Source organism: Pelistega indica, assembly GCF_000506865.1.
Taxonomy (GTDB): domain Bacteria; phylum Pseudomonadota; class Gammaproteobacteria; order Burkholderiales; family Burkholderiaceae_B; genus Taylorella; species Taylorella indica.
In genome coordinates this window covers 1-57,671 of record NZ_AYSV01000001.1, presented here as the reverse complement: position 1 = coordinate 57,671, position 57,671 = coordinate 1, and the positions used below count along the sequence as shown (strand labels likewise).

The following is a 57,671-nucleotide window of genomic DNA, read 5'->3' as shown; positions in this document are numbered from 1 at the left end:
TAGTGAACTGACAATTGCCATTATTCAATTAGTAGCTAGTCGTCGTGGCATCGCTGCTTTACCTTATTGGACGGTACTGCCGTATTTACAAAAAGGGTATGTTGTGGCAAAGCAAATTGGACAAACTCCATTGCGAAGTAATCTATATGCTGCTATACGTGAAAATCAAAAAAATATTGCCTATTTAAATGACTTTATTAAGATTGTTCAAGACCAGAGCTTTATGCGTTTACCAGGACTTATTCCATTGACCAACTAGCAATAGTGATCGTATTAATTTAATAAAACAAATAGTAAGTTTAATAGTTCTGACATTTTTTTGGAGTAAAAATAAAAATCATTATTATTATTGTTTTATGGTAGAATTCATTTTTTAATTTATCATTGAATAATTTTATGAAAAAAATTTTATTGGCTTCATTGCTTGCATTGGCATCATTAGGGCAGGTTGCTACAGCAGAAGTAAAAACCATTACTGATGTATTAGGCAGAGAGGTTAAAATTGATGTTCCTGTGAAACGGCCTATTATTTCATTCTACTATCCTGATTATGTCGCAGCAGTAGGGGTTGATAATTTCAAAAAGGTTGTTGGTATTTCACGAGAATTTTGGGAAAAATTTAATCCGGGTAGTTGGGCTTTATTTGCCGATAAGATCCCTTCTTTAAGCAATATTGCAGATGTTGGCTATGTGCCTAGTAATACTTTTGCCGTTGAAAAAGTTTTAACGCTAAAGCCTGATGTACTAATTATGCCAGCAATTCAATTTAACTCATTATCTAATGAAATTAAGCAATTAGAAGAGGCAGGCATCCCGATTGTTGTGGTTGATTTTAATGATCAAACCATAGAGAATCATACCAAGAGTATCCATTTATTTGGTGAACTAAACGGGGTCGAAGAACGCACGAATAAAATAGCAGATGAGTACGTGGCTGGGATGAACGATATTCAAACACGTGTTGCCAATGCACATCTGCCTAAGCCTAAAATTTATATTGAGTTCGGTAATAAAGGCCCAGCTGAGTATAGCTTTACATTTGGAAAAAATATGTGGGGAGCTATTGCTGAGCACGTGGGTGGAGACAATATTAGTAAACCGTTTGTTGAAAACTGGGGAAATATTAATCCTGAGCAATTTTTGACATCAAAACCTGATGTAGTGATTATTACGGGGACCGAAGCAGGAAACAAGACCAATCCTGATATCATGTCTATGGGTATAGATATCAGTGAAGAGGATGCTCAACATCGCTTGGCTAAGTTTATTACTAGAGCAGGGTGGAGTGATATTCCGGCTGTTAAAAATCATCGAATCTTCGGTATGTATCATACAGCATCTCGCTCAATTACCGACTTAGCTAGTGCGCAATTTATGGCAAAAGCATTGTATCCAGAACAATTTAAAGATATAGACCCTAACAAAACCTATATTGATTTCCATAAAAATTATTTACCTTTTGTTCCTAAAGGCACTTTTTTTATCCAGCTAGCACAGTAAAGTAGGGAAGAGAGTTTTGAGTTACCCGAAGAGAAAGTATCCATATACTTTCTCTTTTCTTTTATTTACAATACTAACTAATAGCACTGGATCTCATTTTTCACCGTTATGAAAACTTCGCAGCCTGTCGTTGGCTTTATCCTCACGCTTATTGTTATATTGTTGTGGGGAACATTACCGATTATTTTGCAGCCAATTTTAGCTTATATGGATACTCAAACGGTTATTTGGTATCGTTTCTTAGTAGCTGCCGTTGGTTTATTTTTATTATTGTCATTTTCTCATAGGCTACCACGGAAAAATCAATTTTTTAAAGAAGATATCAAATGGATTATTTTGGCAATAATTGGATTAGCGGCTAATTTTTATCTATTTAATCATTCACTTAACTATGTACCAGCCTCTGCTAGCCAGGTTATTAGCCCATTGACATCATTTTTTATGATTATTGTGGGTATTTTTGTATTTAAAGAATCAATGTCTTTATATCAAAAAATAGGTTTAGTCTTTGTCTTAATAGGCTTACCCATCTTTTTTAATGATAAGTTAGCGACATTTACGCATCTAGATAAATATTCTTTTGGTATTTTATTATCCACAATGGCAAGCTTGATTTGGGTGCTATATGGGATAGCACAACGAATTTTGCTGCGACATTTTACCGCCCAACAAATCCTGTTATTTATCTATATAGGATGTTTTATCGCTTACACGCCATTCACATCGCCAGCAGAGATTTTTAATGTGCCTATGTTTGCGATGATAGCTTTAGGATATGCTTGCGTAAACACAATATTGGCCTATGGTTGCTATGCAGAAGCATTAAATCGTTGGGATATTTCCAAGGTAAGTATGTTGATGCCATTGATCCCAATCGTCACAATTATTTGTGCATATTTGTTTTCTGGGATGTTTCCAGATTATTTTAAATCTCCACAATTAAATAGTTTAAGTGTATTAGGTGCAATTATTGTCGTAATGGGATCGTTCATATCAGCTCTTGGAAATATTTTATTTAGTCAGCGTAATAAAAGACAAGCACAGATAAAAACATAAACTCGTATTATTTGCACAGATAGTTTTTAGAGAGATAAACAAATCAGATTTAGGAAGTAGATAGGTAATCTAGAGAATTATAGATATAAATTCACCATATAATATTCGCATAATATATATTATGTAAAGTTATATATTTATTAAGTAGTTAATTCACGTTTATATCCCCTACATAGTAAATAGCTAGCTTTTTATACATATCCGCTAACAATGACTGATAATAATAACTAGACAATATTTATAGTATATGCAGTTATAGCTTTATGGTTTCATTATCGGTGCATAAACTATATAATAAGCTCTCAATCGTGATTCTATGGCAAGCACACGCTGGATTTCTTACTTTTACTAGTAAAAGTTGTGCTAGAAGGAAAAATAATGCAGTTAAAAGATAGTTCTTTATTAAAGCAACAATGTTATATCGATGGTAAATGGCTTAATGCACACACTGGTGATGTAATTGCAGTCATGAACCCTGCCACTGGTGAGCAAATTGCAACAGTACCTAATATGGGCATTGCTGAAGCTCGTCTAGCGATTGAAGCCGCTAATAAAGCATTTAAACAATGGAAATCACTAGTATCCACTGAAAGATCTATTATTTTAAAAAAATGGCATGATCTACTTATTGAAAATAAAGAAGATTTAGGTCTAATACTTTGCTCTGAGCAAGGAAAGCCACTGCCAGAAGCGATTAAAGAGGTTGTTCATGGTGCAGCCTATATTGGGTGGTATGCTGAAGAAACTAAACGAATCGTTGGCGATATCATCCCTACTCCTGCCCCAGGTAAAAAGGCATTGATTTTAAAAGAGCCTATTGGCGTATGTGCAGCGATTACGCCATGGAATTTTCCTAACTCAATGATTACACGTAAAGCATCGCCTGCACTAGCTGCTGGATGTACATTTGTGATTCGACCAGCATCTAAAACCCCTCTTTCTGCATTAGCTATTGCAGAGCTAGCTCATAGGGCAGGTATTCCAGCTGGCGTTTTTAATGTTATTACCGGTAGCCGTGACATCGGTGATGAATTAACGACCAATCCAATTGTTCGTAAATTTAGCTTTACAGGTTCAACAGCTGTGGGAGCTAAGTTAATGGAGCAATGTGCTAGCACAATTAAAAAAGTTTCTCTAGAGCTAGGAGGAAATGCTCCGTTTATTGTCTTTGATGATGCTGATATTGATGAAGCTATTCGGGGTGCTATTGCCAGCAAATATCGTAATGCAGGCCAAACCTGCGTATGTGCTAATCGTATTTATGTTCAATCAGGCATCTATGATGAATTTGTAGAAAAATTCTCTACTGTCGTCGATCAGCTTATCGTTGGTAATGGTCTTGAGAAAAACGTTACTGTGGGTCCTCTAATTGATAAAGAAGCGATAGTAAAAGTTCAACATCAGATACAAGATGCATTGGATAATGGAGCAACTTTAGTGAGAGGTGGGCATATTCATCCTAAAGGTGAGTTATTTTTTGAACCTACTATTTTAGCCAATGTTACTCAAGATATGATTGTATCCAAAGAAGAAACGTTTGGTCCTCTTGCACCTATCTTTAAGTTTGATACCGAAGAAGAAGTAATTCGCTATGCAAATGACACTATCTATGGTTTAGCTGCTTATTTCTTTTCTCGTGATCTTGGTAGAATTTTCAGAGTGACTGAAGCACTTGAATATGGTATGGTTGGAGCCAATACAGGGACACTCTCTAATGAGATGGCTCCTTTTGGCGGTATTAAACAATCAGGTATTGGACGTGAAGGGTCTAAATATGGGATTGATGATTATCTAGAATTAAAATATACACTTATTGCTGGACTTAATAACTAGTAACACTCCTTGCCAAGTAGCATAAATAATAAAAAGGTAAAAAATGGACTATTCAAAAGCATTGAGTAGTCCATTTTTAGCGTTTTCTACAAAGGAATAATTAAGTAGCTTAAAGAGGTGCAGACCACTCCTCAACAAAATTATGGTAATCCCCTCTTTCTTTTTGTGGGATTGACATTTTCGGCGTTCCCACTGCTAAAAAACCTAAGAAACGGTAATCTAACGGATCAAAGCCTAAACCTGTTTGAAATTCTTCAATATAGGTTGCTATTCCTGTACTCCAGAATACGCCATATCCCATCATTTGTAGGGAATTGATTAGATTCATTGTGGCACAACCTGTGGCCAACACTCTTTCTTGTTCTGGAATTTGGGAGTTATAGTCAATATGGCAAGCAATTGTAATGAATAAAGGCACATCATCAATCCATTGACGAACTGCAGCAAGCTTTTCATCCGTCAACGGCTTATCACTATTTTGACGAAGGTTAATAGCATAATCAACGAAAGTCTTAGTATTTTCTTGGCGAATCACTTTGAATCGCCAAGGTCTAAGTTTGCCATGATCTGGAGCTGACATTGCTGCTGTAAAAGCTAGGGATAATTCTTCATCACTAGGTGCTGGTGCAGTGACAAGTTTCATCGAATTACGGTTAATCATTAATTCAATAGCCTCTTTATATTGCATATAATCCCCTCTTCACTTTAAACCAATAAGGCTTTCATATCACGCACTGCCTTTTCCCATCCGTCAAAAACAGCTTGTGCCACAATAGCATGACCAATATTTAATTCACTAATGCCCCCACGAGCAACAATCGCTTGCACGTTTTGATAATGCAAGCCATGTCCCGCATTGACTTTCAGTCCATTGGCTAAACCAACGCTAATAGCCTTTTTAAGCCGTTGAACTTCAGCTTCAATCTGGTTTGGTTGTTTTGCTTCGGCATAAGCACCTGTATGCAACTCAATCACTCCAGCACCACATTTTACGGCCGCTTCGATTTGTGCCTCTTCTGGATCAATAAACAGAGATACTCGAATACCATTGTCATGCAATAAAGAGACGGCATCTTTGGTTTGATTGAAAAATCTGACAACATCAAGACCACCTTCTGTTGTCAATTCTTCACGACGCTCTGGTACGAGACACGCATCTTGAGGCTTAACATCGCAAGCGATTCTCAGCATTTCTTCTGTAATCGCACATTCCAGATTCATTCTAGTCATTAATTGAGGACGCATAGCATAAACATCTTTATCTTGAATATGCCTTCTGTCTTCTCTCAGATGCAAGGTAATCGCATCAGCGCCTGCCTGTTCCGCTAATAAAGCTGCTTTTATCGGATCAGGATAGTCGCAATGGCGTTGCTGACGCAATGTTGCGACATGATCAATGTTTACACCTAATTCAATCATTTTGTTTTTACAATATCTGTAGCTGACCAACCACCACCGAGTGCTTTATATAAAGCAATTTTATTCTGTAGAGATTCAAGACCTACAGATAAAAAATTCTGCTTCACAGTAAGTACGGTGACCTGTGCTGATTGTACCTGTAAAAAGCTATCAATACCACTTTTATAACGCATAGTAGAAAGTTTTAATGATTGCTCTGCTGCACTAGTTTGAGAACGTAAGGCATTTAATTGGTCTTTATAAGTTTTAACACCGATTAACGCATCATTCACTTCTTGGAAAGCTGTTTGGATATCTTTTTCATAAGTAGCCACTTGAATATCTTTACGAATTTTTGCTACATCTAGACTTCCTTGCAATGAGCCTGCTGTAAATACAGGCAGAGAAATACTTGGGGCAAAAGACCACATCTCTTGGCCTGAATTAAATAAATGACCTAGCTGAGCACTTGCTACACCAAACATGGCGGTTAAGCTGATAGACGGAAAGAATGCTGCTCTTGCTGCACCAATATTCGCATTAGCTGCTTTTAAGTTATGCTCATCTGCCATAATATCTGGGCGACGTGTCAATAGATCAGAAGGTAAGCCTGCTGGTATCGTATCTAGCATAACATCACTGCCAAAAGGAGCCGCTTTTGGTAAAGACGCTGGCATTTCTTGCCCTAATATAACTTCCAAAGAGTTTTTAGTTTGCTCTTTGGAGCGTTGCAATTGAGCCAAACTTGCTTTTGCTGATTCTAGAGACGATTTAGCTTGATTGACATCTAGCATTGATGCCACTCCTGCTTTAAAACGAGCATTAGTTAATTGATAACTAGCTTGATAAGAAGCAATTGTATCCTTATAGAGTTGCTCCATTTCCTCTAAAGAACGAAGAGAAAAGTAGGTATTTGCCAACGTAGTGACAACACTAATGTAGGCTGTTCGTTGGGCTTGCTCTGTTGCATAAAAAGATTCTAGAGCAGCTTCAGTTTGATTGCGAATTTTACCAAAAAAATCCAACTCAAAACTATTTAAACCAATACCTGCTTGATAAGAACGAGATAAGTAACGACTACCTGTTTGGCTTAAATCAGCAGGCAGTTTTTGAGCGCTCTCAGAACCACTTAAACCTATGTTAGGGAAAAGACTACTTTGCGTAATCCCATATTGTGCTTTTGCTGCCTCTACATTTTTAATGGCAATGCGTAAATCACGATTATTCTCTAACGCAATAGGTATTAATGCTTTTAGACGTTGGTCATAGAAAAAGTTTTCCCATCCAATATCAGCGGCAGTTCTTCCACTTTCATGAGCATATTTATAACTATCTTGTGCAATAGGACTTACTGGTGTTTCATACTTAGGTGCCAAATTACATGCAGCCAAGAACACACTACTAGTTAATAAAGAAATACGTCCAAATTTAGTCATTATTTTTCTCCATATCTCTTGACGATGTATATTCATTCATGTCTGCATAAATCTGATCTTTATACTGACGCTCTTGCAAGGCCATATCCTCTAACTCTTGTTGTTCGCCCAGTAATTTAGGTTTTGTCTTGAATAAACGCAAGATAAATACAAAGAATACAGGTACAAAAATCAAGGAAAAAGGTGTTACTGCCAGCATCCCACCCAATACCGCTAAACCAACTGCTTTTTGACCAGCTGCCCCTGCTCCTGTTGCGAACACTAGAGGAATGACACCCATAATAAAAGCAAAGGATGTCATCAAAATTGGACGGAAACGTAAGTGTGCTGCTTCAATAGCGGACTCAACTAGACTTGTACCTTTAGCATAGGCATCTTTAGCAAATTCCACAATTAAAATAGCATTTTTAGCTGAAAGCCCCATCACCGTAATCATACCTACTTGGAAATAAATATCGTTAGACTTATTCAATAGATAAGTTAATCCTGCCGTACCTAACATACCTAATGGCACAATTAACATAGCAGAAAATGGGATTGACCAACTTTCATATAAAGCGGCTAATACTAAGAATACCACTAGCATCGCTAATGCCATCATGATAGGCGCTTGATTACCTGCTTGAACTTCTTGGAACGATAGTCCTGACCACTCATAACCAACGCCCGCTGGTAACTCTTCTTTAATAATTTTCTCAACTATTGCCATAACCTCACCGTTAGCGTGCCCTGGAGCTGCACCACCGGAAATATTTAAAGCATCATAGCTATTAAAGCGTTTTACTTGTGACGGACCATTTGTCCATTTGGCATCGACTACAGAGCCTAAATCAACAAGATTACCACTAGTATTTTTAACTTTAAGTGCCAAGATTTTATCTAAGTCAGAGCGATAATCAGTATCTGCTTGTACCCATACGTTCTGCATGCGGCCATTATTCGGGAATTTACCAATAAAGTTTGTTCCTACTGAGGTACCTAATACTGAACGAATTTCTGAGATATTAACCCCTAATGCAGCAGCTTTATCACGATTAATATTGATTTGTAACTGTGGGCCAGGGCCTAATCCTGAAATACGAGGATTGGTCACAATACCTGTGGCTGTTGCCTTAGCAATCAATGTTTGTGCTGCCGCTCTTAATGCCTCTTGCCCTATCCCTCCACGGTCTTGTAACTGCAAATCAAAACCAGACGAGTTACCTAATGAAGAAATTGCCGGTGGGATCAAGCTAAATACAGTGGCATCAGGAATACCATACAGTAGCGCACCTGTTGCTTTACCAGCAATAACGCTTGCCGCACTCTGTGGGGATGTTCGTTCGGAAAAGTCTTTTAAGGTAGCAAATGCAATACCTGCATTCAACCCACTACCATTAAAGCTAAATCCTTGTACAGCAATAATATTGTTAAGCTCAGGCTGTTTTAAATAAAACCCTTCGATTTGCTTAATCACATCAACAGTCCGATTGGCAGATACACCCGCAGGTAACTCAATATTAGTAATGGTATATCCCTGATCTTCCTCAGGCATAAATGAGCTCGGTAATTGCATAAACAGATATACAGCACTACCTACTAAAATGAGATATATAATCATCATTCTTACGCTACGCTTAATAAGCCCTGCAACACCTGCTGAATAACGATGTGTTAATTTATCAAATCCACGGTTAAACCAACCAAAGAACCCTTTCTTCTCTAAATGGTGTCCTTTAGGAATAGGCTTTAATATCGTTGCACAAAGTGCTGGGGTAAACGTTAATGCTAAAAACCCTGAAAATGCAATGGATACTGCCATCGCTACCGCAAATTGACGATAAATAACACCTGACGATCCTGACATGAATAACAATGGGAAAAACACCGTTACTAAGACCAAGGTAATCCCTACAATAGCCCCTGAAATCTGTGGCATGGCTTTTAACGTGGCTTGCATAGGGGGTAGGCCTTCAGTCGCCATGATACGCTCCACATTTTCAACCACCACAATGGCATCGTCCACCAGAATACCAATAGCCAGCACCATAGCAAACATGGTCAGAATATTAATAGAGTATCCTAAAAATAACAATGCAGCTACCGTTCCTAATAACGCTACTGGTACTACTAGAGAAGGAATTAATGTATAGCGAATGTTTTGTAAAAACACAAACATAACGACAAATACTAATAAGATTGCCTCAATTAATGTATGGAAAACTTTATTGATTGAAGCATCAATATAGGGTGCCGTATTATAAGGAATTGTATAGGTCACACCAGCTGGGAAATATTGAGAGAGTTTATCTAACTCTTGTTTAATAAGTCCTTCTGTTTCTAAAGCATTAGCACCAGGTGCAAGTGAGATGGCAAACACCGCTGTTGGTTTACCATTGAGACGCGCGGAGTTAGAATAAGATGTCAATCCAATTTCAACACGAGCAACATCCTTTAATCGTACAATCGCACCATTTGTATCTGCTCTCAAGACTACATTTTCAAAATCTTGTACAGTAGTTAACTCACCATTTGAGCGAACAACAGCACTAATTGTTTGTGACTCTTCATTAGGCGGTGCACCCATTACACCCGATGAAATATTTACGTGTTGTGCCGATAAAGCAGTATTTACATCTGACATACTCATGCCATAGCTCGTCAGTTTTGCAGGATTTACCCAAATACGCATTGCACGTTCGGCACTAAATAATTGGAAATTCCCTACCCCTTTCACACGAGAAATGCTATTTTTAACATTTCTCGTGATATAGTCCGCAATATCCGCCGCTGATTGTGAACCATCTTTGGAGCTCAACGCTACAATTAAAAGGAAGTTGGAGTTTTGTTTACTGTAACGTAAACCTTGTTGAATAACTGATGTAGGCAAACTAGACGTAATATTCCCCACTGCATTTTGCACATCAATCTGGGCTTGGTTTGCACTCGTCCCTGGATTAAAAGTGATTTCGATTTGGGCATTACCGTTAGTATCACTGGTGGAAGAATAATATAAAAGATTATCCACACCATTTAATTCATCCTCAATCAAGCTGGTTACAGATCGAGAAACTTCTTCTGGAGAAGCACCTGGGTATGTTGCTGTCACTCTAACTGTAGGAGGAGCCACATCGGGATATTGTGCAATAGGCATATTTGGTAATGCCAATAAGCCCATTAATAAAATAAGAAGCGCAATTACCCAAGCAAAAATGGGGCGATGAATAAAAAATTTAGACATAATTGACTACCTTACTTAGTCGTTTTTTCTTGGGCAGGTGCTGTTGCTGGCTGTGCTGCTTTATTATCTTTTGACCAAGGGATTGCTTTTACAGGTACACCAGGACCAATCTTAGTAAAGCCCTCTACAATTAATTGTTCACCTGCAGTTAAGCCTGAGGAAATTACTGTTTTTTGTCCTATTTGACTGCCTAGCGTCACGGGTTTAAGGGCAACTTTTCCACCATCAACAACGTAGACCATATTAGAACCATCAGATTTTCGCTGAATCGCTTGTGTTGGCACAACAATGGCATTTTTGTTAATACCACGTTCTAGTTTCACTTGAACATACATACCGGGCAATAATAAGTGTTGCGCATTAGGAAATGTTGCTCTTAGATTAACTTTTCCTGTCGAAGGATCTACCGTAACACCACTAAATAATAATTTGCCTTTTTGCTCATATTCTGTACCATCTTCGAGAATAAGAGATACAGCCGCTGCATCAGCATCAACTTTTTCTAGCTCACCATTTAGAAATGCTTTGCGTAATTGCGTCATTTCGTTAGTGGATTGGGTAAAGTCTGCATACACTTCATCTAATTGCTGTACCTTAGCTAATTCAGTCGCACTGGTCGCCGATACCAGTGCACCTTCTGTCACTAAAGCTTCACCAATAATCCCATCTATTGGCGATGTTACATTCGTATAGGATAAATTAATTTTTGCTGTCTGAACGGCGGCCTTGGCAGCTCAATAGAAGCCACAGATTGCTGAGCAGAAGCGATAGCATTGTCATAGTCTTGTCTACTAATTGCATTGGCTTTAATAAGTTCTTGATAACGTTTCGCTAATGAATTAGCACTTGCTGCTGATGCTCTAGTTTGGTTCAAATTAGCTTGTGCTTGATTTAAGGCTGCTTGATAAGTAGCAGGGTCGATTTTAAATAATAAATCCCCCTCTTTCACTGTACTGCCCTGTTTGAAATTAATGCTTTGCACAATACCAGTAACTCGTGCACGTACTTCAGCATCTTTGGTCGCATTAATACGACCAGGTAACGTCGTATAAATATGTGCTTCTTCAGGCTGTAATGTTATTGTGGCAACATTCATTGGAGGACGTTGTTGTGCTACTGCATTATTAGAAGAAGGTTTACATGCTGTTAAAACAAAGATAGAGGCTAGTGCTGTAACAAGCAAGCCTTTATTAAAAGTAATTTTTGTCATCATAAATCGGAATAAAATAGTCATTGCTGATGGTGATAGAGCACCATTCTAAGCATAGCAAGAGGATATTTACAGTATTTTATTGCAATTTATTTGCTTAGGCAAGTATTTTTTACTATTGATAATAAAAATCTCTTACGTTCCGACTAGAAAATAAGAGATTTTATAAACATGAACTAGTAATTAACCAAGTAAGAGAGCATCGTCTTCAATAATTTCACCACGTACTTTTTCGAACATTTGCAATAACTCGTGCACTGTCATATGCTCACGTTCTTGACCACTTACGTCCAATACGACATTGCCTTGATGCAGCATAATGGTGCGTGTACCAATTTCTAAGGCTTGTTTCATACTATGCGTTACCATCATGGTGGTTAATTTTTTCTCTGCCACAATTTTTTCTGTGAGTTCTAGAACAAAATTTGCAGTGCGAGGGTCAAGGGCGGCCGTATGCTCATCTAATAGTAAAATTTTGCTCGGCTGCAGCGCCGCCATTAAAAGACTGACTGCTTGACGCTGCCCACCTGATAATAGCCCTATCCTATCTGTAAGACGATTTTCCAACCCCAAACCTAAAATACTCAGTCTCTCTTTAAAGACTTCGCGCATACTATTGGTAACTGCACTTGATAAGCCTCTTTTCTTACCCCGTTGATAAGCTAGTGCCATATTTTCTTCAATGGTTAAATCTTCACAAGTCCCTGCCATTGGGTCTTGGAAAACTCGAGCAACATTAGGAGCACGCTGCCAACTGTATTTTTTTGTGACTTCTTCATCATCAACAAAAATACTGCCTGAATCAACGATTAACTCCCCTGCTACAGCATTTAAGAAAGTTGACTTGCCTGCACCATTTGATCCAATCACTGTCACAAATTCGCCTTCAGGAATTGTCAAAGACAATCCCTGTAATGCACGTGTCTCAATAGGCGTATTTTTATTAAATGTAATTCGTAACTCTTTCGCCACTAACATGATATTACCTTTTGAATTTCTGCTTTAGCTTAGGCAAGATTAACGCAATCGTTACCAATACAGCGGTGATTAAATTTAGGTCTTGTGCTTTTAACCCAATAAAGTCACTATTGAGTGCTAAGGCAATAAAGAAACGATATAAGATGGCACCTACTATCACCGCTAGTGTTGCATAGATAAAACGCCTTGAGGTGATAATACTTTGACCCACAATAACAGCTGCCAAACCAATCACAATAGTTCCAATCCCCATAGAGATATCGGCACCACCCTGTGACTGGGCAAACATAGCACCTCCTAAGCCTACCAACGCATTAGAAATAGCCATACCTAGTAAGACCATTCTATTAGTAGGAATCCCCTGTGCTCTCGCCATACGTAAATTTGATCCTGTTGAACGCATACCCAGACCAATCTCCGTCGAGAAGAACCAGTCCATAAAAAGTTTTGCAACGACGACCATAAGTCCTAATAAAACAGGTCGCCACTCATAATCGGTTAGAAAGCCTAACTGGGTAACAGTAAAGACAGTATCATTAGTGATTAATGGAATATTAGGACCGTCCATAATGCGAAGATTAATGGAATACAATGCTGTCATCATCAAAATTGATGCTAACAAATCCATGATGCCTAACTTAACATTTAACCAAGCTGTAATCATCCCTGCAAAAGCACAGACCAGCATAGCAACAATAGAAGCACTAAAAGGGTCAATACCATTACTAATGAGTAATGCCGTTACAGCACCACCAGTAGCAAAAGTACCATCAACTGTTAAATCAGGGAAACGTAAAATTTTAAAGGAGATAAACACTCCTAGGGCAACAAGACTATAGATAAATCCAAGCTCTAGTGCCCCTAAGGATGCAAAAAATGACATAAGATGTTAGGTAACCTTTAAAAATTACTCAATTACTTTAGCTGCCGATTTTACTAAATCGTCACTTAAGGTTACCCCTTGTTCGGCTGCTGCTTTTTTATTGATATGAAGTGCTAAATTTTTAGATGTTTCGTAAGCAATCGTACCCGGTTTTTCACCTTTAAGAATACGTGTTACTACAGTTCCTGTTTGTTCGCCTAAATTGAAGTAATTTAAGCCTAACGCTGCAATTGCTCCACGAGGGACGCTATCCGTATCAGAGGCAATTAGCGGAATATTTGCTTCATTACCTACTTTCACTAAGGCTTCATAAGAAGAAACAACGTTATTGTCTGTCGTTGTATAAATAGCATCTACTTTACCAACTAAACTACGTGCAGCTGGACTAACATCGACAGAGCGAGGAGCAGCTGCCTCTATTAACTCTAAACCTTCAGAAGAAAGGATTTCTTTAAGTTTTTTAACTTACAACTGCTGAGTTAGCCTCACCGGGGTTATAAACAACACCAATTTTCTTAACCTTTGGTACTACTTTTTTGATAAGGTCAATTTGTGGACCAAGCTCTAATACATCAGAAACACCTGTTACGTTAGTATTAGAAGGCTCTGCTGATTTAACTAACTGAGCAGCGATAGGATCTGTAATCGCTGAGAATACGACAGGAATATCTTTAGTTGCCGCTACCATTGCTTGAGCAGAAGGTGTTGCAATAGCAACAATAACATCAGGTTTTTCACCAATAAATTGACGAGCAATTTGTGCTGCTGTACCTGTATTACCTTGAGCACTTTGATATTTGATTTTAATATTCTTATCTTTTACAAAGCCATCTTTTTCAAGTTGCTTGATTACTCCATCACGTACAGCATCTAAGGCAGGATGCTCAACAATTGCTGTAATAGCTACAAATTTATCTTGAGCTAACGCTGTACTAGCTACGCTTGCCCCTAATAAAACAGCCAATGCTGAAAATTTAAATTTATTAAGCATCATTTACATATACTCCTGAACTGTATTAATTATGAATAGATTGTTATCCGAAAAATAATTAAGTGTAAGGGTAACCGAATTTAAACGTATAACACATTAGGGGAAACCTTAATTTTCTTACTTTGTTTTTCCCACTCTTTTATAAGCTCTTTAGCCATTTGTACCCCTTCTAAATCCGTGTATCGCTGAACCACTTTAGCGCGTTGAATAAGGTCTTCTTTTGATATTTGTATCGCTGGTCCTTTGAACGCCAATACGATACGATTACCATCCTCAGTTTCATCAAAAATCAGTACCCTATCTGAAAAAGCCGCTTTAATATTGTTAATATTTTTTTTGTAGCTCGGATGATGTCCAAATAGATTAACTACCATAATACCAATATTACTTAGTACCTTATAGCAGTCTTGGTAAAAGGCTAATGAGTCTGCAACAGGCCCTTGAGCTGTATAATCATATAAATCCACTAGTAATACTTGAGATTTATCATGATGTGATACACTATTTACCCAGCGTTGAGCATCTTCATGAGCTATCGTTAATCGTGCTTGACGGCGTGGCAGTTTAAAATAGTGATAACAAAACTCGGTTACAACAGGGTTCCATTCAACACAGTCAATATTTGCCCTAGTCAATTTTAGGCATGATCTCACTAAGGATCCAGCACCAAGTCCTAAAATTGAAATATGCTTAACATCCCTACTTTGCAAAAACAATAACCATGCCATCATCTGACGTGTATATAGAAATACTAAATTGGCAGGATTACTGATTTGCATAGCCCCCTGAATCCAAGGGCTATTAAAGTGTAAACAACGGACGCCATCCATCTCAGAAAGGGTTGGCATATCATTCAATTCATCAGGAGCTATTTTAGGCATAGTTGGTGGTTCTAAAGCATTTTTTTGTAAAGAATCAGCGGTTTGTAAGAATTTCTCAAACCAGTGCATAGTAGATAAAAACCAGTCAATGGTCATTGTATATGGATATCCTTAATAACAAGATTAAGTTAACGATAATAAAGTATAACTGTAGATGACGACCTCCCTACACTAATCCTTGTGTGCAGCGTATATTTTCATATTAATACACTCTAGCATTAGTTGAACTTAAAGATGCAATTTTTATACTGTGCATAAGAATAATATTTATCCTATCACTCCAGAGGTAAATGCGTTACAATATCTTCTTTTATTTGTTAAGTGACATTATCCACTTATACATTATATCTCTGCCCTGGAAAGACAACGTTTTACGGCATAGTGCTGATAAAAAAGCAATTGCCATCCGTGCACTAGCACGCTGATAATTTTTCTGAAAATCAACAATTGGAGTGTTAAATGGCACGACCTTCTTTCTCTCTCGCATGGGACGCATCACAACGAATTTATGATCCTACTAATTCTGGAGAAAAAGTTGCTAAAACAATTGGTGGACTAGTTGAAAAAAATATAAATAATCCAGACACAAAACAAAAATGGAATAACACATGTGCCGTACGCATGAGCTACATCTTAAACCAGGCCGGAATGGTTATTCCAAGAATTCCAGGACAAACCGTATCTGGCGCAGATAAAAAGCAGTATTTTTTTCGCGTCAGAAATCTTATCACTTTTCTAGAACAAAGATGGGGAAAGGCTGAAATCGTCAAATACCCACCATCTGGTGGAGGTGATCTAACTGGAAAAAAAGGATTAATCCTTTTTGAGCTATCTGGCTGGTCAGATGCTCAAGGTCATGCGACACTGTTTAATGGCAGTATTTGTTATGACCGTTGCTACTTCAATGAGCCAGGGGCAAGATATCTTACTGCGCGTGCAAATTTTTGGAGTTTACCATGATAGACGCACTTTTTAGATACCTATTATTTCTGGGACTTGTCCTTATGTCCTCTTTAGTCTACGCAAAGAACGATATAGATACTTCACCACAAGCTGGTACACGAACCTATGCCCAAAATTACAAAGATATGGTCTTAGCCTCTTGTATAGCGAACGCCTATACAAAAGAGAAAAATGCAGCAATTGATGCTGGAAGCAGTGTCAGTGCACTGAGAGATTGGACTTACTTCGATTTAGAAAAGAGTCCCGATGCAATTAAAACTCTTGTGGATACTTATTTGAAACGAGATTATCACAATCCACTTGTCGAGTCAGAAGTCAAGGATGTCCAATTCGATTTTTTGAAATGCTTGGATTTGTACCATAGCAAGGAACTAGAATTGCTTGTCAAGCGTGTTGTCATTAACCCAAAGCGTACTTATCGTCAAGATAACCCGAAGCAGTAAAAACTCAAGAGAAGACTCTTAGAAAAGATGAAAATGTCTCAATCCCTAAGTCAATAGTGAGAGTAATGTTGTATGAAAATTGCTAGTTGGAATGTAAATTCTTTGTCTGTCCGAATTGAACAAGTCATTGGCTGGCTAAAAAACACCTCTGTGGATGTACTATGTTTACAAGAACTAAAAATGGAATCGAGCAAATTCCCAGCACAACTTTTTCATGAACTTGGCTACCAAGCGATTTGGTCTGGACAAAAAACCTATAATGGTGTCGCTATTATCAGTAAAACCCCTCTTACTGTTGAGCAATATAATAACCCTTATTATGCGGATGCACAGCAACGCTTAATTGCAGCTAATATACAAATTAATGATCAAACTATTCGTCTAATTTGTGTCTATTGTCCAAATGGTAGTGAACTAGGTAGTGATAAATTTACCTACAAAATGCAATGGTTTGATGCGCTTAATGTATACCTAAAAGAGCAATTAAATACCTATCCAAACCTTGTACTAACGGGGGATTTTAATATCGCTCCTGATGATAGAGATGTGCATGCAAAATACCAAGGCGATATCCTCGTCTCTCCTGAAGAACGGCAACAGTTTTCTAATCTATTAGCATTAGGGTTGCATGATTCATTTCGTTTATTTGAACAAGAAGAAAAAAGTTTTAGTTGGTGGGATTACCGGCAATTTGCTTTTAAACGAAATGCGGGCCTACGGATTGATCATTTACTTATTTCGAATGCCTTAACGAAGAAATGCACTGCAAGTAGTATTGACAAAGCACCTAGGGGGAATGAAAGACCGTCAGATCATACGCCCGTGATTGTAACCTTAGATATGACGGCTTAATGAGTCGTCAACAACCACAAATTTTATACCCCTAAAAATAGCCATATAAGACAATTTCTAGGGGTATAGTTTACCGCTTGGATTATAAATAGTGACCAAGACTAAAATACTTAGTGCTTGGGCATGCTCTTTTATTAAGAACTAAACTATTCACCATCTAAAATACGTTGTTCAATAATCTGTGCATCTTTAGCGCTTTGCATAGGAATATGTAACGTACCAGATGTGTTTCTAGCATCAATATCAAAAATAGAAATTAACTCATTTTTAAGTGTAAAAATAATATTCTTACCAATATTTTTACCTGTTAGATTGGCTAATTTTTGCGTACCTTGTGGAGAAAAAACCAAATCTAAATAAGGTTGATTTCTTTCATCAACAGCGGCAATCGCATTACTCAAATCACTATAAGTGAGTGTTTGTGTTGGGTCAACATAGACAGTACGACCTTTCTGAGTAACTTTTGTATAACCATCAATAGGAGATGTTGCTCCAATAAACAACACTAATGATGAATTTACTTTGGCTTGTTCAGGTTTGTTAGCTTTACTTGGTGGTGGCGTTGTAGGAATATTGGATGGCAAACTAGAGCTTGAAGAGCTACTATTAATGCCTAGCAATTTGTCTATAGTTTGACAACCAGCTAGAGAAACAACAATACCTGAAATCAGGAACAAACGATTTAAACGCATAACTCTTCCACATTAAGAAAAATTAAAAACAGTATGATAATGTCAAATTTATGAAGGAACTACAAAATTAACATTTTATTAGCTTCTTAAGACTTATTTTATGAAAATAAGCAACACTTGGCTATAGAAAACGTTCAAATGGTTTCAAATAACGCCACTGACCTTGTGGTAAATCAGCTAAAGCCACATTGCCCATACGTACACGTTTTAGACCTACAACCTTCAAACCAACCATTTCACACATACGACGGATTTGACGTTTCTTGCCTTCCCACAAAATAAATCGTAGTTGATCATCATTAATCCATTCTACCTCAGCTTCTCGCAAGGGTTGCCCATCCAAACTTAATCCGTGATTGAGTAACTTTAGACTATTACTAGATGTTTTACCCTCAACACGAACAATATATTCTTTTTCAACATCAGAGTCCTCACCAATTAACTGCTTGGCAATACGCCCATCTTGAGTCAATACTAATAAGCCTTGAGACTCAATATCCAACCGTCCAGCAGTAGCTAAACCTTTTAGATGCTGAGGATCAAACTTATTGTGAGTCTTGTCAAATTGTCGATCAGGTGTGATTAAAGAGATAGCTGCTTTATATCCTTTTTCAGCCTGCGAAGATACATAACCAACAGGTTTGTTGAGAATAATAGTAGCCTGTTGCGATTGTCGTGCCAGAGCTTGTTTATCTAACGTTATATTTTGATAAGGGAAAGCCTTATCACCCAAACCAACCACCTTCCCATCAACACGCACCCACCCTCTTTCGATAAATGCATCTGCTTCACGACGAGAGCAAATTCCCTGTTCACTTAATAATTTTGAAACTCTACTTTTTTCCATACTTGTTTTTTATAATTAAAAAAAATTAAGATAAGTCACTGTCTTACAACAAATCAAAAAAATGTCACTTTCTATCTATTCTAGTATATGGCGTCCTCAGCCACCAGCATCGTTAAGTAATTTACAACGTTATTGCCTCAAACGCCCAGGTATTTTAACTAAAGGCCTTAGACAAGTAGGCTCTTTAAAAATCAACATATTAAAAGAATGCATAGAGTCTTTATCATTAGAAGAAAGTCTGGCTATTAATCAACCAATCAATACGCCTGTTTGGGTCAGAGAAATTGTGATGAGAATAGATGATACCCCTTGTGTCTGGGCAAGAAGTCTTACCCCTCTCGTTGCTTCACATTCTACATGGAAAGGTATTCGTCGTTTAAATACACGTCCTTTAGCAGAAATTCTTTATCATGATCCAACTATTCAACGTTCAGCATTTGAAGTAGCCAGCATTTATCGCTCAACACAAATTGCTCGCTCACAGCGAAAGTACTTTCCTACAGATAAAGAACTATCATTGAATTATGCGAGGCGATCTATTTTTTATAAAAAGCACCAACCACTAATGGTAATTGAGTGCTTTTTACCTGATTTTTGGCAATTATTAGAGCATCGCCCAAACTTAGCTTACTACTAAGCTTACACACTACTCGTTTAGTCTATAAGACTTTTATAGTGCTTCATCATTAAGTTCACCAGTTCGAATACGAATAGCCTGCTCTACCGGTGTCACAAAAATTTTACCGTCACCTATTTTACCAGTTCGAGCAGCGCGTACAATCGTTTCTATAGCTGTTTCAACCAATTCATCTTTTACCACCATTTCAATTTTTACTTTAGGTAAAAAATCAACGGCATATTCAGCACCGCGATAGAGCTCAGTATGTCCTTTTTGACGTCCAAATCCTTTAGCTTCTGTGACAGTTAAACCACTAATACCAACTTCACTTAGTTCTTCACGAACCTCATCTAATTTAAACGGTTTAATAATCGCCGTAATTAATTTCATTAACTTCTCCAACTACTTATTATATTAATAACGATAACCATTAGTAATAGGTGCTCTCCAATCACGTCCAAAAGCCCTACGAGTTATTTTTGGACCTGGGGCACCTTGACGGCGTTTGTACTCATTAATGCGGAGTAAACGAGCCACTTTTTCCACTTCCTCTGGATTAAAACCTGCCTCGATAATCTCATCACTGGACTGATTAAGTTCCATCATACGTTCAAGAATATCATCAAGTACGGCATACTCAGGTAAACTATCCTGATCCGTTTGATTGTCACGTAATTCGGCACTTGGAGGGCGAGTAATAATACGTTCTGGAATGACGCGACCAAGTGTATTACGCCATTTAGCCAGACTAAACACCAATGTCTTAGGAATATCTTTGATAACGGCAAAGCCACCTACCATATCACCGTATAGCGTGCTGTAACCTGTCGCCAACTCAGACTTATTACCCGTATTTAAAATCAAATAACCAAATTTATTTGAAAATGCCATTAAAAGAACACCTCGAATTCTCGCTTGAATATTCTCTTCCGTGGTATCGATAGGTAGATTATTAAATACAGGTGCCAAATTACTCAAAAAAGCATCAAACATCGGAGCAATAGCAATTTCATCGTATTTTACCTCTAGTATTTTTGCCATTTCAGCCGCATCATTAACGGAAATATCTGCTGTATATCGTGAAGGCATCATCACCGCATGTACATTATCAGCACCAAGAGCATCTACGGCTATAGCCAATACCACTGCTGAATCTATACCACCAGATAAACCTAAAGCGACTTTTTTAAACCCATTCTTTTGGCAATAATCACGAGTTGCCATCACTAGGGCTCGCCAGACCTCTGACTCAATCCCTTCACTTAGGTTTTTTTGCAACGGCACATCCATTACCGAAAAACTATTCGGGGCTAGCTCAACAATATCTTTTAACTCAATACTGTCATTTTCTAATGAATAAATACCCAATGCATCTACAAAAGCATTTAACTCACCTGCACTTTTTCCTGTTTTATCTAATGCAAAAGAGTTCCCATCAAAGACTAATTCGTCTTGTCCACCCAAATTATTACAGTAAAAAATATTCATCTCATGGCTAGAGACATTTTGACGAACAATTTCAATTCGCTGTTCGTCCTTATGCATAGTATAAGGTGATGCATTGAGTACTAATAGTGTCTGTGCACCTGCTTTTTTTGCATTAGCAGGCGCTTCAGCTAACCATACATCTTCACAGATAACGACACCAAATTTGTGACCATTAAGCTCAAAAACACATGCCTCATCACCTGATGTGAAATATCGATGCTCATCAAAAACACCATAATTAGGTAAAGTATCTTTGTAGTACGTGCAAATTTTATTACCATTAACGACAACAGAGGCGGCGTTATACAAAGCGTCTTTTTGTTTATCAAGATGCCCAACAAGAACATATAAATCCTTGAACTCTGCTAATTGCTTCATCAATAAGACTAAAGCAGCATCATGGTCATTGATAAATTTATTACGATACATCAAGTCCTCTGGTTGATACCCTGTTAATGCCAGTTCAGGTAAAACAAGAATATTAACGCCCTTTTCTGCAGCTTTTCTGGCTGCATTGATAATTAACTCGATATTATGCTGGAACGCACCCACAACAGGATTAATTTGTGCCAAACCAATGAGAAATGAAGACATGAAGACTCACTTTAAAAAATAATAGTAACTGCGAGAATTATCACACATTACCACTATTTTTGCCTTGAATTTATTATAATCAGAAGGAAATTTTTAACACTTATCTATTAGGCATCAATCTATTTTTTTACCTTATCACTATGAGTCAAACACAAAATCAATTCGATAAAAAAAGTGAAGCTTGGTCAGCTCGTTTTTCTGAACCAGTTTCTGAGCTAGTGAAACGTTATACCGCCTCAGTCTTTTTTGAAACACGCCTAGCACCCTTTGACATTCAAGGGTCATTAGCCCATGCAGAAATGTTAAGCCATGTGGGTGTAATTTCTCCCAAAGATTATGAAGATATCCAAAAAGGAATGAAGGTTATTCTTGAGGAAGTCGAGTCTGGTCAGTTCTCATGGCAGTTAGATTTAGAAGATGTTCACTTAAATATTGAAAAAAGACTGGTAGAGTTAATAGGTGATGCAGGTAAGCGCTTACACACTGGTCGATCACGTAATGACCAAGTAGCAACGGATATCCGTTTATGGCTACGCCATGAGATTGATATTAGCGCTGATTTATTAAAGCAATTACGCAAAGCTTTAGCCACAACAGCTCTAGAGCATTATGCGACTATTATGCCCGGATTTACTCATTTGCAAGTGGCTCAACCCATTACCTTTGGTCATCATCTATTGGCCTATGCGGAAATGTTTGGTCGTGATTACCAACGATTAATAGATTGCCGTAAGAGAGTAAATCAACTCCCTCTTGGTGCCGCTGCCTTAGCTGGCACCTCCTACCCTATCGATAGGGAACGCGTGGCGAAAACACTTTCGTTCGAAGGTATTTGCCGTAACTCTTTAGATGCTGTTTCTGATCGAGACTTTGCCATTGAGTTTTGCGCAGCTACAAGCCTTGTCATGGCGCATATTTCACGTCTTTCAGAAGAGTTAATTTTATGGATGAGTCCTCGAGTTGGCTTTATCAACCTTGCTGATAGATTTTGTACGGGGAGTTCTATTATGCCCCAGAAGAAAAACCCTGACGTACCTGAACTTGCTCGTGGTAAAACTGGTCGCGTGAATGGTAATTTGATTGGCTTATTAACACTCATGAAAGGTCAGCCTTTAGCGTACAACAAAGATAATCAAGAGGATAAAGAAGGGCTATTCGATTCTGCTGATACCTTACGTGATACCTTAACTATCTTTATTGATATGGTAAGTGGTATTAAAGTTAGAGCAGATAATATGCGCCAAGCCGCTTTACAGGGCTTTTCTACAGCAACAGATTTAGCTGATTATTTAGTTAAAAAAGGACTACCCTTCCGTGATGCTCACGAAACTGTTGCGTTGGCTGTTCGTGAATGTGAACAAAAAGGGATTGATTTAGCCGATTTACGCTTAGAAGAGCTTAAAGCCTTCAATCAAGCTATTGATAAAGATGTCTTTGAGGTACTTACGCTGGAAGGTTCTGTCTCTGCCCGTAATCACATCGGTGGTACAGCACCTGAGCGAGTTAAGGCAGAAGCCGAACGTATTTTAGCTGAGTAGTATTGACTACTTAATTTAAAAAAAGCTTGTTTAGATTGGTCATTATCTAATATAAACCAAGCTTTTTTTATTTCAATATTCGATCTAAAAAAGTTAATAAGGAAGGTAATACATCGTTGGCAATTGAGATGCTTGTCAAATCATCCTGAGTCTCTTTGGTTTTATTCGGTGAAAAAGCTAAGCGTTTATTTTCATCATTAATGGTTTGCCAACGTAAAGGGGTGGCAGATCGCTTACTAGGATAAAACCCTACAGTGTAATTATTTAAGGCACCAGCAATATGCAACGGTCCTGTCGATCCTCCAATGAACACTTTAGCACAAGCAATAGATCGAGCGAAATCCACCATTCCTTGATTTTTATCATAAATAAAAACCCTCTCTGTATTTTTTTGATAAGCGTTTTTAGCGTATATGCCTTATCAGCTTCTGCTGGCCCCGCTGTCAATACGACTTGAGCATCATAATGATAGAGAATATGCTCAATAAGATCAGCATATTGATTAAGACTAAGATTATTTGCCGACCCCCCTGTTCCGGCATGGACAAATACCCAAGGTGTATTACTATCTAGCCCTAATGCTGACACCAATTGTGCTTTTTGATGGTCAAGTAAATCAGAGTCAAATTGCCAATATGGTGCCGATACTTCTTTAGGAGGAACTTTTTCTAGCTGCAAAAAATAACGTACCAAATCTATATTATAAACATACTCTGGCTGCTTCGATTGGGAGCGTCGTTGCCATAAGCGTTGGTTATAAAGGAATTGGAATAACTTTGTTGCTGGTGCTACTCTAGTGGGAATTCCTGCTTTGAATACTAAAGAAGCATTATAAAAATCAGAAAAAAAATTAATACTTGCATCAAAATGATGTTGTGTAATCGTATCTAAGAGCCGATTTTTAGCTTCTTTAGGTGCATTTTTACCTGAATCAATAATAATGTCATCCAGATATGGGCAAGCACGTGCAATTTCTGATGTATAAGCAGGTACCAAAGCGGTTAAATGACATTTAGGCAATGAGGCTTTAAGCATAGCCAATGCTGGCCATATCAGCATAAAATCACCAAGCTTATCATTACGTATAATTAGAATTTTTTTCATGGTTTATCAATAAGCAATTATTAATTTAAGCTCTATTTTAAATGACTGCAAACTCAAATAGCATTAGAATGACACTAAATTTTCGCAAAACAAAAGGATTATACTCATATGCCAAGCTTATCTGTAGCGATGATTGTCAAAAATGAAAGTTATCATCTTGCAGCCTGTTTAGACTCAGTCAAAGATTGGGTAGATGAGATTGTTATCCTTGACTCTGGTAGTACAGATGATACGCCACTAATTGCTGAAAAATATGGAGCTAAATTTTATCAAAACACTAACTGGCCTGGTTTTGGTAAACAACGGCAACTTGCGCAATCATATATAAGCAGTGATTATGTCCTATGGCTTGACGCAGATGAGCGTATTACACCCACTCTAAAAAATATCTATTTTAGAAGCAATACAGGCTGATAAAGACAACGCTATTTATCAAATGCCTAGATTAAGTGAAGTATTTGGTAAAAAAATATATCATTCAGGTTGGTATCCTGACTATGTTCGTCGTCTATATCGCACTAAAACAACACGTTATAACGACAATCTGGTACATGAAAGTGTGATTATCCCCGAAGGTTTTGATGTTATTAGCCTTAAAGGAGATATTAATCATATTACGTATACTAGTCTACATCAATATTTAGTTAAATCGGCTAATTATGCAAAGGCTTGGGCTGAGCAACGATATACGCAAAATAAAAAAGCAACTCTCTTTCAAGCGCTTACTCATGCAATAGCAACCTTTGGAAAAATGTATATTTTAAAAGCTGGTTTTTTAGATGGTAGACATGGTTTCCTATTAGCCGTCTTATCTGCTCATTCTACTTTTATTAAATATGCTGACTTATGGTTGCGAAACCAACATAACACTAATCAGCAATAAATCTAATGTAAAAAATTGCGTCTATTACAGTACAATTTTGCGAATAACCTCACTACTGAAACCACGACTACTTAGAAAACGAATTTGTTTTGCTTTTTCTTGAGGTGTTTGAGCTTTTTGACCATGGAATTTTTTTTCCCATACTTCTAATGCTCTGCTCAGCTCTGTTTCTTTGAGTGTTTCTTTCAGCTCATTCAGACTTTCAGAAGAAAGTTGATGTGTTTTTAAGCTTTGCAAGATTTTCAGATTGCCCCATTTTCCTTGCCGAAAACTAACAAAATTATCCATGAAACGTTGATCAGATTGCCAATTTTCTTTTTGAAGACGTTGAATCACCTCTTCAATTTTGTCACTATCATCGCTATAGTGAGATAGCTTTTTACGTAACTCATGCGCTGAATACTCTCGCGAAGATAATAGCGTTACGGCTTTTGTTAATAAATTTACTTCTTTTGGAAGGGTGGTGTCAGAAATAGAACGTTGAGCTCGTGCCCTTTGTTGTCGTTGATTATCACTTTGTGACCGTTGATTATCATCAGAACAGTTATTCATCGTAACCTAGTTTATCCTTATGACTATGGTAGATACAAAAATGATGGTTGGCACATAAATCTTTGCTTTACGATAGAAAGTCTTAACCCAGTACCCAGTGTTACTGAGTAAGTTGCTTATTGCCTGTGTATCATAAGGCATTTAATTTATGGGAGAGCTGATTAGTAAAAGCTATTAGATTTCATTTATAGTGCCGCTTGACCTTATCAACAAAGCTTTAGCCATCTAGCATAACACTCACTTCCATCACAATAAAGTGAGTGTTATGCCCTAAAAAATTACACTACTCTTCGACAAAATCCTCGTCTGCATCATCAGCATCGGTATCTGAACTATGAGCAAGCTCAATAATACCTAAATTTTGGCGAATTTTGTTTTCGATTTCACGGGCCATTTCTGGATGTTCACGTAAATATTCACGCACATTGTCCTTTCCTTGACCAATACGTGTACCGTCATAGCTAAACCACGCCCCTGCTTTATCGACAATACCAGCTTTAACGCCTAAATCAATAATTTCGCCCTCTCTAGAGATACCAGAACCATACATAATGTCAAATTCAACTTGTTTGAATGGTGGCGCTACTTTGTTTTTGACTACCTTGACTCGAGTCTCATTACCAACAACTTCATCACCTTTTTTGATGGAGCCAATACGGCGAATATCAAGGCGTACCGATGAGTAGAATTTTAAGGCATTACCACCCGTTGTGGTCTCTGGGCTACCAAACATTACACCAATTTTCATACGAATTTGGTTAATAAAAATCACCATACAATTTGTACGTTTGATGGATGCTGTTAATTTACGTAGAGCTTGGCTCATAAGGCGTGCTTGCAAGCCTGGTAAATTATCCCCCATTTCGCCTTCAATTTCGGCACGTGGCACCAATGCTGCCACTGAGTCTACGACGATTAAATCTACTGACCCAGAACGTACAAGAGCATCTGTAATCTCTAGTGCTTGTTCACCAGTATCTGGTTGGGAAATCAATAAATCCTCAAGATTAACGCCTAATTTTGCCGCATATTGCACATCTAATGCGTGCTCAGCATCAATAAAAGCACATGTACCACCAATTTTTTGCATCTCTGCAATAACTTGTAATGTTAGTGTTGTCTTACCACTGGATTCTGGACCATAAATTTCAATGACACGTCCTCTAGGAAGACCACCTACGCCTAAAGCAATATCTAAACCTAAAGAGCCTGTTGATACTACTTGTAAATCATGTGCTACTTCATTATCACCGTAGCGCATAACAGAACCTTTACCAAATTGTTTTTCGATCTGGGCTAATGCCGCACTCAAAGCCTTGGCACGTTCTGCAGAGGTCGCTTTTGATTGTTTGTCATCCATAATTAGGGTCCTATGAAATAATAAGTTAACTGCGATTTGTTAGAATATATGTTATTATTACATTAATAGTACTGTATGTCTATACAGTGGATGTAAATATCCTACAAATTTATATATTTCTACTGAAAGTAGATTCGCTTAATTGCTTTGTATTCTAACTTTTTTCAGTAGTAGTTAGTTAAAATAGTCCCCTTTCTTTATATAAATTGAGAGCTTTTTATGTGGTTTAAAAATCTAAAAGTATTTCGCCTTTCTCCCTCTTGGAAACCATCTACTGACGAGCTAGAGACTCTATTGAACAAACAGCGCTTTGTGGAAGGCCAATTTTCAGGTGAGCCACTTAATATGGGCTGGGCTCCTGTTTTTGAAGAAGAAGATACGCTAGTACACAAAGTTGGACACGTTTTTTTTATGCCGTTTACTTATTGAGAAAAAGTTACTCCCTGCTTCTGTTATTACTCAATTTGCTAAAGCCAAAGCTGCCGAAGTTGAAGAACAGCAAGGCTATAAAGTAGGTCGCAAGCAAATGAAAGAAATTAAGGAAAATGTAGCCGCTGCTCTTAAACCGAAAGCTTTTAGTATTTATAGAGAGACGCGTATTTATTTTGATTTAGATAATCACTGGTTAATTATCGATGCTGGTGCTAGTAGCAAAGCCGATGAAATCATTGGTATGCTAGCCAAAGTATTAGAGCCATTACCTATTCTAAGCTTTATGACTGAAAAATCACCTACTAGCTGTATGACTGAATGGCTCATTAGTGATGAAGCCCCTGCAGATTTTTCGATTGATCAGGACACAGAGCTTAAGTCTATGTCTGATTCCCGTATTAGTGTGCGCTATGCTAACCATTCTCCTGAACAAGATGAGCTGAATAAACATATTACATCAGGTAAAACGTGTACAAAACTTGCGATGACATGGAATGATCGTGTTTCATTCGTCCTCAATGATGCGGGTGATATCAAAAAAATAGCCCCTCTTGAGGTATTAGCAGAGTCTCGTGAAAATGTTGGTAGTGATGATATTATTGAGAACTTTGATGCTGAAATGGCCTTGATGGTTGGTGAGTTTAATGGTTTATTAGTGAGTTTAACCGAAGCTCTTGGTGGCGAGAAGAAACCCTCATAATCCAATAAACAGTTTAACTATAAAAAAATCCTCTGTTGTTAATTAAACTATCACAGAGGATTTTTTCATCTCATACAACAGATTTGTACATCAACTTTTTTGGTAGCGTTCTAAATCAAAACCCTCTGTACTAATTTCTGGTGTTTGGTGAGTAATCAAATCAGAAATATACTTAGCTGATCCACAACTCATCGTCCAACCTAGAGTGCCATGCCCAGAATTAATCCATAAATTAGGGTAAGGTGTTTTACCTACAATAGGTGTCCCGTCAGGAGTCGCTGGACGTAATCCTGTCCAGAATGTTGCCTCATCTAAATTGCCTGCACCTGGAAATACATGATTAAACACCTCATGCAAAGTATCTCTATAACGTTGCTTTAAACTTAAATCAAAACCATTAACACCAGCCATACCACCCATTCGAATTCGATTATCAAAACGAGTTAAAGCAACCTTATAACTTTCATCCAAGACCGTTGATTGAGGAGCTTTTGATTCATCCGTAATGGGAATTGTCAGTGAAAACCCTTTTAAAGGATAAATAGGTACATTAATGCCAACAGACTTTAGCATCGCTGTACTATAAGATCCCAACGATACTACGTAAGCATCAGCTATTTCTAGCTCACCATCTATCCAAACCCCTTTAATTTGATTATTTTGTAATTCTAATTTTTCAATATTTTTATTAAAACGGAAATTAACACCGATATCTTTGGCCATTTGTGTTAATTTCTGGGTAAATAAAAAACAATCCCCAGTTTCATCATTAGGTAAGCGTAAAGCCCCCACAAATTCATTAATTTTGTCCTTTAGACCTGGCTCATACCGAAGAATACCTTCCCTATCCAATACTTCATACGGAGTTCCCATTTCTTTAAGAACATCAATATCCTTGCTAATACCATCTAATTGCTGTTGTTTACGGAATAACTGGATTGTCCCCTTTTGGCGATCCTCATAAGTAATGCCAGTATCCTGACGTAACTGCTGAATACAATAACGACTATATTCAGACATCCTCACCATCCGTTCTTTATTAATAGAATAGCTTTGCTCGTTACAGTTTGCGATTAACTGAGCTATCCATTTGTATTGGGTAATATCTGACGTTAATTTCATAATCAACGGAGAATGCTTTTGAAACATCCATTTGATAGCCTTTAATGGCACGCCAGGTGCAGCCCAAGGGGAAGCATAGCCCGGGGAAATCTGACCTGCATTTGCAAAACTTGTTTCTAGCGCTGAGCCGTCTTGACGATCAATAACGGTTACTTCACACCCTTTTTTAGCTAAATAATATGCGGTAGTCACACCAACAACACCACTTCCTAGTACATAAATATGCATTTAGTATCCCCACAAAATAACTAATATCTTTCTTATGTTGAACAATACGGTATTTTAAGAAATGAAACAATAGGTTTTATCAAGTATTGTAATAAAATAATAAGCGAATTATTTTATTTTTAAAGCGGTTAGGTTTATAATCTTCATTCCATTGAAAGAAGGATTAGGTAATTTATGCAGTTGACGTCAAACTCCAAAAAACTCATTATAGCAATTGCAGCAGTAACAGTATTAGGAGTAATTTTGACTCAACCCTCTGCTGATAATTCATCCGAACAACCTTCAGAATCAATTGCCAATACAAGTGGACAGAGTCTAAACCAAAATAATGCTCTAGATCCGACCACTATTAAATCTTTAACCAACCTAACGCAACATGTTGAGTTCTTAGATCATCAGACAGCAGTTCAATATCGTGGCTATATTCAAGGCGTAGGTTATTCTTCTTATCAATTCTTAGCAGAGCAAGGCCAACAGCTACTGATTGAGTTAGAAGCATCAGATAAAATTGAATTACTATTGTATGGAAATACTATCGCACCAATTAAAAGTGGTGTGCCATATACTATTCCAGATAATGGTCTTTATGATTTGCGTGTCCTCTATAAGCCTGATATAGAAGCGGCACAGGCTCAAAAAGCAACTTCACCAGAGATGTATCGTATCTCATTTACCCTAAAAGCAGCACCAAATACCTCTGCAACAGAATCACTGAAACAACCACAATCTTAATACTTACGTTGATTTAAAAAATCACAATTAAGAATGAATTAAGGCTCTCTTCGCAAATGCTTGGAGAGCCTATCACTTATATTAAAACTCTGATTAATCGTATTTGATTAATTTTTTGGCGCTCTATGCAAGAACACTGCTTTACAAATTTCTAGACCAGCAGATAAACCACCGATAATAAAGAGCACGTCAGAAATAGTACGAATCCAACGTAAATTCTCTAAAAAGTCTTGTTGTAAAAATTCTTCACTACGAGCAGACCATAAACCTACATTCACACTTTCGTGGAATTGGAATAAACCGATAGGTAATAAACTAGACAATACCATACCAGCAAGACCTAAGTTTAATGCCCAGAAAGCTAATTTCATTACGCCATTGCTAAATACAAAATTAGGACGTAAATAACGAACAACTAATAAAACGAAACCTAGTGCTAAGAAACCATATACACCAAATAAAGCAGAGTGTGCATGTACTGCCGTTGTATTCAAACCTTGTAGATAGAATAAAGCAATTGGCGTATTAATCATAAAGCCAAATACACCTGCACCTATCATATTCCAGAAAGCAACTGCTACAAAGAACATTAATGGCCAACGTAATTTTTCCATCCATGCAGCTCTTGTACGTAAGCTCCAATGCTCATAAGCTTCATAGCCTAATACGACTAAAGGCACCACTTCTAATGCTGAGAAACTTGCACCTACAGCAACGATTGGAGTTGTTGCTCCAGTAAAATACAAGTGATGGAAAGTTCCTGGTACGCCACCAAGCATAAATAAGCAAGCAGAAACTAAAGAAGCTGTTGTTGCTGTTCTCAATGAAACCAAGCCCATTGAACTAAAGATAAATGCCATTGCTGCTGTCGCAAATACTTCAAAGAAGCCTTCCACCCATAGATGAACAACCCACCAACGCCAGTATTCCATTACCGCGATATTAGAACGTTCACCGTAAAATAGACCACTACCATAGAACAGACCAATAGCCACAACTGATGCTGTAAATAAGGCTAATAAGTTTTTATCGCCACCTTGTTTGAATGCACCAACTAAGCAACGAGCCATTAGGAACAACCAGAAAGCAATTCCTAAGAATAACGCAAATTGCCATAGGCGACCTAAATCAAGATATTCATAACCTTGGTGACCTAACATAAAGTTAAGTTCAGCAGGCATTTGACCCGCAATAGCCAGATAGTTACCAATAAATGAGCCTACAGTCACCACGAGTAAGGCAACAAATAATACATTAACACCTAACGCCTGACCTTTTGGATCTTTACCACCGTTCACAATAGGTGCCAAGAATAAACCAGCTGTTAAGAAACCAGCGGCAATCCATAGTACGGCACTTTGTAAATGCCATGTACGAAGTAATGAGTAAGGGAACCATTTTGATAGCTCAATACCATAGAAAGTCTGACCTTCTACCGTATAGTGAGCAACAGCACCACCCATAAACATTTGGAAGGCAAATAAAGCTACTGTTAAGAAAGCATATTTACCCAATGCTTTTTGAGATGGTGTTAATTTAAATGTTGAAATAGGATCAATTGTAGGTGCTACAGGTTCTGTTTCATGTTTAGTTGAGAATGCCCAGCCCCAAACAAGTAAACCAATACCAGCAATTAATACGACAACACTGATGATTGACCACATTACATTTTCAACAGAAGGCACATTACCAATAATTGGCTCATGTGGCCAGTTATTGGTGTAAGTCACTTCTTTGCCGGGACGCTCTGCTGAAGCAACCCATGTACTCCAGAAGAAGAAGTTTACTAATTTATCACGACGTGCAGGATCAGCTAAGGTATTGCTTTTCATTGCATAGCTTTCACGTGTTGAATTTAAAGAAGCATCATCTCCATATAAAGCATGGTAATATTTAGCCACTTCTTTCATCGCTTGTGCTCGACGTGGTGAAATGGTAATTGCCTCGTTACTATCAATTGTATTAGTACGATATTCTTTTTTTGCTGCCGCTTCTAGAATAGCTTTTTGCTCTTCATTAGCTTTATCAAAAGTAATACCAAATTTCTCTTGAGAAGCCAAATTTAACCACGTGATTGACTCACGATGTAACCAATCGGCAGTCCAATCAGGTGCTTGATAAGCACCATGTCCAAATATCGAACCGTTTTGCATACCACCAGTACTTTGCCAAGCAGATTGACCTTGAAGAATGTCTTCTCGGGTCATTAGTACTTCACCTGTTGTCGCTACTTTTACCTCTGTTGGTATAGGAGGAGCATTTCGGTAAACATCAGATCCCAAATACCCTAATAGGGTAAAAGTCACTAATAAAATACCGAGAAGCCAGTACCACAGCTTTTTATAATTTCCCATAACTTTTCCTAAATTTTTTTAATAACCATATTCATAAAAGAATCTATGAATGCACTTTCGAAGGTAACCTTGATGCATGTCAAACCTAGTCAAGACAACTATCTCAGCTACCGCTACAACTCACCAAGCAAAATTCATGCCAGTTTTATATTTAGAGGGCAAGCAATACAACTTATTCATTAATGGTAATTTTTACCTTATAATTTTAGGTATTATTTACCTACTGGGTTAAAAATACCGTGATTGATAGCCGCATTATCGAAGACCTAACAAAAGAATTGTCTCCCAACATTCGTTTATATCGACTTGTCTCGGTTATTAAGTCAGAGTTTAATTGTAGTGCCGTCGGCCTATTGCGGCTGCAGCAACAAACATTACACATGGTCGCGGCTATTGGACTTAGCCATGACACATTAGGTCGTCAATTCAAAGTTGATGAACACCCTCGATTAAAACATATTATTGCTGCTAACGGACTCGTCCATTTTGATCAAAACTCCCCTCTTCCTGATCCTTATGACGGCCTCATTGATAGCTTAATGGAAGATAGTACAAGCACAAAATTACATGTCCATGACTGTGTAGGGATTAAACTTCATATCAATAATCAACTGTGGGGAGTGCTAACATTAGATGCCATGGAAAATTCTTTTAATAATGAATTAAAAGAACGGCTACTGGCAAATATTTGGTGGTTTGAAACAAGTATTCATATAGCTGAGTTAGAGAGCTTATTAGCAAGCCGCTATACTGTTAACCAATTTGAAATGACTATTGAGCATAGAAACTCAGCCAAAGATATTATCGGTAATAGCCCTGCCATACTAAAGCTGTTTGATGAAATGAATATTATTGCTGATGCTGAATTGCCTGTACTTATTATGGGTGAAACTGGCGTTGGTAAAGATTTGGTCGCTCATTATATTCATACACAGTCTAAACGTAAAAACAAACCAATGGTCGTGGTTAATTGTGCTGCCCTTCCTGATGCTTTAGCAGAAAGTGAATTATTTGGTCATGTTAAAGGGGCATTCTCTGGCGCTATTCAAGAGCGTGCTGGTCGTTTTGAGGTGGCTAATAATGGCACTTTATTCTTAGATGAAATTGGTGAACTAAGCCTACCTATTCAAGCCAAATTATTACGAGCTATTCAAAATGGGGAGATTCAACGCTTGGGCTCTGATACTGTCCATCGTGTTAATGTTCGAATCATTGCTGCAAGCAATCGTAATCTTTTAAAAGCAGCAGAAGATGGGATTTTCAGAATGGATTTATTTCATCGTCTCTCTGTCTATCCTATTGAAGTCCCCCCTCTTCGAGAAAGAGAGAAAGATGCCTTACTCTTGGCTGGACATTTTCTTGAGTTAAATAGAGCACGTTTTGGTTTACGCGGATTACGCCTAAGCCCCCAAGCGAGTCATTTATTGACCAGCTATCATTGGCCTGGGAATGTTCGAGAGCTCGAGCATGTAATCAGTAGAGCAGCTCTCAAAGCTATTAGCGCTGGCTATAACAACAACACAATTGTGACCTTAGGTAGTGAGCATCTTGACTTAATTGACGGTCATCACTTATATACTGACTCCGCTAGTGCTAGTGTCAATACAATAGCAGCAATTCCCTTGTCAGCCCAATCTTCAACTAGCCAAATGCAAACTCTAGGGCCGTTAAAACTATTAGTGCAACAATTCGAACACGATTTGATCAAAAAAACATTAGAGAGCACTCAATATAACTGGACACAAGCAGCTAAAATTCTGGAGATTGATGCGAGTAATCTTCACAAACTAGCTAAAAAGCTTGGCCTAAAACAATAAATATCAATTAGTCTGCATTGATACTGCCCATATCAGGCGTAGCCTATTTGCTAAGAGCTAATTTACAACGCCAGACTGTCACTCTCTATTTTCAGTTATGTCTTTTATTTCATGGTATACGCTCATAAATTGCGTAATATGAGTACAAGAAAATTTAGACATGATTTCTGAACGATGTACTTCTACTGTGCGAGTAGAAATACATAACTCATCAGCAATTTCTTTATTTGTCACCCCTTCAGCCATTAGATGAAATAGCTGCTGCTTTTTGGGACTTAATTGCTCATAAATACGCATTAATTCTTGCTGACGATATTTAAGACAAGTAAAGTGAATTGCTACCTCAATCGCCAAAAGCAACTTATCCGCTGAAATTGGTTTTTGCAAAAAATCAATCACGCCATTTTTTAGCAAATGAACAGCCGTATCAATATCGCCATGACCTGTGATAATAATTTGAGCGATCACACTATTTTTTGCGTTTAATTGATGACATAATTCTTCCCCTGAAATATACGGCATACGCAAATCAATTAATGCTACTCCAGGGCTCTTTAAATCAACATGTGCTAAAAAATTTCTAGCATCTGACCATAGTTGATATGAATATCCTAGTGACTCAACAAAAAAAGCACAGGCATTTCTCACTGATGCCTCATCATCAATGATATGAATAGGATAATTTAATTTTTTTTCATCAGATAAATGAGGTTTATAAGCTACATTTTCCATCTTTTACTCAGTTGGCACCCAACTCAATATAATTTTTGCACCTTGTTGATTAGATAAATTTTCTAGTTTCATACTCATATTCATACTCTTAGCCATTCGTTCACAAACAACTAAACCAATTCCCAAACCATCTGGCTTAGACGTTCTAAATGGAATAAAAGGAAAATTCAATTGTTCTGTCGTAAAACCAGTTCCATCATCTATGATTTCGATGGTAGATGAGTTTGCTCTCAAAATAATCGTTTGAGCATTAGCTTGAACACTATTTAGCACACAGTTAACTAAAATTTGTTTTAACTTTACTTCGTCTGCCATTACATAATCTTTGGGACTACCCTCAATTGTAATGGATAGATGATGATTATGCTGCTGAATAAAAAAGTTAACCTCTTCAAAGACTTTTATGATCTGTAGCTTTTTCATCTCATCACTAGGGTGAAGCTTACTCCAACGTCGAATATTTAGAATTATTTGCTTAGATGCCTCAATTTCTTTAGCCATATTATCTAAAGCAGTCGTCAGTTTATCTTCTGTTAATTTTTGTGCTTTTAATTGTAATTTAAGACCATCCACATAATAGGCCATGCTAGCCAGTGGCTGATTAAGTTCATGAGCAATACCAGATGTCATCTCGCCTAATGCATAAAGCCTATCCGCCTTATACATCATCTGCTCCGTTTTAAGTAATGCTTGGTTTGCCTTCTGATAATCATGCAAACGCCTTCTGGCTAGATAAATCGCCACTATATGATTTACCGCCATCAATGCACTAATCAGTCCCAACAACAAAAACCATAGCCAATATTTACTAATAAAGATTTTTAGGCTATCCCACATATTATGCTGATAAGGGTGACGCCCTAACTCAAATAAAATCTTTTCAGCCTCTTCAGTTGCTTGTGGAACTTGCCAATGAGGTAAGTCGTCAGGAACCTCTTCTGAAAGCAAAGCACGCACAATTTTTTTATTAAGTGCAGATGGCGTTTGTGACATTGCTACAAGTAACCAATTTGCTTTAAAAATAATATTACCTCTACATTTTGCATTAGGCACATTAGGTTGTAATAGTTTAAAGTCTTGGCTAATTCCTTCTCTTACTTTTTCTTCTAATTCTTCCATTAAACAAAAAGGCATAATAGCGGCATCTACTTCGTGGTTTGCTAATAAAGATAACACTTTACTTACAGGATACTCGGTAAAGCGTATGAGTAGGTCGTTTTCAGTAACACCTTGTTGTTGTAAGGCGGCTAACCCTGCTAAAAAACCACCAAATACCAATGGAGAAACAGCGGCAATTTTCTTATGTTTAAGCTCTTTTAATTCATTAATTGAACTCTCTTTATTTACCCAAATCGCACTACCAATTTGATAATCATTGAATGACTTCATCGTAGGATGATTCTCAAGGCTCGCCAATCGTTGAAAAGCAATAGGCTCTGGTAAGAGTAATAATTGCATAGGTTGAGCAATGACAAAATCTAAACGATTACTCTGTAAGGATTGTTGAAAATCATTAGTATTTAGCGCCACCAAACTAAAATCATCATCGACAAATAGTGATGATAACCAATCAATCCATGGTTGCCATTCTTGTTGCGTACTACTTGCACCATTAGGTGCTTGAATACCAACTAACCATGTCTTAGCATAAAGCGGCGTGGCAACGCACATCAACCATGCTATAGTCAGAATCGTCTGCACACATCGTTTTACATTTGGTCGCAAATTTTTGATAAAAATCAACATTTATGGGTAAATGTGGTGAACCACAATATCATTAAAAGACTCAACTTAGGATAATAACATTGATATATCCAAACGTTGAGATGAATATGATGAAAAAAAGATACATAGCTCTATTGGGCGTTGCTTTTGCTGGATTAGCAGCATACGCTGGTTCACACCTGATAATGTCTTCACGTCAACAAACACTACCCAATGCAGTAACCGATGCTGTTTCTCCTATTGATAGTGCGTTCTTGGCAGAAGACTCTTTAGTCATCAAGGGAGAATATATTGCCAGAACGGCAGACTGTATTGCCTGTCATACTGCTCCCGGTGGTAAAGAATTTGCAGGCGGTCTCGCTATGCAAACACCTGTAGGGGCAATTTACTCAACAAATATCACCCCTGAAGCAGATACTGGTATTGGTAATTATTCATTATCTGATTTTGTAAATGCTGTAAAACATGGGGTTAGAAAAGATAAATCACCTCTCTACCCTGCTATGCCTTATCCCTCTTATACGCTAATGCCAGACGAGGATATCAAGGCTTTATATGCTTATTTCATGAAAAAAGTAACGCCTGTTCGCCAAGCCAATCCGAGTAATACACTACCATTCTGGATGAGTATGCGTTGGCCTGTCGCTTATTGGCAAATGCTTTTTTCACCACAACGAGAATTCGTTCCTGACTCTACCAAAGATGCCAAAATTAACCGTGGTGCCTACCTTGTAGAAGGACCTGGTCACTGTGGTGCTTGTCATACGCCTAGAGGTCTTGCTTATCAAGAAAAAGCCTTTAATATGCAAGATAATGATGAATTTTTATCAGGTGCTGTTGTAGATGGATGGCGTGCCAAAAGTTTACGTGGCGAAGGTAATGGTTTAGGCGAATGGACAACTGATGAATTAGTCATGTTTTTTAAAACTGGGCGTACGGACAAAACAACTGCTTTCGGTGCCATGGGTGATGTGATTGAACATAGTACCCAATATATGACCGATGATGATTTAATGAGTATGTCTATGTACTTAAAATCACTACCCCCTGTCAAAGGTCGTGCTATAGAACGCCCTCGTCAAGAAGACAAAACTACCGACAAATTATTAGCTGGGTCTGATTTAAGCCGTGGTGCATTGTTATATACAGAATACTGTATGACATGCCATCGAGCAGACGGTAAAGGCGTTAGCCGTATCTTCCCTGCCCTAGATGATAATACGGCGGTTGTCGCTAACAATGCACAATCAGTCATCCAAGTTACGTTAGAAGGTAGCCGTATGGCAGATACTAAACATGATCGCATGGCATTTACAATGCCTGGCTTTGAATACTTGGGCGATAACGATGTAGCTGAAATTGTGAATTATATCCGTACATCTTGGACCAATAACGCGCCAAAAGTAAATGCTCATGACGTTAATAAAGTCCGTCGGTTTATCAATAGCAAATCAGCTCATTATGTAGGAGAAAAATAATGAAATATCATAAACTTTTAGTTCTCTCTATGCTATCAGCTGCTTTAGCACTAACCGCTTGCTCTGATGAGGTAGCTCCTGCAAAACGCAAAAATTATGCTGTTCAGGTGAAAGAAGATATTGTCAAAACAGACTATCAAGCCCCTGTATTAGCTAATGTTGTTGGACATAAGAATGCTGATTTAATTATTTATGGTTCACGTTTACTAAACGAAACTAAGCGCCTATTACCTGAAAATGTAGGTGCAAGTATGAACTGTAATAGTTGCCATATTGCTAGTGGTAAAGAAGAAAAAGGTGCTCATTACCTAAACTCCTTCTATGCTTATCCTAAAAAAATGCCTCGAGCAGGAAAAGTTATCGACTTAAAAGCCCGCATCAACGGCTGTTTCCAACGCTCCATGAATGGCAAGCCACTTGACCCTAATTCAAAAGAAATGCAGGCAATGATTGCTTATATGGAATGGTTAAGCGAAGGATTGCCCAAAGGAGCAAAAATCAAATCTGATATTGGTGGTCAAATAAATACTAAGCTCGTTCCTGACACAATCAGAGGAGAGAAACTATATAGCCAACATTGTGCCGCTTGTCATGGAAACAATGGTGAAGGGTTGAATGATAGTCGTGGTAATATCGTATTCCCTCCTCTATGGGGCGACCATTCATTTAACATCGGCGCTGGTATGGCTCGTACTTATAAAGCAGCCGCTTTTATTCGTGATAATATGCCCATGTCTGTGCAAAAACATGGCGGCTGGGGTCAAGGTGCTGTACTAACAGACCAAGATGCTGTGGATATTGCTGAGTATTTTACTCATCAACCTCGACCAGACTTTGCAGGTAAAGTTAATGACTGGCCAAATGGCAATAAACCGAAGGATGCACGTTATTAATTAAACGTCTCTTTTATCCCTCTAAAAATAAAGCCTTGAGTAAAAGCAAGGCTTTATTCACTTTAGTCAAATTATTCAGATTATTAACAATAAAATTTATATCCAAATTTGCCATACAAATTTCGAGTTTAGAAACCCAAAACAGTCAAAAAATTACGCCTTATTCAAAATAGTAGAGATTAAGAAAAAAGCATTTTTTCTTTAAGTTTTTGGATACGATTTCTGATTTGTGCCGCTTGTTCAAACTCTAAGTTTTTCGCATGGTCTAGCATTTGTTTTTCCAATTTTTTCAATAATTTTGCCGTTACTTTTTCATCTGAAACATCTGCTTCAACAATTTCTGTTGGTATATCTTCCGCCTCTGGAGAGCTCGTTAAAACACCGTCAATTAATTCTTTAACGGCTTTTACCACCCCTTTAGGTGTAATACCATGCTCTTGGTTAAAGAGTAATTGTTTTTGACGACGTCGCTCTGTCTCGTCTATTGCTTTTTTCATAGAGTCGGTAATATTGTCTGCATATAAAATAGCTTTACCATTTAAATTACGAGCGGCACGTCCAATGGTTTGGATAAGACTACGTTCAGAACGTAAGAAGCCTTCTTTATCTGCATCTAAAATAGCCACTAAAGAAACCTCTGGAATATCCAAACCTTCACGTAGCAAGTTAATCCCTACTAACACATCAAAAACGCCTAGTCGTAAATCGCGAATAATTTCTACCCGCTCTACGGTATCAATATCAGAATGTAAATAACGAACCTTTAACTGATTTTCTGCTAAATAATCAGTCAAATCCTCAGCCATTCTTTTGGTGAGTGTAGTCACTAATACACGCTCCCCCTTAGCAATACGTAATTTGGCTTCACCTAATAAATCATCTACCTGTGTCAATGCAGGCCTTATTTCCACGATTGGGTCTAATAAGCCCGTAGGGCGGACTACTTGCTCTGCAATATTATCGGAATGTTCTTTTTCGTATTCAGCCGGTGTGGCTGAAACAAAAATTGATTGCCGCATTCTTGCCTCAAACTCTTCCATTTTAAGTGGCCGATTATCAAGAGCACTAGGCAATCTAAATCCAAACTGTACAAGCGTCTCTTTACGCGATCTATCTCCCCTATACATCGCTCGAAGTTGCCCCATCATGACATGACTTTCATCAAAAAACATAATCGCATCTTTTGGCAAATAATCAATTAATGTTGGTGGAGCTTCTCCTGGTGCAGCTCCGGATAAGTGCCTTGAGTAATTTTCAATCCCCTTGCAGAACCCCAATTCTTGTAGCATTTCCAAATCAAATCTAGTTCGCTGTTCAATACGCTGTGCTTCTACTAATTGATGGTTATCTAAAAAAAAACTGTATGCGTTCTTTTAATTCAGCTTTAATTGTCTCAATAGCCCTCAGTATCGTATCTCTTGGCGTAACATAATGTGAACTAGGATAAATAGTAAAACGAATAACCTTTTGTCTTACCTTGCCTGTCAGTGGATCAAATAATTCTATAGACTCCAACTCATCATCAAAGAGGCTAATCCTAACCGCTAATTCTGGGCTTTCAGCCGGGAACACATCTATCGTATCTCCTCTCACACGGAAATGTCCACGCGTAAACTCTACATCATTTCGCTCATATTGCATGGAAACCAGTCTAGCCAATAACTCTTGCCGACTAATTGTCGCCCCTTCACGTAGAATTAAAATCATTGCATGATAATCACTAGGATTACCAATACCATAAATGGTAGAGACCGTTCCTACAATAATCGTATCCCTTCGCTCCATAAGGCTTTTTGTTGCCGATAAACGCATCTGTTCAATGTGTTCGTTAATGTTTGAATCTTTCTCAATAAACAAATCTCGGCTAGGTACATACGCTTCTGGTTGATAATAATCATAGTAAGAGACGAAATACTCAACAGCATTTTTAGGAAAAAACTCGCGCATTTCCGCATAGAGTTGTGCAGCTAGCGTTTTATTAGGAGCTAAGATTAAAGCCGGACGACCTAATCTAGCAATCGTATTTGCCATGGTAAACGTTTTACCTGACCCCGTCACTCCCAATAATGTCTGAAACATCAACCCATCTTTTACACCATCAACTAAACTATCAATGGCTGTTGGCTGATCCCCAGAGGGAGGATAAGGTTGATAAAGTTGAAAGGGACTATTGGGAAATTCAACGAATTGACCTGCACTCATGCTATTATTTTATTATCCTGTTAATGCGAAAATCTTTAGAATTTTTCTAAGAACTAACCATTTTAACAAGTAATCGTTTTTTTTTACTCTTTTTTCTATCGTGGATTATTATGTCTTCTCTATTTGCAAATGTTGAGTTAGCTCCTCGTGACCCGATTCTTGGCTTAAATGAACAATACAATGCCGATACAAGAGCGACCAAAGTTAATCTTGGCGTAGGTGTTTATTATGATGATGAAGGTCGTTTACCTGTTCTAGAAGCTGTGCGTCTTGCTGAAACAGAACGTGCTAAGCAATCAGCACCTCGTGGTTATTTACCCATCGAAGGGATTGGTACTTATGATAAAGGGGCTCAAGCGCTATTATTAGGAAAAGATAGTGACATTACCAAAGAAGGGCGTGCCTTAACTTTCCAAGCGCTAGGTGGAACTGGTGCCCTAAAAATCGGAGCCGACTTCTTAAAACAAGTCAACGGTAATGCTACTGTTTACATCAGTAATCCAAGCTGGGAAAATCATCGCGCTCTATTTGAGCGTGCTGGCTTTAAAGTTGAAAACTATCCTTATTACAATGCGGAAACTCATGGTTTAGACTTTGATGCTATGCGTTGATTTTTTCAAAACCTTACCAGAAAAAAGCATTGTCGTTCTTCATGCCTGTTGCCATAACCCAACAGGCGTTGATCCAACCATTGAGCAATGGAAAGAGATTGCAGCTATTGTTAAAGAGCGTCATTTAGTGCCATTCCTTGATATTGCTTACCAAGGTTTTGGAGCTGGTCTACAAGAAGATGCTCAAGTGGTGAAATTATTTGCTGAACTAAATATGCCTATGTTTGTTAGTTCATCTTTTTCAAAATCATTCTCTTTATACGGTGAACGTGTTGGCGCATTAACTATTGTATGCGAATCTAAAGATGAAGCAGATCGTGTATTAAGCCAAGTAAAACGTACTATCCGTACCAACTACTCAAACCCTCCTACACATGGCGGTACGATTGTCAGCATGGTTCTTAATAATGATGAATTATTCGCATTATGGGAAAAAGAATTAGCTCAAATGCGTGAGCGTATCCGTACTATGCGTGCTCAATTAGTGGCTAAGCTAAAAGAATATGGCGTGAAGCAAAACTTTGATTTTGTTTTATCTCAACGTGGTATGTTCTCATACTCTGGTCTTACTAAAGAGCAAGTAGAAAAATTACGTAATGAGCATGGTATTTATGCTGTCAATAGTGGTCGTATTTGCGTAGCCGCACTTAATTCTCGTAATATTGATGCCGTAGCCAAAGCTATTGCTGCTGTTTTACAAAACTAAAAATATCAAGTCTGTTTTGTGAAAAATCGGGTAGATGTAAGCTAATATCTACCCGTTTTTTTGATAATTACTTCTTTAATTTTAGTTTTATCACTATATAACTGAAATATCATTCAGATAACATTTATTTTCAATAAAAAAATCACTTTACCTACTTGCTTTTTTCTTAATAATCGCTAAAATAAACTGTATATTCATACAGGAATGATTATGACGATTAAATTAACGCCACGTCAAGAAGAAATTTTACACTTAATTCAATCCACTGTTGAAAAAACTGGTTTTCCTCCTACACGTGCTGAAATTGCCAAAACACTAGGATTTAAATCTCCCAATGCTGCCGAGGATCATATCAAAGCACTTAGCAAAAAAGGGGCAATTTTCTTAAGTCCGGGAGCCTCTCGTGGTATTCGTCTTAATCCTGATTTTTTAGCTGCCAATACCTCTGCTACATCGACACTTGATAAAATCAGCACAAAAGTTGTGGATTCGATTAAAACAGGGATTGATGAGGCTGCCTCACTACTCAAGGATAATCGTTTACTTTTACCCATTATAGGTCGTGTTGCAGCTGGCTCACCAATCAATGCTATAGAACATCACGAGTCTACGCTACAATTAGACCCTGCTCTTTTCTCTGCCACCCCCGACTACTTACTAAAAGTCAAAGGGGAAAGTATGAAAGATATTGGTATTTTTGATGGTGATTTACTCGCTGTCAAAAAAACATCTCAGGTACGTAATGGACAAATTGTCGTGGCACGGATTGATGATGATGTCACCGTCAAACGATTCCATAAAACAGGTTCCAATATTGAATTACTACCTGAAAATAGTGACTTTTCACCTATCGTCGTCGATCACACTTCCTCATTTGAAATTGAAGGAATTGCGGTCGGTCTAATTCGCCCAGGTGTCTTTCAATAACAACGATTTCAGCTTTTTTCTTAAAAAGTCGCCTTTATTATGTAATTTTTAATGGTAATAATTTTCATTTAGATGTAATATCTAACACAATACATAATTACATTGACAAAGGTTTTTGCCATGAAAAAGCTTCTTTTAGCAAGTACTATTCTCGCCTCTTATGCCCAGATGGCCAACGCGGAAACATCCGTTAATTTATATGGCATCGTAGATACTGCTGTTAGTTTTAACCAAATCAAAACGACAAGCTATGGAGCAACAGGGAACCAATTAGCTAGCTACAAAGAACGCTCTGTAGGCGTTGATAATGGTTTAGCTGGTGGTAGCTATTGGGGGTTACGTGGTTCAGAAGAAATTGGCAATGGTTTACATGCTATTTTTACCTTAGAAGGTCATTTCAATGCATCCAATGGCGCATATGACGAAGCTGGACGCATTTTTAATCGAAATGCTTTTGTTGGCTTTGCGAATGAAGCGTGGGGACAATTAACATTAGGTTATCAAAAAAATATTGCCGATGAGTTTATGCCTAATGCTGATCCTTTTGGTACTGATTTTGGTCAAGCAGGAGCTGGCTCTGTCTTTGGTGATTCTCTCAGCTCTTCCTTGGAAAAGTCTGTTAAATACCTAAGTGCTGAAAGCAATGGCTTCCAATTTGGTGCTGTTTTTTCCTATGATCACATCAAAAGAACAGTAAATGGTGTCACTACTAGAGAAGGTAATAAACAACTTAGCCTTGGTCTAAAATATTCTCGTGATGCGCTATTCCTAGGTGCTGTTTATGATACAGTCAAAGAAGTCGGTGGCATAAAAAGTAAATCATGGGCAATCGGTGGTAGTTATGACTTTAATGTCGTCAAACTCTATGGTGCTTTTGGACAGCAACGCAATGGCATGTTTGGAGAGATTCTTTCTTTAGCGGCGACCGAAGAAATTAATGGTGAGACTATTCCTACCGCATGGAATCGTAAAGGCTATCGTCAAAGCTCTTGGCTTGCTGGTTTAAGTGCTCCTATCTCTGATAATGGTACCCTACTTTTCTCCTACCAAGGCATTTCGGCTAAAAATACACAGATTGATTCTCCAATTAAAGCAAGTGGTCATATTTTTAGCTTTGGCTATACACATGAACTATCAAAACGCACCAGTCTCTATGGTGTTGCTTCTTATGGCAAAACAACCATAAAAAATTATGATGGCACTGCTTTTACGGGTAAAGAGAAAATTAAGTCTACCCTTGTCGCTATTGGCTTACGCCATGCATTCTAAGAAATATATATTGATTTAAACAATATTACTTAGTAATCATTTTTCTTTTTTATTAAGGACAATTATTTATGATGCGTCTTTCTGCACTCGCGTTAACTATTGCAGCTAGTGGGTTTAGCTTATCTGCAATAGCAGCACCTGATTTATCCAAAGAAACAAGTAGTTATCGTGAATTTGTTATTCATCAAATAGATCAATTAGTGACTGACACAGAAAAGTTTGTGCAATATCTTGATAACGGTGATGTTGCAAATGCAAAAAAACTCTATCCCATTTCACGTATGGCTTATGAACGTTCAGAACCTCTTGCCGAAAGTTTTGGTGATTTAGATCCTCGCATTGATGCTCGTCTCGCCGATTTAGAGGGTGAAGGCAAAGGTGAGAAAGATTGGACTGGCTTCCATAAAATTGAAAAAATATTATGGGAAACGAACTCTACACAAGGAACAAAAGAGTTAGGTGTTCAATTACTTAAAGATATTAAAGAATTACGCGCTAAAGTACCTACAGCAGAAGTCACACCTGAATTAATGATTTCTGGTGCAGTTGATTTATTAAATGAAGTTTCTACCTCAAAAGTAACTGGTGAAGAAGAAATTTTCTCCAAAACAGACCTTTATGACTTTAAGGCTAATATTGAAGGTGCGGAGAAAATTTATGAACTATTCAAACCTAGGCTAGAAGAGAAAGATAAACAATTATCAGCTGAAATTGCACAACGATTTGAAGCAGTAAATAAACTTTTAGCTTCTCATAACAATGCCAAAGAAGGTTTTGATTACAAACCTTACAACCAATTAAGTAAAGATGAAATTAAAACTCTAGCTGAGGCTGTCAATAAGCTTGGGGAGCCACTCGCACAAATGGGCGTTATTCTTGAATAAGAATAATCTCTAATTATACGTTATATAAGCTAGGTTTCTCTTTTTATACAAGTGACCCTAGCTTTTTACTTTTTACCCAAAGAATTATAAAGGTTAGTCATGAAAAACTTAAATCGCCGTCACTTTGTTAAACAACTAGGAATGTCGAGTGCTGGTCTAATGCTTGGTTCCTCTATTAATTCCGTTGAAGCAAAGACGCCCTGCGATCATAATACTACGCCTATCATCCCTTTCGTTGGTACACATCAGGCTGGCATTACCACACCAGGACAAAAGCATATCTATTTTATTGTCCTAGATCTGCATACAGACAAACTAGAAGACATCAAGCAAATGTTCAAGGTTTGGACAAGTTATAGCAAAAACTTGACTCAAGGAAAAAATGTTAAAGAATATAGTAAAAATCATTTTATCCCCCCTGCGGATACAGGGGAAGCCGATAGTTTAAGTGCCCATAAACTCACCTTAACGTTTGGAGTAAGCCCAAGTTTTTTTACTAAGCTAAATATAAATCACCTCAAACCAGCTGAGTTAACTGACTTACCTCACTTTCCTAGAGATCAATTAAAACCAGAATACATTGGAGGTGATATTTGTATACAAGCCTGCGCTGATGATCCACAAGTAGCCTTTAATGCCGTGCGTAACTTAGTCCGTGTTGCTCGTTCAACGATAACCATGAAGTGGAGCCAATCAGGATTTACATCTTATGATGACTTGCAAACACCACGTAATCTTTTTGCCTTTAAAGACGGTACAGCCAATTTTTCTGGTCAAAAGTTAGATGAGGTTGTTTGGGTTCAGCAAGATAATTGGTTAAAAAATGGATCTTATCTTGTTGTTAGACGCATCAAAATGTTCTTGGAAACTTGGGATAGAACAAACGCTGCCGAACAAAATAATACTTTTGGTAGATATCGTGACAGTGGTATCGCTTTTGGGCATAAAGATGAATTTGATACGCTTGATTTGAAAAAAATGGATGAAAAAGGTAAACCTATTTTTCCCAATACCTCTCATGTCAAACTTGCTCATCAAACAGGACTCAATATACTGAGACGATCCTATTCATATGCTAGTGGTATTGATGACCATGCTCAATTTGATGCTGGTCTCTTATTTATTTCCTTTCAAAATGATCCTAAAACATTTATTACTATTCAAAATTCTCTAGGTAATACAGACAAAATGAATGAGTACGTTACCCATATTGGAAGTGGACTTTTTGCCTGCTTCCCGGGTATAGTTGATGAACAGGATTATCTAGGTAGGAGTTTATTTGATGCTATCTAAGTTTTTATGGCGATTCTTGTTTGTCCTCTCCTTAACGATAGGACTACAAATAAATGTCCTTGCTAAAGTAAATACTAGCCCCTTATTTGTACAAATCTCTGATGCAATGAGTCATGTAAAAAAAGGAGAAAACCAACAAATACTCCCTATTCTACAAAATATCAAAAAAGATTTTGTAGCTCTCCAAAACCATGATTCAATAGCAGGAAAAACAGTAAGCGACACCATTGAACAAGCACTTAAACAACAAGACCTTCTTTCTCTAGAAAGCTTATCAAAAGCTTTATATACATTTGAAAAAGAGCAAAATCCTGTAGATTATGAGGCGAAACGACAGCAATTCAGCAAACGAGTTGTCCCTGTCTATGAACAACTCAATAAACATATTCTCGAAAAAAATCTAGATGCTGTTATAGAAGACTATAAACGTTTCAATACCACATGGACATTAAATGAGAAAGCTGTTCGAGATACCAGCATTGGGCATTATGGACAAATTGAAACAGCAATGACTTTGATGCGTATTGCCATGTTAGCTGATCCACCCAATTATTTAGAAATGGAAAAGCAATCTGCTCAATTGAAAAATACACTAGATGACTTCAAGGCAGGTAATACAGCCACCATTAAAGTAGATACAAATGCACCTACAGATTTAGCCTCAGGTATAGGTCTACTATCTAAAAGTTATGATGACTTCGCAAATAAACGCATTGAAGAAGGTCAAGCAAAAATACGTACATTTATTCAACAATGGCCTATTTTTGAAGGAGAGGTACGCACACGTAATGGTAGCCTTTATAGCAAAGTAGAAAGCCTACTTCCTGTTATTTTGCTCAAGGCAGATGAGCCTGCCAATCTACAAAAATTTACCCAATTAATTACAGAGCTCAAACAAATCAATGTTAATGCTGCTTATGGTCCTATTGACGCAGCCTTAGTCCTTTTGCGTGAAGGTGTTGAGGCATTATTAATTGTTATGGCACTTGTCACTACACTAAATGCAGCCAAACAGATTACTGCCAAGCGTTGGGTGTATGCAGGGGCTATTCTTGGCGTGTTTGCTAGCCTTCTGGGGGCAATTGCGCTCCAACAACTATTCCCAACCATTGCTGCTGGCACAAATCGTGAAATCCTCGAAGGAAGTATTGGTATTATCGCCGTTATCATTATGCTTTTTGTGGGTGCATGGTTACATAGCAAAGCATCTATTACGGGGTGGAGAAAATTTGTTGATAAGCACGTAAATACAGCGTTAGCAACTGGCAGTCTTTTCTCAATGCTAGCACTAAGCTTTCTTTCCGTATTTCGTGAAGGAGCAGAAACAATTTTATTCTATGCAGGGATGCTACCTCGCATTGAGCTACAAGATTTATTGTTAGGTATCGGCATAGCACTCATAGCATTACTCGTTATTGCTATTTTGATGATTACCTCAAGTAAACGCTTGCCTATGCATCATTTATTTAAAGTAATGACATGGCTAATTTATACACTGGGCTTCAAAATCCTTGGTGTCAGTATCCACTCTTTGCAATTAACTAATATCCTACCTGAACATTTACTTGCCAGCCTACCAAGTATTCCATTGATTGGATTCTATGCTAATTGGGAATGTATAGTAGCACAGGTACTATATTTGGCATTGATACCCCTAGTCAATAAGTTATTTAAATAAATGATCTAATTATTAATGATTGCCCTCTTCTATGTTTGAAGGTAGTCATTAATAAACATAAAAAAAACGCATTCAATTAACTATTGAATGCGTTTTTTTTGAGTCTACTAAAACTTTTTGTCTTATTTTCTATAGAGAACTTTACTAAGTAATTTCCCCTCTTTTACGCATACGACGACCTTGGAGAATCCAAATAGCCGCAACAATCAATAAACCAGGAATAAACATTAGTATTTCTGTTGGTCTGTCAGAGTTGGGAACCATAACATCTGCCACATCCCAACCTTGCTCCCAACTAGAGCGTGCAGCAGGACTACCAAATTTCACATTAGCTACTTGTAGCGTATCACCTAAGCTCATAAAACTTAATCCAGCTCGTTGTAAACGCTCACGACCAATTTGCTTGGCGTCTTTACCTTCTGTCGACTCTAACGCAGGCAAGTTCACTGCTACTAATTTTGTCAACTCTTTACCTTCAAAATTCATCCCTTTAATTTCGGCAACAAAACGACCATCCTCAGGAATATTGGCAGCTACGCTATACACCTCTGCAACAGGACGAGCAACATATTCAGGGGCAATTCGATTCATATACCAATCAGGACGGAAAAGCATAAAAGACGCAATTAACAGAATCAATGCCTCTAGCCAAGTACATTTATCACGGAACCAACGCAACGTTGATGCAGCGAATACAAGAGAGGCAATGGTTGCACCAATAACCACCGCTAATAAATGCCACCATGTATCCACGCCAATTAATAGTAATAATGGGTTGAATACAAAAATAAATGGTAATACCGCCGTTCTTAATGCATAGGTTACCCCTTGAATACCCGTCTTAATAGGATCTTCACCAGAAATAGCGGCTGCGGCAAAGGTTGCCAAGCCTACTGGAGGGGTAATATCCGCCATAATCCCAAAGTAAAAGACGAAAAAGTGCACCGCAATCAGGGGAATAATTAAGCCACTCTGTGCGCCTAACTCTACAACCACAGGTGCCATTAACGTAGCCATTAGAATATAGTTAGCCGTCGTTGGCATACCTAAGCCTAGAATTAGGCATACAGCCGCCGTAAAGAATAGCATAACTAAGACATTACCCATTGACACCAACTCAACAAAAGCAGTCATCCGTAAGCCTAAGCCAGTTAAAGTAATCGCCCCAACAATCAGACCTGCTGTACCACATGCAATCGCAATACCAATCATATTGCGAGCACCCTCTTCTAACCCTTGAATAGCTTCACTAAAGCCACGCTTCATCTCTGGCCCAGTATCTTGTTTTCTAAAGAAAGCAATAATTGGACGCTGCGTAATCATCAAGAATAATAAAGCAAGCACAGAATAAAATGCCGATAGACCAGCCGATAGCATTTCAACACTTAAACACCATACCAAAATGCCAATTGGAATTAAGAAATATAAGCCAGAGCGTACAGTAGGCCAAATTTCTGGTTTTACAGGATTCGTAATATTGATATCTGTCGGTAAATCTGGATGTTTTGCAGATAAGGCTAATAAATAAACATACACCACTAGTAGCAGTGCTAATAAAATCCAAATAGCGGCTGAACCTGCAAATGCTTGAACACCTGTACCAATATAGTAGAATGCTGCCATGACGAGGAAAGTACCAGAAATACCCATCCCCCAACCAGCTAATTTTTGCATTGGTGTTTTAGGTGCGCCTGCTGACATCATAGGCGTAATACCTAATTTTAATGCCTCTAAGTGCACAATATAAAACAGCGATATGTACGAAATTGACGCAGGCAAAATAGCATTTCGAATAATCTCTGTATATGGAACACCCACATACTCAATCATTAAGAATGCAGCGGCACCCATAACAGGAGGCATAATCTGACCATTAACAGATGAGGCTGTTTCAATCGCACCTGCTCTAATTCCTCCATACCCAGATTTTTTCATCAGTGGAATAGTAAATATCCCTCCTGTAACTACATTGGCTACTGAAGAAGCAGACACAAGGCCATTCACGGCAGAAGAAACAACAGCAACTTTAGCTGGGCCTCCACGTAGGTGACCTAACATGGCAAAAGATACTTGCATCATATAGTTCCCTGCACCACAACGATCGAGCAAAGAACCTAATAATACAAAAATAAAAATATAAGATACCGAAACTCCTAAAGCCACCCCAAAAGTACCTTCTGTCGTTAGCCACATATGCGATACCAAACGCTCTAAAGAAGCGCCTCGGTGTGAAATCACTTCTGGTAGATAAGGTCCTAAGAATGAATACGCTAAGAAGACAATGCCTAATATTGTCATCGGTAACCCTAATGAGCGACGCGTAATTTCAAGCAATAATACAATACCAATCACACCTGTCACCACATCTAACGTTGTTGGGATACCAGGTCTTGATGATAGTTGTTGATAAAACAAATATAAATAGGCTCCGCAAAAACCAGCCAAGATAGCAAATACCCAATCATAAATAGGCATTTTATTAGCATCTTTTTTGAACATAGGATAGGCTAAATAGCCAAGGAACATGGCCAATCCTAAATGAATAGAGCGAGCCTCAGTATCATTAAAAATACCAAGATTAAAACTAAATGGAAGTGGTGAGGCAAACCATAGTTGAAAAAAAAGACCAAAGCAAGGCGCCTGCTGCCAATATCACACTCACAAGCCCCGTCGCTTTACGTCCACCACGATCAACATCGGCAACCAGTTTCTCTAACTCTGCAATTTTTTTTGCATCTGCATCCATAGAGTAAATTCCTTTTTTACGCAATATAATTTATTGCTTTTATAAAACAACAAATGGGTAAGATGATTACCCACAAAATTTTTAGAAATATGCTTTAACGTGCAAGTCCCTTTATTACTCAAGAAATCATCTTAAAAAAGGAAAATGCACGTTATACTCCAACCATAGTTGAGTTATACCAATATGGTATAAAGATTGAACATTTAAAGTCGACTATTTAAGCAAACCAACTTCTTTGTAGTATTTCTCCGCGCCTGGATGCAATGGTGCAGATAAACCATTTTTGATCATACCTTCTTTCGTCAAATGCGCTAAAGCTGGATGTAGTTTTTTGAAATCTTCAAAGTTTTCAAATACAGATTTGACGATTTGATAAACCACGTCATCTGGTGTTTTTGTAGAAGCAACAACAGCTGCTAACACACCATATGTTGGTGTATCATCTGGGTTGTTTTGATATAAACCACCAGGAATAACAGCTTTAGCATAGTATGGATACTTAGCGATAAGTTTGTCTACTACGTCACCTGTTAATGGCATTAACTTAGCACCGCAAGTTGTAGTAGGGTCTTGAATGTTAGCTGATGGATGTCCAACACCAAAGATAAAACCATCAATTTTACCGTCACATAAAGCCGTACCATGCTCATCAGAACGTAATTCTGATGCTAAAGAAAAGTAAGATAAGTCTAAACCACTTTCTTGTAAGTATTGCTCAAGTGAAGCTCGAGAACCAGAGCCTGGATTACCTACGTTAAAGCGTTTACCTTTGAGGTCTGCAAAACTTTTAATATTAGCTTCTTTACGAGTCAATACTGTTAAAGGCTCTGCATGTAAAGAGAATACTGAACGTAACTCTTTGAATGGGCCAGCGTCTTTAAAATTACCTTCTCCATTGTACGCGTTGTAAGCAACGTCAGACTGTGCAAAACCTAAGTCTAACTCTCCTGCTTTAATTGTATTTACGTTGAATACTGAAGCACCAGTTGATTCTACTGAGCAACGTAGCCCATGTGCTGCTCTATCTTTGTTAACGATACGACAAATCGCACCACCAGCCGCATAATAAACGCCTGTTACACCACCAGTACCAATACTAACAAATTTTTGTTGGGCTGCTACTGTACCTGGTGTAGCAAATGCAGCGATCATTGCAAAAGCACCAGCTGCCAGTGATAATTTTTTAGTCAATTTCATAAAAACTCCTTAATGAAAATTCTACTGCGACAGAAATAGTCCAAACAAATTATGTAATAATTTATTATTAAACTAATTAAAGGTATAACAAATTTTCGGCTCAAAGAAAATACAGGGTTTTCCTTATATAGTTGCTATCTTTTGTACTATATTAGTTGTTTTTAAAGAAAAAAACACTAATAGTAACAACTATATAAAATACAGATTTATCTAAAAAAGCACCAATTTAGTGCAAAACAACAAGTTTAGCCATTTTTTATTAATGTCGCTTTTTTACAGTTTTTATAAAGACTTTTGGTCTCTATTTCCCACTTACCCGTTATTAGTTACTATAAATTTAATGTATACAACTTAGTAACGGCATTGTGCATATTGAGCACCATACTGCTCTGCACGTGTTTTGACCTTATTAGCAACATTCATCAGCCAGTTTTTATTCCGATATGTTTGTCGAGAATAACCACCCCAGCCTTCATGATAATTTAAGTATTGACCATAAGCATCCCATTTAGAGGTACCATTAATTTTTTGTGCTTTATCCGTGTACCAACCAATAAAATCAACCGCATCCGCAAAATCAGAACGACTGGCACTCCAAATATTATTTTGTTTTTTATAGTCATCCCATACTTCATCTTTAGCTTGAGGATAACCATATGCAGAGCTTACCCTTCCCCAAGGAATGATTCCCAATAAATAATCTTTAGGCGGTTGTGCATCATGTTTAAAACTAGATTCTTGATAGATGATGGACATAATCACCTGAGGGGGTGTCCCCCATTTTTCGCGAGTTTTTTCTTATCGCTTCTTTCCAAGATGGCTTTTCTGCAAAGATTTCACAAATATTCTCTGGCTGTCTTGGAGGTGTTGTAGAAGTTGCACAAGCTGTTAGCACTAGAACCGATAATGCACAAATATAAGGTCGCTTCATGTATTTAAATAAATTAAAAATATCGCTTATATAACTGTCCATTGTATAATGAAACAACTTTGCTATAAAAGTCAAATTTTTTAAAAATTTTAGGATTCCTCATGCAGAATAAGAATCGTGTTTATTACGCCTTTTATATAGGCTTTTTACTACTGATTACAGTGGGTTTTGGTTATTTACTATCTCCATACTTTACCGCTATTTTTTGGGGAATTATCTTTGCGGTATTATTTCGCCCAATTTATAATTATCTTCTCAAATTAATGCCGGGGCGTCGTAACACAGCAGCTTTATTGACTGTTTTCTTAGCCATCTTAATTGCTTTTATTCCTCTGAGCCTGATTACAGCATCACTTGCTCGTGAAGGTGTTGGCTTATATGAACGAGTTCAGTCAGGACAACTTAATTTAGGTATGTACGCTGATCATGTTTTCAATAACTTACCTCCTTTTATTAAGGAAATTCTCGAAAAATTTCAGATTACGGATGTCTTTGGTATCAGAGACAAATTAATGGTTGTATTTAATAATGCTAGTCGACTGTTAGCCAATGAGCTCGTCCAGCTTAGCCAAAATACCTTTTCGTTCATTATTTCCATGGGTATTATGGTTTACTTATTGTTTTTCTTATTACGCGATGGTTCTAGCATTCAAAATAATTTCAAACGCTTAGTGCCTCTCAGTTACGATCATAAAGTCCATCTATTTGAAAAATTTATTACTGTTGTTCGTGCCACTGTCAAAGGAAACCTATTGGTCGCTATTGTACAAGGTGCTTTAGGTGGGTTTATTTTTAGCTTATTAGGCATCCAAGGGGCTTTACTCTGGGGAGTCATTATGGCTTTCCTATCATTATTACCAGCCATCGGTGCTGCTATTATTTGGTTCCCTGTGGCTATCTATTTCTTAGTCTCAGGGGACTATTGGGAAGGTGCTGCATTAATCGTCTATGGATTTTTTGTGATTGGTTTAGCCGACAATATTTTACGCCCCATACTTGTAGGTAAAGATACAAAATTACCGGATTACCTTGTGCTTATCACAACCTTAGGCGGTTTAACTGCATTTGGTATTAATGGTTTTGTGATTGGTCCTTTATTAGCGGCTTTATTTATCGCATTTTGGGATGAACTCCCTAATGCTATAGGTTTACTTGACGGTGAGAAAAAAGAAACTACTGAGACCACAGTATCACTGGTGGAAGAAATGCCTGAGGAACTCCCTTCAACTCAACTTGTCGAAAAATTACTGAGCGACGAAGAAAACGATATAAAATAGTTTGTTTTTTGCAACAAATATTTTTTCTGAACATCAAATTTTGGGGGAGCGTGTATTTTTTTCTTGCCAATCAACAAACAACTAGGTATAGTTATATTCTTACAGCGAGCGTGGCGGAATTGGTAGACGCACTGGATTTAGGTTCCAGCGCCGAGAGGTGTAAGAGTTCGAGTCTCTTCGCTCGCACCATATACTTGAAAGGATTTGATGACATAGTCTCAAATCCTTTTGTTTTTGTGCTTACTTTTGTGCATTTTTCGCATTTTTCGTGTAAAAGTTAAACTATGTTGACTTTTAGCTCTCCTCTCCTACAATACCCATAAAGATAAAAGTTATCTTTTCTTTAAAACAAACTTTATTTAATAAATTTTTCTCATCATAACCATCAATACCACATACTTTATCCACTCTTATTCCTTTTTTGCCGATAAAGCATGGAATAGTTTAGAATGGTACGTTACGCGTATCGGTACGTTACGCGTATCGACAACGATAAAGCATCGTCATTTCTTGTCTAGAAAGATATTTTTATTCATTAATTTGTTATTGCAGAATAGTTCTTGCTATGAATCCCAATCTTAACCTATTACAGCCCTATCCTTTTGAGCGCTTACGAGCATTATTCGCTGGTGTTGAACCTATTCATTATCAACAGCAGCCTATTAATTTATCGATTGGTGAACCTAAACATGAAACACCTCAACTTATCAAACAAGCCATTATCGATAATTTAACTGCCTTATCCGCTTACCCAGCCACCAAAGGTGATGTGACATTAAGACAAGCGATTTCAGCATGGATTGCTAGACGTTACAATATCCCTGCCCCAAATCCTGAGACAGAAATATTGCCATGTTTGGGCTCAAGAGAGGCACTCTTTTCATTTACACAAGTCGTGATTGGAAATACGACCGGTAATTTAGTTGTATCACCCAATCCTTTTTACCAAATCTATGAAGGCGCCGCCTATTTAGGTGGTGCACAGCCTTATTTCGTGAATTCAGACCCAGCACGAAATTTTGCACCTAATTGGGCATCAGTACCGGAAGACGTGTGGAAAAAAACCAAATTATTATTTGTCTGCTCCCCTGGTAATCCAGCAGGCAATGTGACACCGTTGGAAGAATGGCAATATTTATTTGAACTCAGTGACAAATACGGCTTTGTGATTGCGTCAGATGAATGCTACTCTGAAATTTACTTCAATGAAAAACCGCTTGGTATTCTACAAGCTGCACAACTCAGTGGTCGTACAGATTATAAAAATATGATTTGCTTTTCTAGTCTATCTAAACGATCTAATGTCCCCGGTATGCGCTCTGGCTTTGTGGCAGGTGATAAAGACTGGATGGCATTATTTTTAAAATATCGAACCTATCACGGCAGTGCCATGAGTGGGGTCATCAGTGCAGCCAGTGTGGTAGCCTGGAATGATGAAAGCCATGTCGAAGAAAATCGTCGTTTATATCAAGAAAAGTTTACTAAAGTCTTCCCTATTCTCGCCCCCGTGCTGGATGTCAACATGCCTGATGCATCTTTCTACCTATGGGCAGGCACACCAATTGATGACACCGAATTTAGCAAATCCTTATTTAAGCAAGCAAATGTCGCCTTATTACCGGGTAGCTTTTTAAGTCGTCCAGGATCAGCCGATGGCATTAACCCAGGATTTAAGCGTGTACGCATTGCCCTTGTTGCACCTGTGGAACAATGCGTGGAAGGTGCGGAAAGAATAGCGGAATTTGTGAGGAAGTGTTGTTGATGGCTTAATGGCAAATAAATTTGAAACAACAAAAATTGAACTAAATCAAATCTGACAGATACCGCTTCTCAAATAGGAAACTGTCAGATGAAATCCAAACTCTTACAATTTATGTCTCCGATATAAACTATCCCCTATTTTTATTCCCACATTCTAAATTTTCCTATAGACAAATTCATCCACCTTCCTTGTCTTATCCCTCTTTCTTTAGCCACAATAAGCACTCATTCTCATCAACAATTCTCTTCAAATCAAGATTGACAATATAAACATTTTTGATTGCTATCATAGACATACCAATGAAACAAAGCGAGTTTTTAAGATAGCTCATTAAGCAAGGTGTCACAACATCTAATGGATCTAATCACATCAAACTTGTACCCATCCCATTTTTAGTACAACTATAAAGTAGAAACGGAATGTTTTTGTTTGTACATTAAAGGGGTGAGCCCCTTTAGTGCATCATGAGGTCTTTGCGTATTATAAATCGTTAACCACTCCTCGGTTAGTTGTTTAACCTGTTTTAGTGTTTTAAAGAGGTAACACCCTAAAACCTCTGTGCGATACGTCCGATTAAATCGCTCAATAAAGCCATTTTGGTAGGGGCATCCTGGTTGAATATAATCAATATAGATACCGTGTTGCTTTGCCTGA

The 57,671-nt window shown here is 37.8% G+C and carries 45 protein-coding genes, 1 tRNA gene and 6 pseudogenes (1 of these 52 running past the window's edge); 25 read left to right on the top strand and 27 right to left on the bottom strand.

Going from position 1 to position 57,671, the window contains the following annotated elements; genetic code table 11:
* The 4 genes from V757_RS15645 to V757_RS15630 form a co-directional block, all read left to right on the top strand.
* On the top strand, nt 1–259 hold the final stretch of the coding sequence (locus tag V757_RS15645) for a LysR family transcriptional regulator (protein WP_023948742.1). Its footprint begins 668 nt before the window's first position; 259 of the gene's 927 nt are visible here — the last part of the coding sequence; its start codon lies beyond the left edge, outside the window; it ends in the stop codon at nt 257–259.
* 137 nt (nt 260–396) lie between these two features.
* Nucleotides 397–1,500: an ABC transporter substrate-binding protein gene (locus V757_RS15640; RefSeq protein ID WP_023948740.1), complete on the top strand. Its 1,104-nt coding sequence runs from the start codon at nt 397–399 to the stop codon at nt 1,498–1,500.
* A 108-nt stretch (nt 1,501–1,608) separates the two neighbouring features.
* Nucleotides 1,609–2,556 (top strand): DMT family transporter, encoded by a 948-nt coding sequence (locus V757_RS15635; RefSeq protein WP_023948738.1) that lies wholly within the window; start codon nt 1,609–1,611, stop codon nt 2,554–2,556.
* A gap of 378 nt (nt 2,557–2,934) precedes the next feature.
* The gene (locus tag V757_RS15630; RefSeq protein ID WP_147628805.1) at nt 2,935–4,389 is read left to right on the top strand and encodes an NAD-dependent succinate-semialdehyde dehydrogenase; all 1,455 of its coding nucleotides are present in this window, start codon (nt 2,935–2,937) and stop codon (nt 4,387–4,389) included.
* A 109-nt stretch (nt 4,390–4,498) separates the two neighbouring features.
* On the opposite strand, the gene V757_RS15625 is transcribed toward V757_RS15630, so the two are convergent.
* The 10 genes and pseudogenes from V757_RS15625 to V757_RS0112885 all read right to left on the bottom strand — a co-directional run bounded on the left by V757_RS15625 (nt 4,499) and on the right by V757_RS0112885 (nt 15,482).
* Complete coding sequence (locus V757_RS15625; protein WP_023948734.1) at nt 4,499–5,077, bottom strand: nitroreductase family protein; 579 nt, start codon at nt 5,075–5,077, stop codon at nt 4,499–4,501.
* Between the two features lie 17 nt (nt 5,078–5,094).
* Entirely contained in the window at nt 5,095–5,808 is a 714-nt protein-coding gene (pdxJ, locus tag V757_RS15620; RefSeq protein ID WP_023948732.1) for a pyridoxine 5'-phosphate synthase, read from the bottom strand.
* The gene (locus V757_RS15615; protein WP_023948730.1) at nt 5,805–7,223 is read right to left on the bottom strand and encodes an efflux transporter outer membrane subunit; all 1,419 of its coding nucleotides are present in this window, start codon (nt 7,221–7,223) and stop codon (nt 5,805–5,807) included. Before V757_RS15615 ends, pdxJ begins: the two co-directional genes overlap by 4 nt.
* Nucleotides 7,216–10,443, bottom strand: a complete 3,228-nt coding sequence (locus V757_RS15610; protein WP_023948728.1) for a multidrug efflux RND transporter permease subunit — start codon at nt 10,441–10,443, stop codon at nt 7,216–7,218. The genes V757_RS15615 and V757_RS15610 overlap by 8 nt, the downstream gene beginning before the upstream one ends.
* Nucleotides 10,444–10,454: 11 nt before the next feature.
* Entirely contained in the window at nt 10,455–11,147 is a 693-nt protein-coding gene (locus tag V757_RS29495) for an efflux RND transporter periplasmic adaptor subunit (RefSeq protein ID WP_315970361.1), read from the bottom strand.
* Nucleotides 11,123–11,653: an efflux RND transporter periplasmic adaptor subunit gene (locus V757_RS29490; protein ID WP_261796374.1), complete on the bottom strand. Its 531-nt coding sequence runs from the start codon at nt 11,651–11,653 to the stop codon at nt 11,123–11,125. Before V757_RS29490 ends, V757_RS29495 begins: the two co-directional genes overlap by 25 nt.
* A gap of 183 nt (nt 11,654–11,836) precedes the next feature.
* A complete protein-coding gene (locus V757_RS15600) occupies nt 11,837–12,631 on the bottom strand; it encodes an ABC transporter ATP-binding protein (protein WP_023948726.1) in 795 nt (264 codons plus the stop codon).
* Nucleotides 12,632–12,635: 4 nt separating this feature from the next.
* A complete protein-coding gene (locus V757_RS15595) occupies nt 12,636–13,514 on the bottom strand; it encodes an ABC transporter permease (protein WP_023948724.1) in 879 nt (292 codons plus the stop codon).
* Nucleotides 13,515–13,538: 24 nt separating this feature from the next.
* Nucleotides 13,539–14,505, bottom strand: a pseudogene (locus V757_RS15590) (ABC transporter substrate-binding protein).
* An 80-nt stretch (nt 14,506–14,585) separates the two neighbouring features.
* Entirely contained in the window at nt 14,586–15,482 is an 897-nt protein-coding gene (locus tag V757_RS0112885) for a spermidine synthase (protein ID WP_023948722.1), read from the bottom strand.
* Nucleotides 15,483–15,845: 363 nt separating this feature from the next.
* Between V757_RS0112885 and V757_RS15585 the strand changes: the two genes are divergently transcribed.
* The 3 genes from V757_RS15585 (at nt 15,846) to xth (ending at nt 17,644) form a co-directional block, all read left to right on the top strand.
* Nucleotides 15,846–16,346, top strand: coding sequence for a type VI secretion system amidase effector protein Tae4 (locus V757_RS15585; protein ID WP_023948721.1), 501 nt, complete (start codon nt 15,846–15,848; stop codon nt 16,344–16,346).
* Nucleotides 16,343–16,792 (top strand): type VI secretion system amidase immunity protein Tai4, encoded by a 450-nt coding sequence (locus tag V757_RS15580; protein WP_023948718.1) that lies wholly within the window; start codon nt 16,343–16,345, stop codon nt 16,790–16,792. The genes V757_RS15585 and V757_RS15580 overlap by 4 nt, the downstream gene beginning before the upstream one ends.
* Nucleotides 16,793–16,864: 72 nt before the next feature.
* Nucleotides 16,865–17,644, top strand: a complete 780-nt coding sequence (gene xth, locus V757_RS15575) for an exodeoxyribonuclease III (protein WP_023948716.1) — start codon at nt 16,865–16,867, stop codon at nt 17,642–17,644.
* A gap of 146 nt (nt 17,645–17,790) precedes the next feature.
* On the opposite strand, the gene V757_RS15570 is transcribed toward xth, so the two are convergent.
* Nucleotides 17,791–18,336: a SecDF P1 head subdomain-containing protein gene (locus V757_RS15570; protein ID WP_023948714.1), complete on the bottom strand. Its 546-nt coding sequence runs from the start codon at nt 18,334–18,336 to the stop codon at nt 17,791–17,793.
* A 121-nt stretch (nt 18,337–18,457) separates the two neighbouring features.
* Nucleotides 18,458–19,183, bottom strand: coding sequence for a pseudouridine synthase (locus V757_RS15565; protein WP_023948713.1), 726 nt, complete (start codon nt 19,181–19,183; stop codon nt 18,458–18,460).
* Between the two features lie 61 nt (nt 19,184–19,244).
* Here V757_RS15565 and V757_RS15560 point away from each other — a divergent pair, with 61 nt between their 5' ends.
* Nucleotides 19,245–19,820 (top strand): chorismate--pyruvate lyase family protein, encoded by a 576-nt coding sequence (locus V757_RS15560; RefSeq protein WP_023948711.1) that lies wholly within the window; start codon nt 19,245–19,247, stop codon nt 19,818–19,820.
* Between the two features lie 33 nt (nt 19,821–19,853).
* On the opposite strand, the gene V757_RS15555 is transcribed toward V757_RS15560, so the two are convergent.
* Both V757_RS15555 and V757_RS15550 read right to left on the bottom strand, forming a co-directional pair.
* Nucleotides 19,854–20,192, bottom strand: a complete 339-nt coding sequence (locus V757_RS15555; RefSeq protein WP_023948709.1) for a P-II family nitrogen regulator — start codon at nt 20,190–20,192, stop codon at nt 19,854–19,856.
* Nucleotides 20,193–20,216: 24 nt separating this feature from the next.
* Nucleotides 20,217–21,884: an NAD+ synthase gene (locus V757_RS15550; RefSeq protein ID WP_023948707.1), complete on the bottom strand. Its 1,668-nt coding sequence runs from the start codon at nt 21,882–21,884 to the stop codon at nt 20,217–20,219.
* Nucleotides 21,885–22,024: 140 nt separating this feature from the next.
* Here V757_RS15550 and argH point away from each other — a divergent pair, with 140 nt between their 5' ends.
* Nucleotides 22,025–23,422, top strand: a complete 1,398-nt coding sequence (gene argH, locus V757_RS15545) for an argininosuccinate lyase (RefSeq protein ID WP_023948705.1) — start codon at nt 22,025–22,027, stop codon at nt 23,420–23,422.
* A 67-nt stretch (nt 23,423–23,489) separates the two neighbouring features.
* On the opposite strand, the gene V757_RS28770 is transcribed toward argH, so the two are convergent.
* Together V757_RS28770 and V757_RS15540 are read right to left on the bottom strand one after the other, a co-directional pair.
* Nucleotides 23,490–23,708, bottom strand: a complete 219-nt coding sequence (locus tag V757_RS28770; RefSeq protein WP_245586931.1) for a hypothetical protein — start codon at nt 23,706–23,708, stop codon at nt 23,490–23,492.
* The gene (locus V757_RS15540; RefSeq protein ID WP_218184455.1) at nt 23,687–24,526 is read right to left on the bottom strand and encodes a glycosyltransferase family 9 protein; all 840 of its coding nucleotides are present in this window, start codon (nt 24,524–24,526) and stop codon (nt 23,687–23,689) included. Before V757_RS15540 ends, V757_RS28770 begins: the two co-directional genes overlap by 22 nt.
* Before the next feature lie 108 nt (nt 24,527–24,634).
* On the opposite strand from V757_RS15540, the gene V757_RS29020 reads away from it, so the two are divergent.
* Nucleotides 24,635–24,940, top strand: a complete 306-nt coding sequence (locus V757_RS29020) for a glycosyltransferase family 2 protein (protein WP_245586930.1) — start codon at nt 24,635–24,637, stop codon at nt 24,938–24,940.
* A gap of 22 nt (nt 24,941–24,962) precedes the next feature.
* Nucleotides 24,963–25,409, top strand: coding sequence for a glycosyltransferase family protein (locus V757_RS29015; RefSeq protein WP_245586929.1), 447 nt, complete (start codon nt 24,963–24,965; stop codon nt 25,407–25,409).
* Nucleotides 25,410–25,433: 24 nt separating this feature from the next.
* Here V757_RS29015 and recX read toward each other — a convergent pair whose 3' ends face one another.
* Both recX and recA read right to left on the bottom strand, forming a co-directional pair.
* Nucleotides 25,434–25,961: a recombination regulator RecX gene (recX, locus tag V757_RS15530; RefSeq protein WP_023948703.1), complete on the bottom strand. Its 528-nt coding sequence runs from the start codon at nt 25,959–25,961 to the stop codon at nt 25,434–25,436.
* 283 nt (nt 25,962–26,244) lie between these two features.
* Nucleotides 26,245–27,321, bottom strand: a complete 1,077-nt coding sequence (gene recA, locus V757_RS15525; protein ID WP_023948701.1) for a recombinase RecA — start codon at nt 27,319–27,321, stop codon at nt 26,245–26,247.
* A gap of 219 nt (nt 27,322–27,540) precedes the next feature.
* Here recA and V757_RS0112865 point away from each other — a divergent pair.
* A pseudogene (locus V757_RS0112865) lies at nt 27,541–28,453 on the top strand (recombination-associated protein RdgC).
* A gap of 90 nt (nt 28,454–28,543) precedes the next feature.
* Here the strand turns inward: V757_RS0112865 and V757_RS15520 are convergent.
* A complete protein-coding gene (locus V757_RS15520) occupies nt 28,544–29,803 on the bottom strand; it encodes a D-amino acid dehydrogenase (protein ID WP_023948699.1) in 1,260 nt (419 codons plus the stop codon).
* A gap of 174 nt (nt 29,804–29,977) precedes the next feature.
* On the opposite strand from V757_RS15520, the gene V757_RS15515 reads away from it, so the two are divergent.
* Nucleotides 29,978–30,535 (top strand): hypothetical protein, encoded by a 558-nt coding sequence (locus tag V757_RS15515; protein ID WP_023948697.1) that lies wholly within the window; start codon nt 29,978–29,980, stop codon nt 30,533–30,535.
* A gap of 107 nt (nt 30,536–30,642) precedes the next feature.
* Here V757_RS15515 and V757_RS15510 read toward each other — a convergent pair whose 3' ends face one another.
* A complete protein-coding gene (locus V757_RS15510; protein ID WP_023948694.1) occupies nt 30,643–32,889 on the bottom strand; it encodes a nitric-oxide reductase large subunit in 2,247 nt (748 codons plus the stop codon).
* 239 nt (nt 32,890–33,128) lie between these two features.
* On the opposite strand from V757_RS15510, the gene norR reads away from it, so the two are divergent.
* Nucleotides 33,129–34,706, top strand: coding sequence for a nitric oxide reductase transcriptional regulator NorR (gene norR / locus V757_RS15505; protein ID WP_023948692.1), 1,578 nt, complete (start codon nt 33,129–33,131; stop codon nt 34,704–34,706).
* Between the two features lie 78 nt (nt 34,707–34,784).
* Here norR and V757_RS0112860 read toward each other — a convergent pair whose 3' ends face one another.
* Both V757_RS0112860 and V757_RS15500 read right to left on the bottom strand, forming a co-directional pair.
* Nucleotides 34,785–35,438: a response regulator transcription factor gene (locus tag V757_RS0112860; RefSeq protein WP_023948690.1), complete on the bottom strand. Its 654-nt coding sequence runs from the start codon at nt 35,436–35,438 to the stop codon at nt 34,785–34,787.
* Between the two features lie 3 nt (nt 35,439–35,441).
* On the bottom strand, nt 35,442–37,109 hold the full coding sequence (locus tag V757_RS15500) for a sensor histidine kinase (protein WP_023948688.1): 1,668 nt from the start codon (nt 37,107–37,109) through the stop codon (nt 35,442–35,444).
* 164 nt (nt 37,110–37,273) lie between these two features.
* On the opposite strand from V757_RS15500, the gene V757_RS15495 reads away from it, so the two are divergent.
* Nucleotides 37,274–38,641, top strand: a complete 1,368-nt coding sequence (locus V757_RS15495) for a cytochrome c (RefSeq protein WP_031273893.1) — start codon at nt 37,274–37,276, stop codon at nt 38,639–38,641.
* A complete protein-coding gene (locus V757_RS15490; RefSeq protein WP_023948684.1) occupies nt 38,641–39,534 on the top strand; it encodes a c-type cytochrome in 894 nt (297 codons plus the stop codon). Before V757_RS15495 ends, V757_RS15490 begins: the two co-directional genes overlap by 1 nt.
* Before the next feature lie 179 nt (nt 39,535–39,713).
* On the opposite strand, the pseudogene uvrB reads toward V757_RS15490, so the two are convergent.
* Nucleotides 39,714–41,736: pseudogene (uvrB, locus tag V757_RS15485) on the bottom strand (excinuclease ABC subunit UvrB).
* Nucleotides 41,737–41,846: 110 nt separating this feature from the next.
* On the opposite strand from uvrB, the pseudogene V757_RS15480 reads away from it, so the two are divergent.
* The 6 genes and pseudogenes from V757_RS15480 to V757_RS15455 all read left to right on the top strand — a co-directional run bounded on the left by V757_RS15480 (nt 41,847) and on the right by V757_RS15455 (nt 49,104).
* Nucleotides 41,847–43,053 (top strand): annotated as a pseudogene (locus tag V757_RS15480) (amino acid aminotransferase).
* A gap of 210 nt (nt 43,054–43,263) precedes the next feature.
* The gene (lexA, locus tag V757_RS15475) at nt 43,264–43,980 is read left to right on the top strand and encodes a transcriptional repressor LexA (protein WP_023948682.1); all 717 of its coding nucleotides are present in this window, start codon (nt 43,264–43,266) and stop codon (nt 43,978–43,980) included.
* A gap of 120 nt (nt 43,981–44,100) precedes the next feature.
* Nucleotides 44,101–45,249 (top strand): porin, encoded by a 1,149-nt coding sequence (locus V757_RS15470; protein ID WP_023948680.1) that lies wholly within the window; start codon nt 44,101–44,103, stop codon nt 45,247–45,249.
* A gap of 68 nt (nt 45,250–45,317) precedes the next feature.
* Nucleotides 45,318–46,133, top strand: a complete 816-nt coding sequence (efeO, locus tag V757_RS15465; protein WP_023948678.1) for an iron uptake system protein EfeO — start codon at nt 45,318–45,320, stop codon at nt 46,131–46,133.
* A 99-nt stretch (nt 46,134–46,232) separates the two neighbouring features.
* Nucleotides 46,233–47,426: an iron uptake transporter deferrochelatase/peroxidase subunit gene (gene efeB, locus V757_RS15460; protein WP_023948676.1), complete on the top strand. Its 1,194-nt coding sequence runs from the start codon at nt 46,233–46,235 to the stop codon at nt 47,424–47,426.
* Nucleotides 47,416–49,104: an FTR1 family iron permease gene (locus tag V757_RS15455; RefSeq protein WP_023948675.1), complete on the top strand. Its 1,689-nt coding sequence runs from the start codon at nt 47,416–47,418 to the stop codon at nt 49,102–49,104. Before efeB ends, V757_RS15455 begins: the two co-directional genes overlap by 11 nt.
* Before the next feature lie 144 nt (nt 49,105–49,248).
* On the opposite strand, the pseudogene V757_RS15450 reads toward V757_RS15455, so the two are convergent.
* The 3 genes and pseudogenes from V757_RS15450 to V757_RS15440 form a co-directional block, all read right to left on the bottom strand.
* Nucleotides 49,249–51,850: pseudogene (locus V757_RS15450) on the bottom strand (TRAP transporter permease).
* Between the two features lie 213 nt (nt 51,851–52,063).
* Nucleotides 52,064–53,047 carry a TAXI family TRAP transporter solute-binding subunit gene (locus tag V757_RS15445; protein WP_023948674.1) on the bottom strand — a complete coding sequence of 328 codons (984 nt, stop codon included), beginning with the start codon at nt 53,045–53,047 and terminating at the stop codon, nt 52,064–52,066.
* 351 nt (nt 53,048–53,398) lie between these two features.
* Nucleotides 53,399–53,978 (bottom strand): annotated as a pseudogene (locus tag V757_RS15440) (transglycosylase SLT domain-containing protein).
* Nucleotides 53,979–54,079: 101 nt separating this feature from the next.
* On the opposite strand from V757_RS15440, the gene V757_RS15435 reads away from it, so the two are divergent.
* The 3 genes from V757_RS15435 (at nt 54,080) to dapC (ending at nt 57,017) form a co-directional block, all read left to right on the top strand.
* A complete protein-coding gene (locus V757_RS15435) occupies nt 54,080–55,255 on the top strand; it encodes an AI-2E family transporter (RefSeq protein WP_023948673.1) in 1,176 nt (391 codons plus the stop codon).
* A 104-nt stretch (nt 55,256–55,359) separates the two neighbouring features.
* Nucleotides 55,360–55,444, top strand: a tRNA-Leu gene (locus V757_RS15430).
* 376 nt (nt 55,445–55,820) lie between these two features.
* Complete coding sequence (gene dapC, locus V757_RS15425) at nt 55,821–57,017, top strand: succinyldiaminopimelate transaminase (protein WP_023948671.1); 1,197 nt, start codon at nt 55,821–55,823, stop codon at nt 57,015–57,017.
* Between the two features lie 401 nt (nt 57,018–57,418).
* On the opposite strand, the gene V757_RS15420 is transcribed toward dapC, so the two are convergent.
* Nucleotides 57,419–57,671, bottom strand: a 253-nt coding sequence (locus V757_RS15420) for an integrase core domain-containing protein (protein WP_023948670.1), incomplete at its 5' end; no start/stop codon positions are given.

Excerpts from the sequence above, each read along its gene's own strand:
- V757_RS15490 (WP_023948684.1), top strand. The coding sequence starts at position 38,641 with ATGAAATATCATAAACTTTTAGTTCTCTCTATGCTATCAGCTGCTTTA.
- lexA (WP_023948682.1), top strand. The coding sequence starts at position 43,264 with ATGACGATTAAATTAACGCCACGTCAAGAAGAAATTTTACACTTAATT.
- V757_RS15555 (WP_023948709.1), bottom strand. The coding sequence starts at position 20,192 with ATGAAATTAATTACGGCGATTATTAAACCGTTTAAATTAGATGAGGTT.
- V757_RS0112860 (WP_023948690.1), bottom strand. The coding sequence starts at position 35,438 with ATGGAAAATGTAGCTTATAAACCTCATTTATCTGATGAAAAAAAATTA.
- V757_RS15455 (WP_023948675.1), top strand. The coding sequence starts at position 47,416 with ATGCTATCTAAGTTTTTATGGCGATTCTTGTTTGTCCTCTCCTTAACG.
- V757_RS15640 (WP_023948740.1), top strand. The coding sequence starts at position 397 with ATGAAAAAAATTTTATTGGCTTCATTGCTTGCATTGGCATCATTAGGG.
- efeB (WP_023948676.1), top strand. The coding sequence starts at position 46,233 with ATGAAAAACTTAAATCGCCGTCACTTTGTTAAACAACTAGGAATGTCG.
- V757_RS15580 (WP_023948718.1), top strand. The coding sequence starts at position 16,343 with ATGATAGACGCACTTTTTAGATACCTATTATTTCTGGGACTTGTCCTT.
- recX (WP_023948703.1), bottom strand. The coding sequence starts at position 25,961 with ATGAATAACTGTTCTGATGATAATCAACGGTCACAAAGTGATAATCAA.
- xth (WP_023948716.1), top strand. The coding sequence starts at position 16,865 with ATGAAAATTGCTAGTTGGAATGTAAATTCTTTGTCTGTCCGAATTGAA.
- V757_RS15610 (WP_023948728.1), bottom strand. The coding sequence starts at position 10,443 with ATGTCTAAATTTTTTATTCATCGCCCCATTTTTGCTTGGGTAATTGCG.
- V757_RS15500 (WP_023948688.1), bottom strand. The coding sequence starts at position 37,109 with ATGTGCGTTGCCACGCCGCTTTATGCTAAGACATGGTTAGTTGGTATT.
- V757_RS15445 (WP_023948674.1), bottom strand. The coding sequence starts at position 53,047 with ATGAAATTGACTAAAAAATTATCACTGGCAGCTGGTGCTTTTGCAATG.
- V757_RS15495 (WP_031273893.1), top strand. The coding sequence starts at position 37,274 with ATGAAAAAAAGATACATAGCTCTATTGGGCGTTGCTTTTGCTGGATTA.
- V757_RS15570 (WP_023948714.1), bottom strand. The coding sequence starts at position 18,336 with ATGCGTTTAAATCGTTTGTTCCTGATTTCAGGTATTGTTGTTTCTCTA.
- argH (WP_023948705.1), top strand. The coding sequence starts at position 22,025 with ATGAGTCAAACACAAAATCAATTCGATAAAAAAAGTGAAGCTTGGTCA.
- V757_RS15625 (WP_023948734.1), bottom strand. The coding sequence starts at position 5,077 with ATGCAATATAAAGAGGCTATTGAATTAATGATTAACCGTAATTCGATG.
- V757_RS15435 (WP_023948673.1), top strand. The coding sequence starts at position 54,080 with ATGCAGAATAAGAATCGTGTTTATTACGCCTTTTATATAGGCTTTTTA.
- V757_RS15595 (WP_023948724.1), bottom strand. The coding sequence starts at position 13,514 with ATGTCATTTTTTGCATCCTTAGGGGCACTAGAGCTTGGATTTATCTAT.
- V757_RS15615 (WP_023948730.1), bottom strand. The coding sequence starts at position 7,223 with ATGACTAAATTTGGACGTATTTCTTTATTAACTAGTAGTGTGTTCTTG.
- V757_RS29490 (WP_261796374.1), bottom strand. The coding sequence starts at position 11,653 with ATGACAAAAATTACTTTTAATAAAGGCTTGCTTGTTACAGCACTAGCC.
- V757_RS15635 (WP_023948738.1), top strand. The coding sequence starts at position 1,609 with ATGAAAACTTCGCAGCCTGTCGTTGGCTTTATCCTCACGCTTATTGTT.
- V757_RS15560 (WP_023948711.1), top strand. The coding sequence starts at position 19,245 with ATGTCACTTTCTATCTATTCTAGTATATGGCGTCCTCAGCCACCAGCA.
- V757_RS15515 (WP_023948697.1), top strand. The coding sequence starts at position 29,978 with ATGCAGTTGACGTCAAACTCCAAAAAACTCATTATAGCAATTGCAGCA.
- pdxJ (WP_023948732.1), bottom strand. The coding sequence starts at position 5,808 with ATGATTGAATTAGGTGTAAACATTGATCATGTCGCAACATTGCGTCAG.
- V757_RS15630 (WP_147628805.1), top strand. The coding sequence starts at position 2,935 with ATGCAGTTAAAAGATAGTTCTTTATTAAAGCAACAATGTTATATCGAT.
- V757_RS15600 (WP_023948726.1), bottom strand. The coding sequence starts at position 12,631 with ATGTTAGTGGCGAAAGAGTTACGAATTACATTTAATAAAAATACGCCT.
- V757_RS15585 (WP_023948721.1), top strand. The coding sequence starts at position 15,846 with ATGGCACGACCTTCTTTCTCTCTCGCATGGGACGCATCACAACGAATT.
- efeO (WP_023948678.1), top strand. The coding sequence starts at position 45,318 with ATGATGCGTCTTTCTGCACTCGCGTTAACTATTGCAGCTAGTGGGTTT.
- V757_RS15550 (WP_023948707.1), bottom strand. The coding sequence starts at position 21,884 with ATGTCTTCATTTCTCATTGGTTTGGCACAAATTAATCCTGTTGTGGGT.
- dapC (WP_023948671.1), top strand. The coding sequence starts at position 55,821 with ATGAATCCCAATCTTAACCTATTACAGCCCTATCCTTTTGAGCGCTTA.
- V757_RS29015 (WP_245586929.1), top strand. The coding sequence starts at position 24,963 with ATGCCTAGATTAAGTGAAGTATTTGGTAAAAAAATATATCATTCAGGT.
- V757_RS29020 (WP_245586930.1), top strand. The coding sequence starts at position 24,635 with ATGCCAAGCTTATCTGTAGCGATGATTGTCAAAAATGAAAGTTATCAT.
- V757_RS15520 (WP_023948699.1), bottom strand. The coding sequence starts at position 29,803 with ATGCATATTTATGTACTAGGAAGTGGTGTTGTTGGTGTGACTACCGCA.
- V757_RS0112885 (WP_023948722.1), bottom strand. The coding sequence starts at position 15,482 with ATGACCATTGACTGGTTTTTATCTACTATGCACTGGTTTGAGAAATTC.
- V757_RS15470 (WP_023948680.1), top strand. The coding sequence starts at position 44,101 with ATGAAAAAGCTTCTTTTAGCAAGTACTATTCTCGCCTCTTATGCCCAG.
- V757_RS15540 (WP_218184455.1), bottom strand. The coding sequence starts at position 24,526 with ATGAAAAAAATTCTAATTATACGTAATGATAAGCTTGGTGATTTTATG.
- V757_RS15510 (WP_023948694.1), bottom strand. The coding sequence starts at position 32,889 with ATGGGAAATTATAAAAAGCTGTGGTACTGGCTTCTCGGTATTTTATTA.
- V757_RS15565 (WP_023948713.1), bottom strand. The coding sequence starts at position 19,183 with ATGGAAAAAAGTAGAGTTTCAAAATTATTAAGTGAACAGGGAATTTGC.
- recA (WP_023948701.1), bottom strand. The coding sequence starts at position 27,321 with ATGGATGACAAACAATCAAAAGCGACCTCTGCAGAACGTGCCAAGGCT.